The 57671-nt window shown below is 40.0% G+C and carries 61 protein-coding genes and 2 pseudogenes (2 of these 63 running past the window's edge); 34 read left to right on the forward strand and 29 right to left on the reverse strand.

What is annotated here, in order from left to right:
• From J1G47_RS08180 to murA, 11 genes are all read left to right on the forward strand, one after another.
• A protein-coding gene (locus tag J1G47_RS08180) for a penicillin-binding protein activator (protein ID WP_026916918.1) crosses the window boundary here: on the forward strand, positions 1–515 show its 3' end. 1225 nt of this gene lie to the left of the window's left edge; the window shows 515 of its 1740 coding nt (coding positions 1226–1740); its start codon lies off the left edge, out of view; the stop codon is at positions 513–515.
• A gap of 1 nt (position 516) precedes the next feature.
• Positions 517–861, forward strand: a complete 345-nt coding sequence (locus tag J1G47_RS08185; protein ID WP_012621889.1) for a YraN family protein — start codon at positions 517–519, stop codon at positions 859–861.
• A 1-nt stretch (position 862) separates the two neighbouring features.
• Positions 863–1453, forward strand: coding sequence for a D-sedoheptulose-7-phosphate isomerase (locus J1G47_RS08190; RefSeq protein WP_010786681.1), 591 nt, complete (start codon positions 863–865; stop codon positions 1451–1453).
• Between the two features lie 20 nt (positions 1454–1473).
• Positions 1474–2064, forward strand: a complete 591-nt coding sequence (gene dolP / locus J1G47_RS08195) for a division/outer membrane stress-associated lipid-binding lipoprotein (RefSeq protein WP_005710732.1) — start codon at positions 1474–1476, stop codon at positions 2062–2064.
• Positions 2065–2257: 193 nt separating this feature from the next.
• Positions 2258–3058: a phospholipid ABC transporter ATP-binding protein MlaF gene (mlaF, locus tag J1G47_RS08200; RefSeq protein ID WP_005710730.1), complete on the forward strand. Its 801-nt coding sequence runs from the start codon at positions 2258–2260 to the stop codon at positions 3056–3058.
• The gene (mlaE, locus tag J1G47_RS08205) at positions 3055–3831 is read left to right on the forward strand and encodes a lipid asymmetry maintenance ABC transporter permease subunit MlaE (protein WP_005710728.1); all 777 of its coding nucleotides are present in this window, start codon (positions 3055–3057) and stop codon (positions 3829–3831) included. The genes mlaF and mlaE overlap by 4 nt, the downstream gene beginning before the upstream one ends.
• A gap of 72 nt (positions 3832–3903) precedes the next feature.
• Positions 3904–4413: an outer membrane lipid asymmetry maintenance protein MlaD gene (gene mlaD, locus J1G47_RS08210; RefSeq protein WP_005710726.1), complete on the forward strand. Its 510-nt coding sequence runs from the start codon at positions 3904–3906 to the stop codon at positions 4411–4413.
• Between the two features lie 36 nt (positions 4414–4449).
• The gene (gene mlaC, locus J1G47_RS08215; protein WP_005710724.1) at positions 4450–5085 is read left to right on the forward strand and encodes a phospholipid-binding protein MlaC; all 636 of its coding nucleotides are present in this window, start codon (positions 4450–4452) and stop codon (positions 5083–5085) included.
• Between the two features lie 7 nt (positions 5086–5092).
• Positions 5093–5431, forward strand: coding sequence for an STAS domain-containing protein (locus J1G47_RS08220; protein WP_010786678.1), 339 nt, complete (start codon positions 5093–5095; stop codon positions 5429–5431).
• Positions 5432–5433: 2 nt separating this feature from the next.
• The gene (locus J1G47_RS08225; protein WP_005710720.1) at positions 5434–5691 is read left to right on the forward strand and encodes a BolA family protein; all 258 of its coding nucleotides are present in this window, start codon (positions 5434–5436) and stop codon (positions 5689–5691) included.
• 23 nt (positions 5692–5714) lie between these two features.
• Complete coding sequence (gene murA / locus J1G47_RS08230; protein WP_075592214.1) at positions 5715–6989, forward strand: UDP-N-acetylglucosamine 1-carboxyvinyltransferase; 1275 nt, start codon at positions 5715–5717, stop codon at positions 6987–6989.
• A gap of 633 nt (positions 6990–7622) precedes the next feature.
• Here murA and rsmA read toward each other — a convergent pair.
• The 5 genes from rsmA to hemA all read right to left on the reverse strand — a co-directional run bounded on the left by rsmA (position 7623) and on the right by hemA (position 13990).
• Positions 7623–8483: a 16S rRNA (adenine(1518)-N(6)/adenine(1519)-N(6))-dimethyltransferase RsmA gene (rsmA, locus tag J1G47_RS08235; RefSeq protein WP_010786675.1), complete on the reverse strand. Its 861-nt coding sequence runs from the start codon at positions 8481–8483 to the stop codon at positions 7623–7625.
• A gap of 98 nt (positions 8484–8581) precedes the next feature.
• Positions 8582–9520 carry a peptidylprolyl isomerase gene (locus J1G47_RS08240; RefSeq protein ID WP_010786674.1) on the reverse strand — a complete coding sequence of 313 codons (939 nt, stop codon included), beginning with the start codon at positions 9518–9520 and terminating at the stop codon, positions 8582–8584.
• 67 nt (positions 9521–9587) lie between these two features.
• On the reverse strand, positions 9588–11015 hold the full coding sequence (gene hldE, locus J1G47_RS08245) for a bifunctional D-glycero-beta-D-manno-heptose-7-phosphate kinase/D-glycero-beta-D-manno-heptose 1-phosphate adenylyltransferase HldE (protein ID WP_207326567.1): 1428 nt from the start codon (positions 11013–11015) through the stop codon (positions 9588–9590).
• A gap of 12 nt (positions 11016–11027) precedes the next feature.
• Entirely contained in the window at positions 11028–12542 is a 1515-nt protein-coding gene (der, locus tag J1G47_RS08250) for a ribosome biogenesis GTPase Der (protein WP_010786672.1), read from the reverse strand.
• 140 nt (positions 12543–12682) lie between these two features.
• Entirely contained in the window at positions 12683–13990 is a 1308-nt protein-coding gene (gene hemA, locus J1G47_RS08255; RefSeq protein ID WP_016527775.1) for a glutamyl-tRNA reductase, read from the reverse strand.
• A gap of 273 nt (positions 13991–14263) precedes the next feature.
• Between hemA and relA the strand changes: the two genes are divergently transcribed.
• The 4 genes from relA (at position 14264) to ispC (ending at position 18366) form a co-directional block, all read left to right on the forward strand.
• The gene (gene relA / locus J1G47_RS08260; RefSeq protein WP_160402910.1) at positions 14264–16471 is read left to right on the forward strand and encodes a GTP diphosphokinase; all 2208 of its coding nucleotides are present in this window, start codon (positions 14264–14266) and stop codon (positions 16469–16471) included.
• Positions 16472–16483: 12 nt separating this feature from the next.
• Positions 16484–16714: a DUF3791 domain-containing protein gene (locus tag J1G47_RS08265; protein WP_010786669.1), complete on the forward strand. Its 231-nt coding sequence runs from the start codon at positions 16484–16486 to the stop codon at positions 16712–16714.
• 153 nt (positions 16715–16867) lie between these two features.
• Positions 16868–17140: a DUF3791 domain-containing protein gene (locus tag J1G47_RS08270; RefSeq protein ID WP_234924157.1), complete on the forward strand. Its 273-nt coding sequence runs from the start codon at positions 16868–16870 to the stop codon at positions 17138–17140.
• Positions 17141–17178: 38 nt separating this feature from the next.
• Positions 17179–18366, forward strand: a complete 1188-nt coding sequence (ispC, locus tag J1G47_RS08275) for a 1-deoxy-D-xylulose-5-phosphate reductoisomerase (protein ID WP_207326568.1) — start codon at positions 17179–17181, stop codon at positions 18364–18366.
• Positions 18367–18724: 358 nt separating this feature from the next.
• On the opposite strand, the gene J1G47_RS12320 is transcribed toward ispC, so the two are convergent.
• The gene (locus J1G47_RS12320) at positions 18725–19132 is read right to left on the reverse strand and encodes a transposase-like zinc-binding domain-containing protein (protein ID WP_457769184.1); all 408 of its coding nucleotides are present in this window, start codon (positions 19130–19132) and stop codon (positions 18725–18727) included.
• A 129-nt stretch (positions 19133–19261) separates the two neighbouring features.
• Complete coding sequence (locus J1G47_RS08280; RefSeq protein ID WP_005710704.1) at positions 19262–19903, reverse strand: curli polymerization inhibitor CsgI-related protein; 642 nt, start codon at positions 19901–19903, stop codon at positions 19262–19264.
• 151 nt (positions 19904–20054) lie between these two features.
• Here J1G47_RS08280 and corC point away from each other — a divergent pair, with 151 nt between their 5' ends.
• The 5 genes from corC to J1G47_RS08305 all read left to right on the forward strand — a co-directional run bounded on the left by corC (position 20055) and on the right by J1G47_RS08305 (position 24707).
• The gene (gene corC, locus J1G47_RS08285; RefSeq protein ID WP_010786666.1) at positions 20055–20939 is read left to right on the forward strand and encodes a CNNM family magnesium/cobalt transport protein CorC; all 885 of its coding nucleotides are present in this window, start codon (positions 20055–20057) and stop codon (positions 20937–20939) included.
• Positions 20936–22474, forward strand: coding sequence for an apolipoprotein N-acyltransferase (gene lnt / locus J1G47_RS08290; RefSeq protein ID WP_160415929.1), 1539 nt, complete (start codon positions 20936–20938; stop codon positions 22472–22474). The genes corC and lnt overlap by 4 nt, the downstream gene beginning before the upstream one ends.
• Positions 22475–22595: 121 nt before the next feature.
• Positions 22596–23165, forward strand: coding sequence for an RNA polymerase sigma factor RpoE (gene rpoE, locus J1G47_RS08295; protein WP_160405295.1), 570 nt, complete (start codon positions 22596–22598; stop codon positions 23163–23165).
• A 27-nt stretch (positions 23166–23192) separates the two neighbouring features.
• Positions 23193–23822 (forward strand): sigma-E factor negative regulatory protein, encoded by a 630-nt coding sequence (locus J1G47_RS08300; RefSeq protein ID WP_005710685.1) that lies wholly within the window; start codon positions 23193–23195, stop codon positions 23820–23822.
• 54 nt (positions 23823–23876) lie between these two features.
• Positions 23877–24707 carry a CYTH domain-containing protein gene (locus J1G47_RS08305; protein WP_160415930.1) on the forward strand — a complete coding sequence of 277 codons (831 nt, stop codon included), beginning with the start codon at positions 23877–23879 and terminating at the stop codon, positions 24705–24707.
• 264 nt (positions 24708–24971) lie between these two features.
• On the opposite strand, the gene pckA is transcribed toward J1G47_RS08305, so the two are convergent.
• Complete coding sequence (gene pckA / locus J1G47_RS08310; RefSeq protein WP_012621880.1) at positions 24972–26582, reverse strand: phosphoenolpyruvate carboxykinase (ATP); 1611 nt, start codon at positions 26580–26582, stop codon at positions 24972–24974.
• 186 nt (positions 26583–26768) lie between these two features.
• On the opposite strand from pckA, the gene ftsB reads away from it, so the two are divergent.
• The 5 genes from ftsB (at position 26769) to J1G47_RS08335 (ending at position 29167) form a co-directional block, all read left to right on the forward strand.
• Positions 26769–27050, forward strand: a complete 282-nt coding sequence (gene ftsB / locus J1G47_RS08315; protein ID WP_010786656.1) for a cell division protein FtsB — start codon at positions 26769–26771, stop codon at positions 27048–27050.
• Positions 27050–27730, forward strand: coding sequence for a 2-C-methyl-D-erythritol 4-phosphate cytidylyltransferase (gene ispD, locus J1G47_RS08320; protein ID WP_010786655.1), 681 nt, complete (start codon positions 27050–27052; stop codon positions 27728–27730). The genes ftsB and ispD overlap by 1 nt, the downstream gene beginning before the upstream one ends.
• Positions 27731–27734: 4 nt before the next feature.
• Complete coding sequence (gene ispF, locus J1G47_RS08325) at positions 27735–28238, forward strand: 2-C-methyl-D-erythritol 2,4-cyclodiphosphate synthase (protein WP_207326569.1); 504 nt, start codon at positions 27735–27737, stop codon at positions 28236–28238.
• A 208-nt stretch (positions 28239–28446) separates the two neighbouring features.
• Entirely contained in the window at positions 28447–28881 is a 435-nt protein-coding gene (locus J1G47_RS08330) for a type II toxin-antitoxin system RatA family toxin (RefSeq protein ID WP_016527787.1), read from the forward strand.
• Entirely contained in the window at positions 28871–29167 is a 297-nt protein-coding gene (locus J1G47_RS08335; RefSeq protein WP_005710673.1) for an RnfH family protein, read from the forward strand. Before J1G47_RS08330 ends, J1G47_RS08335 begins: the two co-directional genes overlap by 11 nt.
• Before the next feature lie 10 nt (positions 29168–29177).
• On the opposite strand, the gene J1G47_RS08340 is transcribed toward J1G47_RS08335, so the two are convergent.
• The 10 genes from J1G47_RS08340 to J1G47_RS08385 form a co-directional block, all read right to left on the reverse strand.
• A complete protein-coding gene (locus tag J1G47_RS08340) occupies positions 29178–29642 on the reverse strand; it encodes a hypothetical protein (RefSeq protein ID WP_021112461.1) in 465 nt (154 codons plus the stop codon).
• The gene (locus tag J1G47_RS08345) at positions 29643–29798 is read right to left on the reverse strand and encodes a YoaH family protein (protein WP_021116533.1); all 156 of its coding nucleotides are present in this window, start codon (positions 29796–29798) and stop codon (positions 29643–29645) included.
• Positions 29799–29815: 17 nt separating this feature from the next.
• Positions 29816–30544 (reverse strand): tRNA pseudouridine(65) synthase TruC, encoded by a 729-nt coding sequence (truC, locus tag J1G47_RS08350; protein WP_021112446.1) that lies wholly within the window; start codon positions 30542–30544, stop codon positions 29816–29818.
• Positions 30541–30855, reverse strand: coding sequence for a YqcC family protein (locus J1G47_RS08355; protein WP_005710664.1), 315 nt, complete (start codon positions 30853–30855; stop codon positions 30541–30543). Before J1G47_RS08355 ends, truC begins: the two co-directional genes overlap by 4 nt.
• 41 nt (positions 30856–30896) lie before the next feature.
• Positions 30897–31811 carry an N-acetylmuramic acid 6-phosphate etherase gene (gene murQ / locus J1G47_RS08360; protein WP_021113663.1) on the reverse strand — a complete coding sequence of 305 codons (915 nt, stop codon included), beginning with the start codon at positions 31809–31811 and terminating at the stop codon, positions 30897–30899.
• Positions 31812–31822: 11 nt separating this feature from the next.
• Positions 31823–32938: an anhydro-N-acetylmuramic acid kinase gene (locus J1G47_RS08365; protein ID WP_043894690.1), complete on the reverse strand. Its 1116-nt coding sequence runs from the start codon at positions 32936–32938 to the stop codon at positions 31823–31825.
• 153 nt (positions 32939–33091) lie between these two features.
• Positions 33092–33427: an outer membrane protein assembly factor BamE gene (bamE, locus tag J1G47_RS08370; RefSeq protein WP_016527793.1), complete on the reverse strand. Its 336-nt coding sequence runs from the start codon at positions 33425–33427 to the stop codon at positions 33092–33094.
• 60 nt (positions 33428–33487) lie between these two features.
• Positions 33488–34489 (reverse strand): nucleoid-associated protein YejK, encoded by a 1002-nt coding sequence (gene yejK, locus J1G47_RS08375; RefSeq protein WP_021116692.1) that lies wholly within the window; start codon positions 34487–34489, stop codon positions 33488–33490.
• A 27-nt stretch (positions 34490–34516) separates the two neighbouring features.
• Positions 34517–35017 (reverse strand): GNAT family N-acetyltransferase, encoded by a 501-nt coding sequence (locus J1G47_RS08380; protein WP_005710654.1) that lies wholly within the window; start codon positions 35015–35017, stop codon positions 34517–34519.
• The gene (locus tag J1G47_RS08385; RefSeq protein ID WP_005710653.1) at positions 35007–35294 is read right to left on the reverse strand and encodes a type II toxin-antitoxin system TacA family antitoxin; all 288 of its coding nucleotides are present in this window, start codon (positions 35292–35294) and stop codon (positions 35007–35009) included. The genes J1G47_RS08380 and J1G47_RS08385 overlap by 11 nt, the downstream gene beginning before the upstream one ends.
• A 145-nt stretch (positions 35295–35439) precedes the next feature.
• Here J1G47_RS08385 and J1G47_RS08390 point away from each other — a divergent pair, with 145 nt between their 5' ends.
• The 5 genes from J1G47_RS08390 (at position 35440) to purF (ending at position 40455) form a co-directional block, all read left to right on the forward strand.
• Positions 35440–35829, forward strand: coding sequence for a RidA family protein (locus J1G47_RS08390; protein WP_207326570.1), 390 nt, complete (start codon positions 35440–35442; stop codon positions 35827–35829).
• 3 nt (positions 35830–35832) lie between these two features.
• Positions 35833–36570 carry a peptidoglycan editing factor PgeF gene (gene pgeF, locus J1G47_RS08395; RefSeq protein ID WP_207326571.1) on the forward strand — a complete coding sequence of 246 codons (738 nt, stop codon included), beginning with the start codon at positions 35833–35835 and terminating at the stop codon, positions 36568–36570.
• A gap of 174 nt (positions 36571–36744) precedes the next feature.
• Positions 36745–38322 carry an FAD-binding protein gene (locus J1G47_RS08400; protein WP_207326572.1) on the forward strand — a complete coding sequence of 526 codons (1578 nt, stop codon included), beginning with the start codon at positions 36745–36747 and terminating at the stop codon, positions 38320–38322.
• Between the two features lie 103 nt (positions 38323–38425).
• A complete protein-coding gene (locus J1G47_RS08405; RefSeq protein ID WP_021115009.1) occupies positions 38426–38926 on the forward strand; it encodes a CvpA family protein in 501 nt (166 codons plus the stop codon).
• Positions 38927–38940: 14 nt separating this feature from the next.
• Entirely contained in the window at positions 38941–40455 is a 1515-nt protein-coding gene (gene purF / locus J1G47_RS08410; RefSeq protein WP_044009510.1) for an amidophosphoribosyltransferase, read from the forward strand.
• Positions 40456–40585: 130 nt separating this feature from the next.
• Here the strand turns inward: purF and dcd are convergent, their stop codons facing one another.
• From dcd to pheS, 6 genes are all read right to left on the reverse strand, one after another.
• Positions 40586–41170, reverse strand: coding sequence for a dCTP deaminase (gene dcd / locus J1G47_RS08415; RefSeq protein ID WP_005710639.1), 585 nt, complete (start codon positions 41168–41170; stop codon positions 40586–40588).
• 16 nt (positions 41171–41186) lie between these two features.
• Entirely contained in the window at positions 41187–41840 is a 654-nt protein-coding gene (gene udk / locus J1G47_RS08420) for a uridine kinase (protein ID WP_010786629.1), read from the reverse strand.
• A gap of 187 nt (positions 41841–42027) precedes the next feature.
• A complete protein-coding gene (locus tag J1G47_RS08425; RefSeq protein ID WP_005710634.1) occupies positions 42028–42540 on the reverse strand; it encodes an NlpC/P60 family protein in 513 nt (170 codons plus the stop codon).
• Positions 42541–42592: 52 nt separating this feature from the next.
• Complete coding sequence (locus J1G47_RS08430; protein ID WP_005710633.1) at positions 42593–42889, reverse strand: integration host factor subunit alpha; 297 nt, start codon at positions 42887–42889, stop codon at positions 42593–42595.
• 16 nt (positions 42890–42905) lie between these two features.
• Entirely contained in the window at positions 42906–45293 is a 2388-nt protein-coding gene (gene pheT / locus J1G47_RS08435; RefSeq protein ID WP_160428822.1) for a phenylalanine--tRNA ligase subunit beta, read from the reverse strand.
• 155 nt (positions 45294–45448) lie between these two features.
• On the reverse strand, positions 45449–46432 hold the full coding sequence (gene pheS / locus J1G47_RS08440) for a phenylalanine--tRNA ligase subunit alpha (RefSeq protein ID WP_160405289.1): 984 nt from the start codon (positions 46430–46432) through the stop codon (positions 45449–45451).
• 309 nt (positions 46433–46741) lie between these two features.
• Between pheS and J1G47_RS08445 the strand changes: the two genes are divergently transcribed.
• The 4 genes from J1G47_RS08445 to J1G47_RS12055 all read left to right on the forward strand — a co-directional run bounded on the left by J1G47_RS08445 (position 46742) and on the right by J1G47_RS12055 (position 53243).
• Positions 46742–47422, forward strand: a complete 681-nt coding sequence (locus J1G47_RS08445) for a TIGR00153 family protein (protein WP_021109664.1) — start codon at positions 46742–46744, stop codon at positions 47420–47422.
• 19 nt (positions 47423–47441) lie between these two features.
• Positions 47442–48704 (forward strand): inorganic phosphate transporter, encoded by a 1263-nt coding sequence (locus J1G47_RS08450; protein ID WP_207326573.1) that lies wholly within the window; start codon positions 47442–47444, stop codon positions 48702–48704.
• 74 nt (positions 48705–48778) lie between these two features.
• Entirely contained in the window at positions 48779–49387 is a 609-nt protein-coding gene (locus J1G47_RS08455; RefSeq protein ID WP_010786625.1) for a TIGR04211 family SH3 domain-containing protein, read from the forward strand.
• Between the two features lie 538 nt (positions 49388–49925).
• Positions 49926–53243, forward strand: a complete 3318-nt coding sequence (locus J1G47_RS12055; RefSeq protein WP_207326574.1) for an ESPR-type extended signal peptide-containing protein — start codon at positions 49926–49928, stop codon at positions 53241–53243.
• A 169-nt stretch (positions 53244–53412) separates the two neighbouring features.
• Here J1G47_RS12055 and J1G47_RS08465 read toward each other — a convergent pair.
• From J1G47_RS08465 to groL, 5 genes and pseudogenes are all read right to left on the reverse strand, one after another.
• A pseudogene (locus J1G47_RS08465) lies at positions 53413–53696 on the reverse strand (transposase); the annotation flags it as partial.
• Positions 53663–53845 (reverse strand): hypothetical protein, encoded by a 183-nt coding sequence (locus J1G47_RS08470; protein WP_016528517.1) that lies wholly within the window; start codon positions 53843–53845, stop codon positions 53663–53665. The pseudogene J1G47_RS08465 and the gene J1G47_RS08470, both read right to left, overlap by 34 nt.
• Before the next feature lie 190 nt (positions 53846–54035).
• Positions 54036–54860 (reverse strand): annotated as a pseudogene (locus tag J1G47_RS08475) (IS3 family transposase); the annotation flags it as partial.
• 215 nt (positions 54861–55075) lie between these two features.
• Positions 55076–56128, reverse strand: coding sequence for a UDP-glucose--hexose-1-phosphate uridylyltransferase (locus J1G47_RS08480; protein ID WP_010787269.1), 1053 nt, complete (start codon positions 56126–56128; stop codon positions 55076–55078).
• A gap of 166 nt (positions 56129–56294) precedes the next feature.
• Positions 56295–57671 carry the 3' portion of a chaperonin GroEL gene (gene groL / locus J1G47_RS08485; protein ID WP_160416785.1) on the reverse strand. 267 nt of this gene lie beyond the right edge of the window, so only the last 1377 of its 1644 coding nucleotides appear in the window; the start codon falls outside the window, past its right edge; its stop codon occupies positions 56295–56297.

Consider the following 57671-nt stretch of genomic DNA (forward strand, 5'->3'; position numbering starts at 1 on the left):
TTACCAATAGAGATACAGACATTCGTTACTACAATCAAGCCTTTGAAGTAACCTCGCTTTTACAAGGTTCAGGAATTGGACAGGGAAGTGGTTTATATGCGTTAGGAACAGCAGAGCAATTATCTGATTTGAAACAAAGTTTAGATAACTCACCGCTTGCTAATCAGTTCCCAATTTATACTTCTTCACGTAGTAACTCGCCAAACAATGGGCCTGATTTCCGTTTAACGATGGAGGGAGTGAAATTCAGTGAAATTCCACTTTTATCTGATCCTTCATCTAGCGAATATAAAAAAGCAGAGCAAATTGTAGAAAGCGATTTTTCAATGATGCGTTTATATGCAATGGGATCTGACACTTGGTCTATTGCGAATAAATTCAACGAATTCCGTCAAATTCCAGGTTACAAAGTTCACGGATTAACGGGCGTACTGAGTGCAGGCCCAAATTGTAATATTGAGCGTGAAATGAACTGGCTACAATATCGTGGCGGTTCTATTGTTGATGCAAACTAATATGCGTTCACAAGGTGCATATTTTGAACAGCAAGCCAAAATTTTCTTAGAAAAGAATGGCTTGCGGTTTATTGCCCAAAATCAGCAGTTCAAATGTGGCGAGCTGGATTTAATTATGCAAGAGGGCGATACCTTGATTTTTGTCGAAGTTCGCCAACGCAAAAATGCCTATTTTGGCTCTGCGGTAGAAAGTATTGATTTTCGCAAGCAACAGAAATGGCAAAAAGCAGCAAATTTATGGCTTGCACAACGAAATCAATCTTTAGATACGGCAAATTGTCGTTTTGATGTTGTGGCATTTGAAGGTGATTGTTCACCTATTTGGATCAAAAATTTTTTAGGATAGTATGTTAGAAAAAATTCAAGATCGCTTTAGTGAAAGTATTCAAATTCAGATTGCCGCAGCGGAATTACTGCCAAAAGTATTAAACGAAGCGGCTAATCGTATCGTAGCTTGTTTGTTGCGAGGCAATAAAGTGATCGTTTGTGGCTATGGACGCTCTTATGCCAATGCACAATTGCTGGTGAGTAATTTGTTACACCGATATGATCTTGTAAGACCTAGCTTATCGGCACATTTACTGCAATTTGATGGAATGCTCGTGGGCTGTTTAAACCAAGATCAAGATCTCAATGAAATCTTTCGTAAACAGCTACAAGTGATTGCAAAAGAGGGAGATCTGTTTATTGCATTTTCTCCACTAGGCAACGAACAAGCGGTCTTAAATGCGATACATTGTGCAAATAACGAAAATTTGGAAATTTTTGCGTTTACCAGTAGTCTAAATGATCATACAAAAGGACTGCTTGATAATACCGATCTGGATATTGAGATGCCATCAATTAATGAAATGCGAATTATTGAAGGACATCAATTTTGCGTGAATTTAATCTGTGAGCTGGTGGATAATCTGCTGTTTCCAACTACATCACACTAACATTGAAATAGGAGAGGACTATGTTAAAACTCGTTAAACGCATTACCCTTGCAAGCCTATTTGGCTTAACATTTCTATCATTACAAGGTTGTTTAGCCACTGCTGTTGTAGGTGGAGCAGCGGTCGCAACGAAGGTTGCAACGGATCCAAGAACGGCAGGTCGTCAGTTAGATGATGAAACACTGGAAGAAAAAGTGGCTTATAATCTGAATAAAGATCAACAACTTAACAGCGAAGCTCGTATCAATGTCGTTTCTTATAACGGCAAAGTCCTGCTGATAGGTCAAGTCCCTAATGATTTTTCCAAAGACTCGGCGAGTAGTATCGCTACAGGGGTAGAAGGCGTATCTACGGTTTATAACGAAGTTCGTATCGGCCCTAAAATTGGGGTTGCACAAATTAGCAAAGATAGCTGGATTACCACAAAAATTAAATCAAAACTCTTTGTGAACGGCTCTGTTAAAGCAACAGATGTCAAGGTGATTACTGAAAATGGTGAAGTATTCTTAATGGGTAATTTATCAAGTAGTCAAGCAGATGCCGCTGCCAATGTTGCTCGTCACGTCGATGGGGTCGTCAAAGTCGTGAAAGTGTTTACCTACGTACAATAAAGACATTAATGCTAAACATTAAGCATATTGGTATGCTTCGAGCCAATATGCTTTTTTGTAAATGGAATTTTGTCAATTACTTTAAAGAACATTGACTTTAATTGCTCATTCATTAATTATCACAAGCCATTTTTCAGTCAATACCCCCTTTAATTTTCAAAGGGTATCGTATTTTTAAACTAGAAGAAAACGAATGCGTGAGATAAAAAATTTGGTTGAAGTAAAAAACCTCACCTTTAAACGAGGTGAACGTGTGATTTACGACAACCTAAATCTACAAGTGCAAAAAGGCAAAATCACAGCGATTATGGGGCCATCAGGGATCGGTAAAACCACCTTGTTACGCCTTATCGGTGGGCAAATTTTACCTGAAAATGGTGAAATTCTCTTTGATGGGCAAGATATTTGCCAAGCAAACAATAAAACCTTATATCAACTTCGTCAAAGAATGGGAATGTTGTTCCAATCTGGTGCATTATTTACCGATCTATCAACTTTTGATAATGTCGCATTCCCTATTCGTGAACATACCCAATTGCCCGAAGAGTTAATCCGTAAATTAGTTTTGATGAAACTTGAAGCCGTTGGGCTACGAGGGGCGGCACAACTAATGCCTTCAGAATTATCTGGCGGTATGGCTCGCCGTGCAGCATTAGCACGAGCGATAGCTCTAGATCCCGATCTTATTATGTATGATGAACCTTTTACAGGGCAAGATCCGATCAGTATGGGCGTTATCGTCGAATTAATCAAAAAGCTCAATCAAGCACTCAATTTAACCTCAATTGTCGTTTCACACGATGTGAATGAAGTGCTAAGTATTGCCGATTACGCCTATATTATTGCGAATAAACGCATTATTGCTGAAGGAACACCCGAAAGTTTATTAGCAAGCCAAGATCCACAAGTGGTTCAATTCTTAGCAGGAAAAGCAGATGGGCCAGTGCAATTCCACTATCCTGCTCAAAATTATACGGAGGAACTGTTTCAATGATGGAGTTTATATCCTCAATAGGTGCTTCCGTTATTCAGGCGATTAGAGCAATGGGACGAGCCACCTTTATGTTGTGGGGGGCTTTAGTCGGTAAGCCAGAATTTCGTAAACATACCCCTTTATTTATCAAACAGTTACACGTTTTGGGCGTACAATCCTTACTGATTATTATGCTATCAGGCTTATTTATCGGAATGGTGCTAGGTTTACAAGGATATGTCGTCTTAGTCGATTTCTCGGCAGAAACCAGCTTAGGACAGCTCGTTTCTCTCTCGCTCTTGCGTGAACTCGGCCCTGTCGTCACCGCATTGCTCTTTGCTGGGCGAGCTGGCTCTGCCCTCACTGCAGAAATCGGCTTGATGAAAGCAACAGAACAGCTCTCAAGTTTAGAAATGATGGCCGTCGATCCGCTACGTCGTGTTATCGCCCCACGTTTTTGGGCGGGCATTATTGCAATGCCGATTTTAGCGGTGATTTTTACTGCTATCGGTATTTGGGGGGGCTCACTCGTTGGCGTAGATTGGAAAGGGGTCGATGTAGGTAGCTTTTGGTCAGTAATGCAAAGTACCGTGACAATGGGCGATCTGCTCAATGGCTTTATTAAAAGTATTGTTTTTGCCTTTGCTGTGGTATGGATTGCACTCTTTAATGGCTATGATGCCCTACCAACCTCAGAGGGGATTAGCCAAGCAACAACAAGAACCGTCGTTCACGCTTCACTGGTTATTTTAGGGCTTGATTTTATTTTAACGGCAATTATGTTCGGCGGTTAAACAAGCAAAGGTATTATTGTAAAATAGCAGACAAAATACACCGCTTGTTAGTGTATTTGAATAGGAAAAATTATGCGTCAATCAATTAAATATGAATTTTGGGTAGGCTTATTTGTACTTCTTGGATTAGGAGCTTTAGTCTTTTTGGGCTTACGAGTTGCCAACGTACAAGGCTTCTCTTCGGAAAAAAGCTACTCACTCTATGCAACTTTTGATAACATTGGAGGACTAAAAGTCCGTGCGCCAATTAAAGTTGGCGGTGTAGTAATTGGACGAGTATCTGATATTCAACTCGATCCTAAAACCTACACCCCGAAAGTCACCCTTGCTATTAATGAAGAATTTAATCAAATTCCTGATACAAGTTCTCTTTCTATTAAAACAGCAGGCTTACTGGGCGAGCAGTACATTGCACTGAATGTGGGCTTTGTCCTTGAAGGAGAAACAGCAATGCTCAAAGAGGGGGATAGCTTTGCTGATACCAACTCAGCAATGGTACTGGAAGATTTAATCGGTCAGTTCTTATATGGTGATAAGAAATCTGACAAAACAGAAGACACCGCTGAACCTAAAGCGGAATAATTGCTCACTTTTAAAATCACATTGTGGAGTTTTATGATGATCAAAACCCTTAAAAACCTTTTTATTGCAGGCTTTGTTGCAATTTCTGCATTCGTTTCAAACTCGGCTTTGGCTTCTACTAGCCCTTATGTCCTAATGCAACAAACGGCAGATAAACTTTTTGGTGATATCAAAGCAAATCAAAGCAAAATTAAGAAAGATCCAAACTATTTACGCACTATCGTTCGTAATGATCTTATGCCACATATTCACGTTAAATATGCCGGTCAATTAGTCTTAGGTAAAAATTTAGCGTCAGCGACTGATGTTCAGCGTGAGGCTTTTTTCACTGCATTTGGTCAATTTATTGAACAATCTTACGCACAAGTATTAACCCAATACAGCGATCAACAAGTTCAAATTGAAAGCGAAAAACCGCTAGACAACAAATCTATCGTCAGTATTCGTGTCAATGTCCTACAATCAGGCAACGCCCAGCCAATCAAATTAGATTTCAAATGGCGTAAAAATAGCAAAACAGGTGAATGGCAAGCCTACGATATGGCAGCCGAAGGTGTGAGTATGGTCGCAACCAAACAAAACGAATGGAGCGGTATTTTACGCCAACAAGGAATTGACGCTTTAACAGCTCAGGTTGCACAATCTGCAAAACAACCTATCACATTAAAATAATTCGGGTATGCAAACAAAAAATCCATTACAATGGCATATTCAGCAAAACAATGAAAGTCTGATGGTTCAACTATCTGGCGAGCTTACCCGTGACACGTTGCTTCCACTTTGGAAGCAACGTGCTTCTTTTTTATCTCCCAAAAGCTCGCAGCACATTTATTGGGATTTAAAAGGTCTCACTAGCATTGATTCCTCAGGCTTTACCTTACTGGCTGAACTACTTCACCTCTATCAACAAAAAAATAAAAACTGTTTATTTAATGTTCCGCAAGCGGTACACAGCCTTGCAGAGCTATTTGATTTAGCAGACTGGTTTAAAAAATTTCTATTTTGTGAGAAGAAATAACAATGGAACCCAAACAAATTGAAGAAATCCTAAAAAACGCCTTAGAACTTGATGAAGTTTATGTACAAGGTGAAAATTCCCATTATGGTGTTATCGCAGTAAGCGACAGCTTTGCCACAATGTCTAAAGTAAAACAACAACAGATGATCTATGGTCCTTTAACTGAATTTTTTGCAACCAATGCAATCCACGCATTAACAATCAAAACATTCACTAAAGAACAATGGAAAAGAGAGCGTTTGCTCAATATGCCAAGCTAATCACATCATCTAAAGGAATTAAAATGGAAAAATTTCGTGTTCACGGTCCTTTCACTTTAAGCGGAACTGTTGATATTTCAGGTGCCAAAAATGCAGCATTACCGATTTTATTTGCGGCTATTTTAGCGGAAGAACCCGTTATTTTAACGAACGTCCCTAACTTAAAAGATGTTGAAACCACCGTCAAGATTCTACGCAAACTAGGTGTTGTCGTTGAACGTGCAGAAAATAACGCAGTACATATTGATGCCAGCAAAATCGACCATTATGTTGCACCTTATGAACTTGTCAAAACAATGCGAGCTTCAATTTGGGCATTAGCCCCTCTCGTCGCTCGTTTCCATCAAGGTCAAGTTTCATTACCAGGTGGCTGTACCATCGGGGCTAGACCTGTCGATATGCACATTGCAGGCTTAGAAAAAATGGGGGCGACTATCACCCTTGATGAAGGTTACGTTAAAGCAGAAGTAAATGGTCGCTTAATAGGAGGGCGTATTCTGATGGATAAAGTCAGCGTTGGTGCAACATTATCTGTGATGATGGCGGCAACCCTTGCAAAAGGCACAACCACTATTGAAAATGCCGCTCGTGAACCTGAAATTGTTGATACTGCTATTTTCCTCAACAAAATGGGGGCAAAAATTACAGGGGCAGGTACAGACACAATCACAATTGAGGGGGTAGAGCGTTTAGGTGGCTGTGAACACCACATTGTCCCAGATCGTATCGAAACAGGCACATTCCTCGTTGCTGCCGCAATCTCAGGCGGACGAATTACTTGTCGAGGCACGAAAGCGGATACATTAGATGCCGTAATTGAAAAATTGCGTGAAGCAGGAATGCAAGTGGACGTGACCGAAAACAGCATTACCCTCGACTCGCTAGGTATGCGACCAAAAGCAGTCAATATCCGCACAATGCCTCACCCAGGCTTCCCAACGGATATGCAGGCCCAGTTTACACTATTAAATGTCGTTGCAAATGGCACCAGCAAAATTACCGAAACGATCTTTGAAAACCGCTTTATGCACATTCCAGAGCTAATCCGTATGGGAGCAAAAGCAGAAATTGAAGGTAACACAGCGATCTGTCACGGTGTCGAAAACCTTTCAGGCGCAGAAGTAATGGCAACAGACCTACGAGCTTCTATCAGTTTAGTTCTGGCAGGTTGTATTGCAAATGGTCAAACTATTGTTGATCGTATTTATCATATCGACCGTGGATATGAACACATTGAAGATAAACTACAAAAATTAGGTGCTAGAATTGAAAGATTTAATGCACCATTTGAAGAATAATTTTTCATATAAAACAACATAATTGCTAAAAAGTGACCTAAGCCTTATATTACAAGGCTTTAGCCCCTATTTTAAAACATGAGCAAAAAATCTCCCATTTTGTCAAAGTTTGAAAATTAAGGAAACATAGTATACAAAATAATATCCAATGTTATTTGGTAATAAATGTTATAAAATTTTTATCTTAAAAAAAATAAATTAGATCCAATTAAAATTTGGACTTATTACACATCTGGAATACAAACCTATCAACAGCTTGCTGTTAAATCTCGTTGTTCAGTCAGAACTATTCAAAGATATCAAGGTTATTTTCCTTATAAACATCGCAATGTAGGGGGATGCCAGTCTAAAACATTAGATGGGGCGATATTTTATCTATGAAAAACATCCTGAATTAAATATAGAAAAGATAACAAATAGGTTAGATGGATTATTTAAAGAACCGAAACAGAAATTATCAGTTCATAATGGATTAACGAAAAAGCATAAGATTATGTTTATAAAGGATTTTTTAAATAAAAAGAGTTGGTAATAATTAGGGAAAATAATTAAAACCAACACTTTTGTCTATGATCAATATACTAGCACCTGAATATTGACTTAACTTCCGACAATAGAAGGGACTAACTTTTATTATTCATCAAACAAGACTAGTTCTTTTTTTTCTATTTCTGGTGGATTATCACATAACCAATTTGCTAAACGGGCATAATCCGCAAGCGATAAGTTTTCCGCTCGTGCATTCAAATCTACCCCTAATGCCTCTAACTGCTCTACACTAAACAGCGTAGCAAGTGCGTTGCGTAATGTTTTACGACGTTGATTAAAGGCTTGTGTGGTCACACGATTTAGCCAGTAAATATCTTTCACTGGGTACGGCAGTGTTTTATATGGTACTAACCGCACTACTGCAGAATCCACTTTCGGAGCAGGTTTGAATGCCGTTGGTGGCACTTCCAACACGGGCATTACTTGACAATAATATTGCGCCATAATGGTTAAACGCCCGTAGGCTTTGCTATTTGGTGCAGCACATAAACGCTTAACCACCTCTTTTTGCAACATAAAGTGCATATCTTGAATTAAGTCGTGGAATTTAAAGAGATGGAACATCAACGGAGTTGAAATGTTGTAAGGCAAGTTACCAAACACTTTGACAGCTTTGCCATTCAAGGCTAGGCTATCAAAATAGGCACGGAAATCAAAACGCAACGCATCTTGTTCAATCACAGTTAATTTTTGATGTAAAAACGGGTGATGGCGTAAACGTTCTGCAAGATCACGGTCTAATTCGACCACAGTAAGATGATCTACTAGATCTGCCACTGGCTCAGTTAATGCCCCCAAGCCTGGACCAATTTCCAATAAAAATTGATCTTGCTGCGGATTAATTGCCGCAACAATATTATGAATAACGTTTTGGTCGTGTAAAAAGTTTTGACCAAAGCGTTTACGAGCGGTATGCCCTAAATGTTTTTTTGAATTTGAACTCATTGGATACCTTAATAAGCGGTTATGTTCCCACTGATTTTTATAAATTTAATAAAGTAAAGAACCTCGCATATGCGAGGCTCCCTTAATTATTAGATAAATTAAAAATATTTTATATCTAATTTACTTCTCAATACTTTTATCCAATCTTTTGATGCCACTTGCACTTGTTTATCAATAAGCTGCTCGTAAGCTTTCTGTAAATAAGCATCTTCCGTACGATCTCCTCTGCGAGTATCAGTAACTTTTAGTATATGCCAACCAAATTGTGATTTAAAAGGAGATGAAATCACATCAATTTTACTTTTACTTGCAATGTTAGCAAAAGTTGAATCATAGGCATCTAGAAAATTAAAACCGAGATCTCCCCCATCAATACCAGATATATAATCTACAGAGTTAATTTTCGCTGCTTCTTCAAATGTTATTTTACCAGATTTAATGTCAGCGGTAATTGATAGTAATTTTGCCTTAGCTTGCATATCATTTAAGATTGGCGTCGTTTTAATCAATATGTGACTAATACGATATTCTGTAGCGGAAACTGTTTCAAGTGTACCGTTTGTTTTTGCTTTATCTAGCATATCCTTCGCTAAAGATTGAACATCTTTCGGATCTACTTGAATAGAATTTCCAATACTTTGTTGCCGAACTTGTTCCATTAAAAGCTGATGAGCAAGTTGTTGACGATACTGACTAAGACTAATGCCCTGATAATCCAAAGCATCAAGTAGTTGGCCATATGTTATACCATTTTGAGCAGCAACATCTTCCATCATCTGATCAACATAAGCATAGTCTACTTTTATACCAGATTCTTTAATCGCACGTTGCACAACGAAATCATCAATAATAGTCTCCAAAGCCGCTTTACGATTAGCTTCCGTATTCGCTTTTTTACCCAAAGCCTGTTTTACTTGACTCTGCATAATGGGATAACCATCTACTGTTGCAACGACTCTCTCTTCCGCATTAGCTGAAGAAAATGCAAATAAAGCAAAACCTGCGATAAATAATGATTTTACTTGTGTAAACTTCATTTTAATTTCCTATGAATATTGTAGATAAAAAATTCCTGCTACTTAGAAGGCTATTCTAGCAAAAGGTTCACAAAGATTGAATTTTCTTAATCACATTTGTGGTCGAACAACCGTTTTCAAAGTTGAGTACACGAACCTCGCCACCATTTGCCCAAACTTCTTGGCTACCTGCAATCTCTTCTGGCTTATAATCGCCGCCTTTTACCAATAAATCAGGCAAAATTTCCCCAATTAAACGTTGTGGCGTGTCTTCACCAAATGGCACAACCCAATCGACTGAAGCAAGCCCTGCTAACACCGCCATACGCGCGTCTAAATCGTTAATCGGACGACTTTCCCCTTTTAAGCGTTTTACGGATTCATCAGTATTCACCGCAACAATCAAACGATCACCTAGCTTACGTGCATTTTCAAGGTAAGAAATGTGTCCTGGGTGAAGAATATCAAAGCAACCATTAGTCATTACGATTTTTTCACCACGTGTTTTTGATTGTTGAATAATTGCTTTCAACTCTGCTTCAGATACCACTCCAAAACCTGTTTCAGCACGTTGATGTATTGCCTGTTCTAGTTCACTTGGGCTAACGGTTGATGTCCCTAATTTACCCACCACAATTCCAGCCGCCGCATTCGCTAAATAGCACGCTTCTTCTAAAGGACGACCATCTGCAATCGCAGTTGCTAACACGCTAATCACCGTATCGCCAGCCCCTGTGACATCATAAACTTCCTTCGCTTGGGTCGGTAAATGGAATGGATCTTGATTTGGACGAAGTAAGGTCATCCCTTTTTCTGAACGAGTAATCAGCAATGCCGACAAATCAAAATCGGCTATCATTTTTAAGCCTTTAGCCACGATTTCGCCTTCATCATTGCAATGCCCTGCAACCGCTTCAAATTCAGACATATTTGGCGTAAGCAGTGTTGCACCACGATAACGCTCAAAATCCGTTCCTTTCGGATCAATTAACACAGGCACATTTGCTTGACGTGCAATTTGAATCATTTGTTGAACGGCATCAAGCGTACCCTTGCCATAATCTGACAGGATCAACGCACCGTAAGCGGTAATTTCTGCTGCTAATTTTGCAAGTAACGCTTGGCAATCTAAATTATGAAAACCTTCTTCAAAATCTAAACGTAATAATTGCTGATGGCGAGAAAGAATGCGTAATTTGGTGATCGTTGGGTGAGAATCTACCGCAACACATTGATTTTGAATACGATGTTCGCTTAACAGTTTATCCAACGCTCGCCCTGCATCATCATTACCCACTAAACCGTGTAAAGTGACAGGTACGTTCAGGCTCGCAATATTCATTGCCACGTTTGCCGCACCGCCAGCCCTATCTTCTCTCTCTTGAACTTTGACAACAGGCACGGGAGCTTCAGGCGAAATACGGTTAGTGGCACCAAACCAATAGCGATCTAACATCACATCGCCAAGCACCAATACTTTTGCATTGTTAAATTGCGGGGAATATTGCATCATCATAGCTTCAATCTCTTATCTTTTACTTTTCTTAATAAATTTCATCAAGCGTTTACGTTTACGCAACTGGCTTGGGGTCAATTTATTCTTCTTACCTGCAAATGGGTTGTTTCCTTCTTGGAACAACACACGGATCGGCGAACCAATAATTTTCAAACTCTTACGGAAATAGTTAGACAAATAACGCTTATAAGAGTCAGGCAACTTCTCAATTTGATTACCGTGGATCACAATGATCGGCGGATTATAACCACCTGGGTGCGCATATTTTAATTTCACACGGCGGCCATTTACCAACGGCGGCTGATGATCGTCCATCGCTAACTGCAAAATTCGGGTTAGCATTGATGTTGTCATCTTCTTCGTTGCACATTGATAGGCTTCTTGGATTGAACTGAATAAGTTGCCCACGCCACTGCCGTGTAATGCAGAAATAAAATGCACTCGTGCAAAATCAATAAAATCTAAACGGCGATCAAGCTCTGATTTCACATTATCTTTAATATCCTGTGATAAGCCGTCCCATTTATTGACAACGATCACCAACGACTTACCTGCATTAAGAATAAAGCCCAACAGCGATAAATCCTGATCAGACACACCATCACGAGCATCGATCGTCAATAAAACCACATTCGCATCTTGGATCGCCTGTAAGGTTTTAATCACCGAGAATTTCTCCACCGCTAAATGCACCTTACCACGCTTACGCACCCCTGCGGTATCAATGATGGTATATTGCTGGCCATCACGTTCCATAGGGATATAGATCGAATCACGCGTCGTTCCCGGCATATCGTAAACCACTACACGTTCTTCACCTAAAATACGGTTAGTCAGTGTCGATTTACCCACATTTGGGCGGCCTACAATGGCAATCTTAATGTTTTTATCGTCGGTTTCTTCCTGATCCTCTTCCAATGCTTCATCTAATAACGCCGTATCTTCTTCGTTATCAAAGTCAAAATCGCTATCCCATTCGTCTTGTTCATCATCTGCAACATTTTCATCGGAATCGACCGCTTGTGCTTCTAATTTTTCCGCAAGGGGAGCTAAAACCTGTTCGATAAGCTGTGTCACACCACGCCCTTGTGCCGCAGCGATTGGCTCTACTTCGCCTAAACCTAACTGATAAAATTCCGCAATATGAGAGTCTGCATCAATACCGTCCGTTTTATTTGCAACTACCACGGTTGTTTTATTACGCTGACGCAAATATTGTGCAATACCTACGTCCGCAGGCAATAACCCAGCACGAGCATCAACTAAAAATAGCACTACATCTGCTTCTTTAATCGCTAACAGCGACTGTTCTGCCATTTTCTCTTCAACACCTTCTTCAGTACCATCAATACCGCCCGTGTCAATCACAATAAAATCGTGTCCGGCAATATTTGCGTGACCATATTTACGGTCACGGGTTAAGCCAGGGAAATCTGCCACTAACGCATTACGGGTACGAGTTAAGCGGTTAAATAACGTAGATTTTCCTACGTTAGGTCTGCCCACAAGGGCAACAACAGGAGTCATATTACAACCTCATTTAAAATCGGTTTACGAACATCTTACGCAAAATACGTACATTATATCGTACTTTAAAAGAAAACGGAGAAAATAATAAAGAGCGGGTGATGAAGAGAGTTAGGGCAAAATAGTACCCTAACAAAGAGTTATTCTTCTAATTTCAATGCTTTAGAAAAACTTTGCAGACCTTTAACATTGCTATTTTTTGCCATTGCTTGTAAGGCTTGTGTTGGAATGTGTAATAACTGATTTGTAAGTTTATAACTCAATTCATTTAGTACTTTTTCGCAATCCTGCCCTTGTTGCAAGGCACTCAACGCTTTTTCAAGTAAATCTAAACGAATCTCTTCAGCATTTTGGCGATAATGTTTAATTAAATTGGTTGATTGTTGCTGTTTCAACCAAACAAAGAAATCTTTTGCCTCCTCAATAACAATTTCTTTCGCTTGCTCTGCTGCCTGCTGACGTTGAGCTATATTCTGCTGAATGATATTTTGTAAATCATCTACACTATAAGCATAAATACTATCTAGTTCTCCCGCTTTTTCATCAATATCACGAGGAACAGCAATATCAATCAATAACATTGGGTCAAAACGGCGTTGTTTCTGTGCTTGTTCAACCATTTCTTTAGTAATCAAAATATCTGGACTACCTGTTGAACAAATCACTACATCTGCTTGATTTAAACCGATTTGCAATGCACTTAACGAAAGAATTTGCATTGGAATATCTAGTTTCACCGCTAACATTTCTGCTCGAATATGAGTTCGGTTAGCAATCATAATATTTTTTGCCCCGTGATTAATTAAATGGCGAGCCACTAGTTCTATAGTTTCACCAGCACCAACTAATAAAAAACGGAGTTTTTTAAAATCATCAAAAATTTGGCGAGCTAAGCCACAAGCAGCATACGCAACGGATACCGCACTACTACCGATTTCTGTTTCAGAGCGGACTCGCTTTGCTGTAGCAAAGGTTTTCTGAAATAGCCGAGAAAGATTGGTGGAAACGCCACTTCCTTGAGAATGATAAAATTCTTCACTCTCTTGGTATGCCTGTTTCACTTGCCCTAGAATTTGTGGTTCTCCTAAAATTAACGAGTCTAAACCACAAGCGACACTCATTAAATGACGAGCAGCTTCAAGGTTTTGCTTGAAATAATAGGCCTCGCTTAATTCCTCTTTATCTAATTGATGAATTTCAGCAAACCAATTAAAACACTGTTCACGCCAAGCAATATTATCAGGGTGTTCTTCTTGAGGGGGAATTTTAGGCTGATGGAAATAAAGCTCAGTACGATTACAAGTAGATAAAATTACAACACTTTCTGCTAGGCTTTGATCACGAATTTGCTCAAATGCACGCTGACGTTTGTCTTCTACAAACGCTACTTTTTCTCGCAAGCTCACTGATGCCGTTTTATGATTGATACCTAATGCTAAAATTGTCATTGTTACCCACAAAATAAAAAAGGTGGAAACCACCCGAAAAGACGGAGCATTTTAATCAATCCATGCGGTTGGTGCAAATAATTGTCTTAATAGGTTTGATTTATAACAAGTGAATAACATTTTATGACGTATAAAGTGGTAAGATTTTTTAAAATTTTGTAAATCTAAAAAATCCCCACGATTTTGGAGTGATTTCAGTTATAATACTTCAAAGCAGTTTTACATTGTCAAATTCTGTCAAGAACCCTTTCAGTTAAGCGTTATGGAGGACTTATGGTTGCGATTCGCCATTCACACCGGCTCGATCCGAACAATTTTGAGTTGGCTAGTTGGAGTGCTGGGCTACAGATGTCGCCTATTACCTTTGAACAATTACTGATTGCGTGGCGATATGCACAGGAAAAAATCGATATTGAACAAAATCACTTGATGTGGTTTGGGGTTGAATTGGTCGAGATTTTGCATAGTTTGAATATGGACGATGATAGCCTTGTCGCTGCCTTACTTTTCCCTCTTGTGAAGCAAAACATCATTGATTTAGTGCAGATTAAAGAGCATTTTGGTAATGATGTGAAAAATCTCGTCAAAGGCGTGTTGGAGATGGATAACGTTCGCCAACTTAATGCCAGTCACGCTTCCGATCTTCAAATTGATAATATTCGTCGTATGCTTTTAGCAATGGTGGACGATTTCCGTTGTGTTGTGATTAAACTTGCAGAGCGAATTGTCTATTTGCGTGATACCGAACGCTTAAGCGAAGAAGATCTGGTATTAGCCGCAAAAGAGTGTTCTCATATTTATGCACCGCTCGCTAATCGTCTAGGAATTGGGCAGTTAAAATGGGAGCTGGAAGATTACTGCTTCAGAGCCTTACACCCTCAGGAATATCGTCAAATTGCGAAATATGATTTAGGTGAACGCCGTTTAGATCGGGAACAATATATTGCAAATTTTGTCGAGGATCTGACCGCCTGTCTGCAAGATGAGTTAGAGAGTGTGCAAATTTATGGTCGCCCTAAACATATTTATAGTATCTGGAAAAAAATGCAGAAAAAACATCTGCGTTTTGAGCAGTTGTTTGATGTGCGTGCGGTTCGGGTGATTGTGCCGAATTTGCAAGATTGTTATACCGCTCTTGGCATTGTACATACACATTACAAACATTTGCCTGAACATTTTGATGATTACATTGCTAACCCTAAACCTAATGGCTATCAGTCTATCCATACGGTTGTTTTGGGCGAAGGTAATAAAACCATTGAAGTGCAAATTCGTACGCAAAAAATGCACGATGATGCAGAATTGGGCGTTGCGGCACACTGGAAATATAAAGAAGGTGCAACGGCTGGGCGTTCAGGCTATGAAGAAAAAATCGTTTGGCTACGCAAGTTGCTGGATTGGCAGAAAGATATTGCCGATTCGGGCGATGTGGTGGCTGAAATGCGTTCTCAAGTCTTTGATGATCGTGTTTATGTCTTTACTCCGAAAGGGGAAGTGGTTGATTTACCGAAAAATGCCACCCCTCTTGATTTTGCTTATTCAATCCACAGCGAAATTGGTCACCGTTGTATCGGAGCTAAAATTGCAGGACGAATTGTGCCGTTCACCTATATTTTACAAATGGGTGATCAAGTTGAGATTATTACGCAGAAAAACCCAAACCCAAGCCGAGATTGGTTAATTCCAAGTCAAGGCTTTGTGAATACAGCAAGAGCTAGATCTAAAATTGTTGCTTGGTTTAAAAAGCTAGATCGTGATAAAAATATTCCGCTTGGTAAAGAGATGTTAGAAGCGGAGATGGCTAAATTCAACTTTAGCCAAAAACAGATTGAGGATTTAGCCCTACCTCGCTACAACTTAAAACAAATTGATGATCTTTATGCAGGCATTGGTGGCGGTGATATACGCTTACATCAATTAATGCACTATTTGCAGAGTAAGCTCATCAAAACCACTGCCGAGCAAGCCGATGAAGCGATCTTAAAACAGGTGGCAAATAAATCTCAACAGCAACAGAAAAACCGTAGTGGTTTTGTTGTAGTTGAGGGAGTTGGAAATCTAATGCACCACATTGCCCGTTGTTGTCAGCCTATTCCAGGTGACGAGATCGTTGGTTATATCACACAGGGGCGAGGTATTTCTATACACCGTTCTGATTGCGAACAGCTCTTTGATTTACGCAGTAGTAGCCCTGAACGAGTGGTGGAAGCAGAATGGGGCGAGAGCTATGCTTCAGGCAAATTTAGTTTGACCATTCGGGTGATTGCAAATGATCGCAATGGCTTATTGCGTGATGTTAGCGGTATTATGGCAAATGAAAAAGTAAATGTGTTAGGCGTATCAAGTCGCACCGATCCAAAACGTTTAATTGCAACAATGGACGTTCAAATTGAGCTAAATAATGTGGAATTGTTGGATAAGTTACTAAAACGTATTCTACAAATTGATGATGTGATTGATGCGAAAAGGTTGTCAAATTAATAAGGAATAACAATGCAAACATTAAATATTCTTTCGACTAAAGAGTTGGAATTTTCACTTTTTTGCATTGATTATATTGCAAGAGAATTAAATCAAGAACCTAGTGAAATTTATCAAAAACTTAAAGATAGCTGTTTATTACAGGATTATATTATTCAGCATTATGATATTTTACATACCTTAGGAAAGGATTATTTAGTTAAAGATATTATTGAATTAATGAAAGAAAAAGGGGTGTTATGATAACTATTCTTCCCCCGCTTGCGGGGGAAGTACCGCCTTTAGGCGGGGTTGGGGGGAAACGATATAAACCTTTATCTCTATAAAGCCCCCATCCCCCTAGCTATTGCTCGGGGACTTCCCCCATAAATGGGGGAAGAATTTTTGATTTAGATTTTGGAAACCGCAACACCTTATTTTAAAAGGAAGCGAAAAAGTATGAAAGCTCACCCTGTATTATTACAACGAAAATATACGCGGATTATTTCTCTTTTTGCTCAAGAAAAAAATATTTCTCTTGGTGAAGCTTTAGATAAATTTATGTATTCAAATACTTATTTATTAATGCGAAAAGGCATTGGTGACTTTCATTGTTTATCTGACGGCTATTTAGTTGATGAATTATTAATAGAATATGAGCAAGATAAAATAATATCATCTCATCAGTAATTATATGTTTAATAAAAAGAATAGGATTTAATCGATCAATGCAAAAATTAGTCATTTTAGGTTCAACAGGCTCTATCGGAAAAAGCACCCTTTCTGTGGTCGATAATAACCCTGAGCAGTATCAAGTTTTCGCTTTAGTTGGCGGAAAAAATGTCGAATTAATTACCGAGCAATGTCAACAATATCAACCACGTTTCGTGGCATTAGATGATGAACAGGCAGCTGCAAAATTAAAAGAAAATCTCACCGCTTTAGGATTGAAAATCGAAGTTCTCGCAGGGCAAAAAGCGATTTACGAACTGGCTTCACACCCTGAAGTGGATATGGTAATGGCGGCAATTGTGGGCGCGGCAGGCTTATTACCGACGCTCTCAGCGGTGCAAGCAGGCAAAAAAGTCTTGCTGGCAAATAAAGAATCATTGGTCACTTGCGGACAAATTTTTATTGATGAAGCTCGCAAGTCAGGTGCTAAATTGCTCCCTGTCGATAGTGAACATAACGCCATTTTTCAATCATTGCCAGAAGCACAAGAAAAAGTAGGTTTCTGCCCGCTTGCAGAACTAGGGGTAAGTAAAATTATTCTCACGGGGTCAGGCGGGCCTTTCCGTACAAAACCATTGAATGAATTTGGTCAAATCACCCCAGCTCAAGCTGTTGCACACCCGAATTGGTCTATGGGTAAAAAGATTTCGGTGGACTCTGCTACAATGATGAACAAAGGGTTGGAATACATTGAGGCTCGTTGGCTCTTTAATGCCTCAGCTGATGAAATGGAGATCATCATTCACCCACAATCTATCATTCACTCAATGGTACGTTACATTGACGGTAGCGTCATTGCACAAATGGGCAATCCTGATATGCGAACCCCGATTGCTCACACAATGGCATATCCAAACCGTATCTACGCTGGCGTTGCTCCATTAGATTTCTTTAAATTAAAAGAACTCACCTTTATTGAACCTGATTTTGCTCGTTACCCTAACTTAAAATTGGCGATAGAGGCTTTTGCCGAGGGACAATATGCTACAACGGCAATGAATGCAGCAAATGAAATTGCAGTAGAGGCATTTTTAAACGATCAAATCCGTTTTACAGATATTGTCGAAGTTAATCGTCAAGTTGTCGAAAATATTGCCCCTGTTCAAGTTAAAGAAATTGCCGATGTTCTACATATTGATAAATTGGCAAGAGAGGTGGCGAAGCAGCATATTTTACAATTTTAAGAGTATTATAGGCAAAAGTGTTGGTTTTAATTATTTCCCCTAATTATTACCAACTCTTTTTATTCAAAAAACCTTTATAAACATAATGTTATATTTTCTCGTTAATCCTTTATGAACCGATAATTTCTGCCTCAGGTCTTTAAATAATCCTTTCAACCTATTTGTTGTTTTTTCTATATTTAAGTGAGCATATTCTTCAAAGGTAAATAAATATTTCATACAGTATTTTAAACTAGCATAAGCCCCTCTTACATTACGGTGTTTATAAGGAAAATATCCTTTCTCATTGGGATATTTAGACCGTTCATTTAAAAAGTCTTTATGTTTTAAATACCATTGATTTAATCTTAAATAAAATTCATTTTTGTGGCTTTCTTTTAGCCTTTTTACGAAGTATGTTCAATGCGAGTTTGTAATAGAAGTCTTTTTCTGTTTTGATGACACGGTGATAAACGACTTTTTTAGCTCGTGTATCCATTAAAACTAATACACCAAATTCACGACCGAAGAAGGTTACATCTGCAATAATATTTATATAAGTTTGTTGTAATGGAATAAATTCAGCTTTAGAGGACTTTTCAATATAACGTTGAATAGTTCTAATGGAACAGTGATATTTTTCGGCTAATTGTTTATAGGTTTGTTTTCCTATTGTGTAATCAGTCCAAATATCTATTGGATTTAATTTTTTTGTGAAAGAAAAAGTTTTATGACAGGACGAACAAAAGTATCTCTGAATATTATTTTTCTTTCCATACTTTTGGATATTGCGCTTAAGGCAAAAAGGACAGTTTTTTGTTCATATTTCAAAAAGTGGGCTTAAAGCCTTGTACTAGAAGGCTTTAAGCCACTTTTTACCAACACTTTTGTCTACTATGCCGGTTTTCTTCGTAGATTACTGTTTTTTAGCCCAATCTAAGAAACGTTTTTGTGTTTCTTTGTCTGCTTGTTGGAACCAGTATTGAAGTTGTTGTTCTGTGACATTTTCTCCTTGCACAACAATTTTCCCCTTATTAACTTTATTGGTATTATTTGCCATTGTTATTGGCATAGTTGATAATGCAAATTTTTGTACAGCAGCAACACCTTCACCAATATTGTAGTTTGCCAAGTTATTGATAATATTTGAATTAGGCATAAAACCTTCTCCTTTTAGGAAATCTTGCTTATATGTTAGCTTTTTTCCTGAAACAGTTTCAATTTTGAAACTGGGTGATTTCTTAAATTGTGCTATATCAAATTCACTATTTAAACTAGGTGCAAGGATTTTAATATCTTCAGTACTTCCTTCAAAAGTGAGAATAATAGGTTGAGACTCAAAAAAGGCACTATCAGAACCAGACTGATAGATACTGGATATTTCTACTACAACTTGGTGTAGATTGGTATCATTTACCTGTAAATTAGTATTTCTTCTTACTTTTTGTCCATCAAAAGCAAGAAAAGTTACATTTGAAGAACCCGTGATTGTACCTGCAAATGCCGTTGTTCCAGCGATGAGAGCTGTCATTGCAAGGGCAATTTTACCTAATTTCATAACATAATCTCCTAAAAGGGTATAAGGGTAAAAAACTGCTATATCCTATGCTAAATTTGTGTAAATAGAAAGAGAGAAATTCCATTCGTTGTCGATTTTTTATTGGAATTATGATAATTTTCCTCTGCTTAACTTATAACGAGAAAATAAAATGAGTGATGAACAACATAGCGTAAATACGCAAGACAAGAAGTCCTTTTTAAAGTCACTGTTTGGCGGTTTGTTTCAACAAGAGCCAAAAAATCGTGAAGATTTGGTCGAAGTGATCCGTGATTCTGCTGAGAATGAGCTAATTGATACGGATACTAAAGAGATGATTGAAGGGGTAATGGAAATTTCCTCTCTGCGTGTGCGTGATATTATGATCCCTCGTCCGCAAATTGTATTTATTGATGCCGAACAGCCATTAGAGGCTTGTGTTGATGTGATTATTGAATCGGCACACTCTCGCTTTCCTGTGGTGCATGGCGGTAAAGATACCATTGAAGGTATTTTGCTGGCAAAAGATCTGCTCAAATACCTACGTTCCGATTCTGAACCATTCAATATGGCAGAAATTCTACGCCCAGCCGTGATTGTCCCTGAAAGCAAGCGGGTAGATCGTATGTTAAAAGAGTTCCGTTCCGAACGTTTTCATATGGCTATTGTAGTTGATGAATTTGGAGCGGTTTCAGGCTTAGTGACCATTGAAGATATTCTTGAGCAGATTGTTGGGGATATTGAAGATGAATTTGATGAAGAAGAAATCGAACCTATTCGTCAGCTTTCTCAACACACCTACGCTGTGTCAGCCTTAACAGATATTGAACGTTTTAATCAGCAATTTGCAATTGAATTTGATGATGAAGAAGTGGATACCGTCGGCGGCTTAGTAATGCAAGCCTTTGGGTATTTACCAAAACGAGGCGAAGAAATCGAATTAGGCGGAATGATGTTTAAAGTCACCTCTGCTGACAGCCGTCGTTTAATTCAACTGCGAGTGACTGTCAGTGATGAACAATTAGCGTTAATGCAACAAGAGAAACAAGACGAATGAAAGCTGTAAAAAAATCGTCATTTTTAACCGCTTGTGCGGTCGCCTTAGTTTCAGGCGGAATAGGAACCCTAGCTTATTCTCCTTTCGACTATTGGTTTATCATCTTCTTATCTGCAAGCGGTCTGATTTGGCTTGCTACACACAACAATAAGAAAATCGCCCTATGGGGAACATTCTTATGGGCTGTCAGCTATTTTTGTATTGGGGTGAACTGGGTTCACGTTAGTATGATCCAGTTTGGTGGCGTACCTGAAATTGTCAGCTATATTGCCGTATTACTGCTCTCTGCCTACCTAGCCCTCTATTTTGGCTTATTCGCTTATCTGGTACAACGGTTTAAACTGGCTAATCCTTGGCTACTTGCAGTCATATTCACCGCTGCTGAATATCTACGGGGCGTTGTTTTTACAGGTTTCCCGTGGCTACAATTTGGTTATAGTCAAATTGACAGCCCGTTTGCAGGAATTGCACCGATTTTAGGTGTAGAGGGGTTGAGCTTTTTTGTAATCGTTATCAGTGGTTATCTTGTAGCGATCTGCCGTGATCTCGCAAAAAAAGCTTCATTTCCAACCGCTTCCTGTGCAACTTTAGTTAGTCTATTGGCCCTTGCCTTTGGTTCACAATTTATTCGTTTTGTTGAAATCGATGAACAACAACCGCCAACAACAATGGCACTGGTACAAGGTAATATCGAGCAGAAAATGAAATGGGATCCAGCCCATTTTAACTACACCGTAAGAACCTATCAGCAACTGATATTACCGTTACTTGGTAAATATCAGGTAATCGTTTTGCCTGAGTCGGCAATTCCTGCTGTAGAAGCTCAAATTGAACCTTTACTACAACAGTTACAAACCGTTGGGGCTAAAACAGGCAGTGAAATTATTATTGGTACGCTACACCAAACGCCAAAAGATATATTTAACAGTGCCACCGTACTAGGCAATCCGCAGCAACCCTACTCGCTCGAACAATCGCCTCGTTACAATAAACATCACCTTGTCCCTTTTGGCGAATATGTTCCTTTTGGCAATTTGCTAGATTGGATGAGGGAAGTCTTTGTTTTACCTATAAATTTATCGCAAGGGACATTTATCCAGTCGCCACTACAAGCGGCTAACAGAGCCTTTAATTTAGCGATTTGCTACGAAATTATCTTCACTGATCAAGTTCAGCAAAATCAAAAAGCTCACCAAGCCGATTATCTTCTCACGATTTCCAACGATGCGTGGTTTGGCACGAGTATAGGTCCTTGGCAACATTTTCAAATGGCAAGAATGCGAGCTTTAGAGCTAGGCAAACCGCTAATTCGTGCGACAAACACAGGCATTACCGCCTTTGTCGATGCCTACGGCAAAGTCACCGCCCAAGCTCCACAATTTGAAGCCACCGCCTTAACTGCCAGCGTGCCTGCAATGAAAGGGCAAACGCTGTTTGCTCAATATGGTAATAGCTTGCTGTATGTACTGTGTGTACTGTTATTACTATTAGGGGCAGTGATGAGAAAAGTGAGAGTAAATACTTTCAATTTGTAAACATTGGTCTAAATTTTAATCAGTCAAACTATTTTTATGAACTTTAAAGAAATATCGCACACTAACAAGCGTGCATTCAAGAAAAATAAAAACAGCGTAGAAGTTAGGAGAACGCAAAACGATGAGTGAGCAAAGAGCCGATCAAGAATTGGTTGAGCTTGCACAAAATGGTGATAAGAAAGCGTTTAATTTACTCGTCGTGCGTTACCAAAATAGAGTAGCTGGGTTGCTTACTCGCTATATCGCAAGAGACGATATTCCAGATATTGTGCAAGAAACTTTTATTAAAGCCTATCGTTCATTAAATGCTTTCCGTGGGGAGAGTGCTTTTTATACTTGGCTTTATCGAATTGCTGTAAATACGGCAAAAAACCATTTAACCGCCTTAGGCAGACGACCACCGAAAGAAGATATTTTAGCTGAAGATGCAGAAGTTTATGATGGTGGGGTGCAGTTGCGTGAGGCTGATACACCAGAAAATTTGGTGTTGTCTGAAGAATTAAAACGTGTCGTGTTTGACACAATTGAAAACCTACCTGATGAGCTTAAAACGGCAATTACGTTGCGTGAGCTTGAAGGGCTGAGTTATGAAGAAATTGCAGAAACAATGCAATGTCCTGTGGGTACGGTTCGTTCCCGAATTTTTAGAGCAAGGGAAGCGATTGATGCCAAAATCAATCCGCTTTTGTAGCAGAATTAAAATACTTTGGAGTTATCTATGCAACATAAAGAAACACTTTCCGCCTATATGGACGGACATAAAGAAAGCGGTGATTTCGCTGAAACTTTATGCAATAGTGCTGAGTTACAAAAAACGTGGGCGAACTACCATACTATTCGTAGCGTGATGCGAAGTGAAGAGCAGATTTTGGGTAGTGATTTCTCTGCAAAAATGGCTGCGTTGCTCGAAAATGAGGAGATTGAGGCGGTGGCTGAAGCTCAACAAAGTGAGAAACCAAGAGGTATGTTACTCAAATTGAAACGCTGGGCAACACCGTTAATGCAGGCGGGGATTGCAGCTTCTGTCTGCTTGGTAGCCGTTTGGGGTGTGAATATGATGAACAGCAGTGAGGAAGTGGCTCAAGCGGAGCAACCTGTATTGCAAACCTTGCCTTTCTCAAATTCTGTACAGCAAGTAAGCTATAATGCGCCAGCCAAAGATCAGCCGACAGCTGAACATTTGGAGTATCAGCAACGCCGTATTAATGTGCTGTTGCAAAATCACGAGTTACAACGTCGTACTAGTGCAGGAAATGTGACTTTAACGGAAGATGAGAAACAAAAAGCACAAAACTCTTCCATTCAAGTGCCATTACAGCCACAAGCACAACCTCAAAATAATCAGTAACTTTTTATCACTCGAAGGGGCGTTTTAAACGCCCCTCTATTTTTTAATATGCCTATGGAAAACGAAATCGAACTAAAAATAATGCTACTGCCTGAAAATGTGCCGATGCTAAAGCAGTGGATAAATGCTCAACCTATCTTAGAACAAGGAAAAGAGCTGTTAGGAAATACCTATTATGATAGCCCCGATCTCTTTTTTGCGAACAACAAAATGGGATTACGGGTTCGTCATCAAAATCAGCAATATGAATTAACCCTTAAAATGAAAGGCGAAATTGTAGGTGGATTGCATATTCGCCCTGAATATAATCTAGCATTGCCTGATGCTCAGCCAGATTTTAAGCGGTTAGTTTCTCACTTTAATTTACCCTTTCCGCAAGCAGATTTATTAGACAGTCAATTACAACCAACCTTTAGCACCGATTTTGTGCGAGAGAAATGGTTGATTACAACGCCGACGGCTCAAATTGAAATTGCTCTCGATCAAGGCAAAGTGAAAAATCCTTTTGGGGAAGAAGCCATTTGTGAAGTGGAGTTTGAATTAAAACAGGGAATGCTAGCGGATTTAATTGCATTTTTAGCCACATTGCCTAAACAAGATGGAATGTGGTTTAGTAGCTTGAGTAAAGCCCAGCGAGGCTATTTGGTCGGACAGCCTGAGCAGATTGCAAAAGAGATCGATAAACTTACCGCTTGTGATATAGCACAATTATCAGAAAAAGCCCGTTATCAGTTAGAGCAACAGTTGGTGGACTTTTGGCGACTAATGCAATCGCCGAAATTAGCCGAAAAATTAGCGACGCTATATCCTCAGCAAGCAATGGAATATTTTACAGGGTGGGAGTACTTCAAGAGGAATTTGGAAAAGTTGAATGTTTGGATTTAAAAATGGCTATATAATTCTAATAATCTTCCTCTTATAGTAAGTAGGAGAGTAAATAATTGGCATAGTAGACAAAAAGTGTTGGTTTTAAAATTATTTTTCTAATTACCGCTAATTTTTTGTCTACTATGCCGCTTGTTATTGTTTACTGTATCAGGTTTATCTATTACATCGAAATAAACCAGGGCTGAGTCAGGAAATACCATCACCAGCCCTTTTACATTCATTTTTTATAACATAGGATATTAACTCCTACGTATAAAGCAGCTATAGTTTTGGACCTGCTGCAATTAATGCTTTACCTTCATCGTTGGTTGCATATTGCTCAAAGTTTTTCACGAAACGACCCGCTAGATCTTCCGCTTTCGCTTGCCATTGAGCTTTATCTGCATAGGTATCACGAGGGTCTAAGATCGCAGGATCAACACCAGGTAATGCTTTTGGAATTGCTAAATTGAAGATTGGTAATGAACCCATTTCTGCTTTTTCGATAGAACCATCTAAAATCGCATCAATGATACCACGAGTATCTTTAATTGAGATACGTTTACCAGTACCGTTCCAACCTGTATTCACTAAGTATGCTTCTGCACCTGATGCTTCCATACGTTTTACTAACACTTCTGCGTATTGTGTTGGGTGTAATGATAAGAATGCTTTACCGAAACAGGCTGAGAATGTTGGGGTTGGCTCAGTTACGCCACGCTCTGTACCTGCTAATTTCGCTGTGAAACCAGATAAGAAGTAGTATTTGGTTTGCTCTGGCGTTAATTTAGATACTGGTGGTAATACGCCGAATGCGTCAGCAGTTAAGAAGATTACTTTCGTTGCGTGACCTGCTTTTGATACTGGCTCAACAATGTTATCAATGTGATAAATTGGGTAAGAAACACGAGTGTTTTCTGTTTTTGAACCATCTGCGAAATCGATTGAACCATCTTCACGAACTACAACGTTTTCTAATAATGCGTCACGTTTAATCGCACGATAGATGTCAGGCTCGTTTTCTTCTGAAAGGTTAATAGTTTTCGCATAGCAACCACCTTCGTAGTTGAATACGCCATCGTCGTCCCAACCGTGTTCATCGTCACCGATTAATTTACGTTTTGGATCGGTTGATAATGTGGTTTTACCTGTACCTGATAAACCGAAGAATACCGCTACATCGCCATCTTCACCCACGTTTGCAGAACAGTGCATTGATGCAATGCCTTTTAATGGTAACCAGTAGTTCATCAATGAGAACAAACCTTTTTTCATTTCACCGCCGTACCAAGTACCGCCGATTAATTGGATTTTCTCAGTAATGTTGAATGCTACGAAATTTTCAGAATTTAAGCCTTGCTCTTTCCAGTTCGGGTTAGTTACTTTTGAACCATTCATTACCACGAAATCTGGTGTGAAGTTCGCTAATTCAGCCTCTGATGGACGGATAAACATATTTTTTACAAAGTGTGCTTGCCACGCAACTTCTGTTACAATACGCACTGCAACACGGCTGTCTTTGTTCGCACCGCAGAATGCGTCAATAACAAATAGACGTTTATTTGATAATTGGTTGGTAACAAGTTCTTTGATACTTTGCCAAGTTGATTGGCTCATTGGTTTGTTATCGTTTTTCACTTCGTCGCTTGTCCACCAAACGGTATCTTTGGTATTTTCATCTAATACGATGAATTTATCTTTTGGTGAGCGACCTGTGAAAATCCCTGTATCAACAGCGACCGCACCTGAAGTCGTTAAACGTCCTTTTTCAAAACCTTCTAACTCAGGTTTCATCTCTTCTTCAAAGAGTTGTTCATAACTTGGGTTATAAACAATCTCTTTAACGTTTGTAATGCCTAAAAGTGCAAGTTCTTGTTCAACACGATTTAACATAAATTCACCTCATATATGATTAAAGATTAAAATTTAAAAACTGGAGAGATTATAGAGTAATTATCCAAAAAAAATGTTACATACTTCAAATTTTTGAGAATTGATAAAAAATTTTTTTGATCTAGATTATATTTTTTGTAATTCGGGGTAGAATAGTTCATCTTTTTTATTGAATGGGGTAAAAGAATGCGAGTTTTAGTTGTCGTTTTAGCACTTTTATTAGGTGGTTTCCAGTATGCGTTTTGGTTTGGGCAAAACGGTTGGAATGAATACCAACAAGCTAAACAAGAAGTCACTCAACTGAAAGAAACTAATCAGAAACTGACCGCTCGTAATCAACTTATTCAAGCCGAAATCGAAGATTTAAAAACGGGTATCAATGCCCTTGAAGAACGAGCAAGGCTTGATCGTGAAATGGTTAAACCAGATGAAACGTTTTATCGCATCGTCCCAAGAGAGCAACGTTAATGAATAGCAAGCGAAAAATCATTGCGATCATTCCTGCTTCTGGCGTAGGTAGCCGAATGAATGTGGCTGTGCCTAAACAGTATTTAACCTTGCTGGGTAAAACGCTGTTGGAACATACGCTACAACCTTTTCTTGAACACCCTGCGATCAGCCAAATTATTGTGGCGGTATCCAAAGAGGATCGCTATTATGGCGATATTGCTCTGCTTAACTCTGGCAAAATTCAGATTGTGTTTGGTGGCGAAACTCGAGCCAATTCGGTATTTAATGCCCTTAATGCCATTGACGATGATACGGCTTGGGCATTAGTTCACGATGCGGCTCGCCCTTGTCTTAAGCGGTCAGATTTAGACAAACTTTTGCAGATTGAAGATAATCAAGGGGCAATTTTAGCAACCCCTGCAATTGATACGATGAAACGGACTAATGGCTCGCAGATTGCTCATACGGAAGATCGTTCAACCCTATGGCACGCCTTAACGCCACAGTTCTTTCCAGCGAAATTGCTCAAAGAGGCTTTACAATCGGCTTTTAAGCAAGGCTTAACCATCACTGACGAGGCTTCTGCGATGGAATTTGCAGGCTTCCACCCGTTATTAATTAATGGGCGTAGCGATAACCTTAAAGTCACTCGTCCTGAAGATTTAGCTCTCGCAGAATTTTATCTAACAAGAGGATAATAAGATGATTAGAATTGGACACGGTTTTGATGTTCACGCTTTTGGACAAGATCGTCCATTAATGATTTGCGGTGTTGCCGTTCCCTATCATACAGGCTTTATCGCCCACAGTGACGGTGATGTTGCTCTACACGCTTTAAGCGATGCTCTGATTGGTGCTGCTGCTCTTGGGGATATTGGTAAGCTCTTTCCTGACACGGATATGCAATACAAAAATGCTGACAGCCGTAAATTATTGATTGAAGCCTACCGCCAAGTTCAAGCAACGGGTTATGTGGTAGGGAATGTTGATATGACAATTATCGCTCAAGCCCCGAAAATGCGACCTTATATTGACCAAATGCGTCAAGTGATCGCCGACGATCTCAACTGCGATATTTCTTGCGTCAATGTCAAAGCCACAACCACAGAAAAATTAGGTTTTACCGGACGTGGCGAAGGCATTGCTTGTGAAGCGGTGGCGTTATTAATTAAACCAGCATTATGCAGTAGTTACAGAAATATTTAATTTCTTTCGTAGCATCAGTGTTCAAACCATATTTCATAAAGAGAGTATAGTAATGCTATTCAAAACACCTTTGTTACAAAAGGCTGTTAATAACATTGAAAAATTAAGGTAGAGTTTGCTCAACAATTTTTTTCTTTTAATTTGCTTTCCATTGGTTGATACAAAATTGTGGTAAACTATCGCCATTTTTTAGTTACTTAAAAATACTATGCCAACTGTCAATCAATCCTCTCTTGTGCCTTATAGTGCTGAACAGATGTATCGTTTAGTCAATGACTATGAAAAATATCCGCAGTTTTTATCAGGCTGTGTTGAGGCAACGACCTTAAGTTTAGGCGACAATGAACTCAATGCAGAATTAGTCATTCAAAAATTGGGGATTAGCCAACGTTTTAGCACCCATAATACGATGATACCAAATGAAAAAATCACAATGGAATTATTAAATGGGCCGTTCAAGTATTTACATGGAGCTTGGACTTTTCAGTCGTTTGATGAACAGAGTTGCAAAATCAGCCTAAATTTAGAATTTGAATTTTCAAGCCCGATGATTGGTATGGTGTTTGGCAAAATTTTCAATGAATTAACGCTCAAAATGGTGAATGCGTTTAAACAGCGAGCAAAAGAGGTGTATGGTGTCTGATACGCAAAAAATTGTGGTGGAAGTGATTTACGCTTATCCTGAAAAATATTTTTATAAGAAAATGGAATTAGACAATCCACTTTCCATTCAAAATGTGATTTTGCAATCGGGCGTATTGCAAAAACATACGGAAATTGACTTACGAGAAAATAAAGTGGGTGTTTTTAGTCGTCCTGCGAAATTAACAGATATGGTGGAAAATGGCGATCGCATTGAGATCTACCGCCCGTTAATCGCCGATCCTAAAGAGATTAGACGTAAACGAGCGGAAGAGCAGAAGAAGTAACCTATAAGGGTTATTTCACAATTTTGAATTTTTGTGTTGGGAATATTGTATCATTAATTTGTAGATCTAATGTATAGTCGCCAATTGGATCCGTGTTATCAAATTTCCAACAACGACGAATGAATTCGTTATTTACACTTTTCATTTGGCTTGTAATAGTATGCATTTTTCCATCTTTTGTTGATACTACATTATCGCCTTGCCCCCCCATCATTGTAGATTTTGCTGGGCTATTAAATATTTCAGTCGTTTTATTTTGAGCAGTAAAAGGTACATTGATTACTTCCCAGCATAATTGAATTTTTTTATTACTGATAGAGTATGTTGTGCTATTTAGTGACTTGGGGACTTCCCCACTAAAGTCAATTGTAGTGAGCACCATCATAGGGGGCTCTGGGGCAATCTTTACTGTTGCAGCAAATCCCATTGTAGATGGTAGAAGCAGACTAGTTATAGTAATAAGATATTTTTTCATCTATTTTTCCTCTGATTTTTGATGGGTATCACGCAGTTGTTGAGCGGCAATCGAAATTGCTTCACCGCTACTGATACCTTGTTGCATAAGTTGTTGAATTTGTTCAACGGCCTGTTGTTGCTGTTCGTGAGTTAAACTCAGTAGAGCATTATCCATTGTGAACCTCGTTAAGTCTAATAAAATTCAGTAAAGTTCCAACCAAATTGCGTAAAAAGTGTTTTCCACTGTTCGTCAAGCGGTGCTTTTATCTCAATTTTTTGCAAGGTTTTCGGGTGAATAAATTGCAAACTATTGGAATGGAGTATTAGTCTATCACAACCTGTGTTAGTTGTTAATACTCGGTTTTGATGTAGGTCACCGTAATTGGTGTCGCCCATAATTGGGTGAAACAGATGTTTCAAATGGCGACGAAGCTGATGTTTCCTTCCTGTTTTGGGATAGAGTTGCACCAGACTATAACGTGCAGTTGCAAATTTCCCAGCGGGGTAGGGCCTTTCAGCGGTGGCGATATTTCGATAATCGGTGATCGCTTCTTGTGCCTCTTTTTCTTGAGAGAATTTATCCGCAATTTTATCGAGTTGCACTTTAAGAGGATAATCAATCCTCCCTTCCCCTTGTAGATAACCTCGAACAACGGCTAAATAGCTTTTTTGTATTTGATGTTGTTCAAAAAGTTGGCTCATAGTCCGTGCCATTTCGCTATTTAAAGCAAAAAGAAGCACGCCAGAAGTCGGTCGATCTAAACGATGGATCGGAAAAACGTGTTGCCTGATTTGATTTCGCAAGGTTTGCATTGCAAAAACTGTTTCGTGTTTATCAAGCCAACTTCGATGAACCAACATTCCTGCAGGTTTGTTTATCGCAATAAGTTCATCATCTTGATAGATAATCTCTAATTTCATTCGCTTTTCAACAAGGTTTCAAGTTTAACGAGGGGAGCGTTTAAGGCTTGGAGATAATCTAAATCTTTCAAGGCTTCTTCTAGATAAGGCGAAATAGCAAAATTGCGTGGCAATTCGGCATTGGCTTCTAATAGGGCGTGCATTCGTGGTAAGAAGATCCATTGTAACCATTGGGTTGCTGAGAGTGTGCTAACACAAAAAGGTTCATCATTGGCTAAGGCTTCTGCGGAAGGCGGAGTTGCTTCCCAGAGATTATGTACTCGCAAAGCAATTTCGAGATCGGTTAGGTGTTGTTTTACTTGGGTTTTCATTGTTATTTTATATGATTAAGAATTCATTGATTATGTTCTATCTACACTATTGTGTATCGAGATATTTTTCCCTGCTGTTGACTTAACAGCTGCTCTGCCCCGTCTTTATCTAGATCTGCCAAGATCATCATAATCGCCAATTTCGCATTATTCTCAGCTAAGACTAACGTGGTTTCTGCAATTTCACGGGAGCATTCAGTCGCTTGCATAACAATCCGAATAGCACGGGCGACAAGTTTTTGATTGCTTGCCTGCACATCAACCATCAAGTTTTGATAGCATTTGCCGATTAAGATCATACTTGCCGTAGTAAGCATATTTAACACTAATTTTTGTGCTGTTCCTGATTTCATTCGGCTCGACCCTGTCAACACTTCTGCCCCAACGACGGTATCAATTACAATGTCGGCAATTTGGCTCATTGCAGAATTAGGGTTGCTGGCAATCGACACTGTCGTTGCACCAAGCTGTTTAGCGTATGCTAACGCGCCTAACACATAAGGCGTTCTGCCGCTGGCAGCAATGCCGACTAAGACATCTTTTTGGCTAAATTCGACCGCTTGCAGATCCTGTTTACCCGCTTCTTTGTTATCTTCTGCCCCTTCGATTGGATGTCGCAAGGCACGCTCGCCCCCAGCAATAATGCCTTTGACCATTTCAGGCGATACCCCGAACGTTGGCGGACATTCGGACGCATCTAGCACGCCAAGTCGTCCGCTTGTGCCAGCGCCGATATAGACTAGCCGCCCGCCTTGCTGAAAAGCTTCGACAATTTTCTCAACGGCTTGAGCAATCTGAGGCAATACTTTTTCAATTACCAGTGGCACCTGTTTATCTTCGTTGTTGATGATTTGTACAATTTCATAGGCAGAAAGTGTATCAATCTGCATACTGTTTGGATTACGCTGTTCGGTAATTAATTGCCCTAAGGTTTTTAGAAGATCTTGTTCTGCCATTTTTGTTCCTTTTATATATTGGGAAAAATTGCCCCTAAACTGACCTCCTGTGTCGCCCCTGTGACGCTAGGCAAATTCGCAGGCAGATTGTGTATCCGTTGATACGCAAGCCACGCAAACGCCGCGGCTTCCACATAATCGACATCTAAGCCATATTCCGTTGTAGTGGAGACCTGCCAATCTATTAAATGGGTTTGTAGCCGTTCCATTATCAATGGATTTTTCGCTCCGCCGCCGCATACCAATAATACGCTATGGTAAGCGTTCGGGTTTTCAATTTGCCGTAGGGCTTGCACTATGCTTTGTACGGTAAATTCAACCAGCGTTGCCTGCACATCTTCAGCGGGAAGCGGTTCAATTTGGGTTAATTTATGTTCCAACCATTCCAAGTTAAACAGCTCTCGCCCTGTGCTTTTCGGCGGTGGTAGTTGGAAAAAGGGTTCATCTAACAACAATGCAAGTAAAGCGGAATGAATTTTCCCTGTCCTTGCCCATTCGCCGTTCGCATCATACCGCTTGCCGAGATGTTTTTCGATCCAAATATCTAACAGTGTGTTGCCTGCCCCGACATCATAGCCGATAGTCTGCTGGTTAGGGTTAAGCACGGAAATATTGCTGATCCCGCCGATATTTAGCACAACGGTTAGACGTTCAGGGGAACTAAACACCGCTTGATGAAAAGCGGGAACCAGCGGCGCACCTTGTCCGCCAAAAGCCATATCCCGACGGCGAAAATCACCGACAGTAGTTATACCTGTTCTAGCCGCCAATAAATTCATATCGCCAATTTGCATTGTAAAAGGATATTGCCCTTTTGGTGAATGCCAAACGGTTTGCCCGTGACAGCCCACCGCCACAATATCATCTGCATTAAGTTGATGTTTTGCTAAAAACCGCTGAATACTGTCGGCATAGAGCAAGGCTAATTGGTGATCGAGTTCGCCTAATGTTTGTAGGCTTGTTTCCCCTTTTTTGACTAACTGCGACAGCGCAACACGAAGTGTGTCGGGCATTGGGGTAAAGTCGGCAGCAATTAATTTAGGCGTTTGGCTAAAATTGACTAACGCCAAATCTACGCCATCAAGGCTCGTGCCAGACATTACGCCGAGGCAATTTTGAGAAACCATAGGTAATTATAAAAATAAAATACTGCTTTCAGCTCAATAATGGAGGATAAAAATTCATGTACTTATGTTTGAGTTCTGATAGCCAATAGACGTTAGACACGATTGTTAAATTGCTATGAGATAATACTATGTTGTTTTGCTCTAATTTTCGTATCACTGTGCAGTGGCGTTATCTAGAGCAATATTGCTCACTAAGCCTTTATTATCAAAGTAAACAAAGATAGTTCTTTGGATAGGATCTTCATAGCCTTTACGCAAAATGAACACATAATCCCAACGATCTTGAGCAAAGGAATCTCGTAGCATAGGTGTTCCAAGCAGATATTGAACCTGCTCTTTATTCATACCAACTTGCAGTTGATCGATTTTTTCTTGCTCTAAATAGTTGCCTTGCGGCACATCAATACGATAAACGACTTTTTTTACCGTAGAACAAGCTGTTACACCTAAAGCAAGTAATAATACAGCAACAAGCGATTTCATTTTCATAGCGATAACCTTCCTCTTAAAATTTTTGGCGATTATACCGAAATCGCCGATAAAATGTCATTATTTATTACGTTCTAATTGATCTCGTAAATTCGCAGGTAATCCTTTGATTGTCAAAGTATCATTTAGTTCATCCCAAATAATACGTTGGGATAATAATTCCGCATCAAAACTGATCGTCACCCCTTTTCCTGAACCTGAGTATTTGGTTAAGGTTTTTAACGCATTACGCACAGGCGGAATAGTTTCTTCTAAGCCATATTCTTGTTGCTCGGCAAAGTCAGCAAAATCAATCTCTTTTAAGGTTGGCATTGAAGCTGATAATTCGCTGATCGCAATTTCTTCCCCACTGTTGATTTGCCCTTTACAGTACTCAAACACCTGTTTTTTAACCGCTTGAGTTTGGTTACTATCTAACTCGCCTTGTTCACAATAATCACTCACCGCTTGAAGCAACGTTTGATTTTGCACTTGCGGATTTAACCCTTCTTCAGCCCCTAAAAAGTCCATAAAGAAGTCGGCAACTTTACGCCCAACACGCCCTTTAATAAAGGTCAAATAGCGGTTAGATTGTGCATTGTGTTTTAGTTCAGTAAGGTTGATACGGCAAGCAATATCATATTGTGTAATATCGAGATATTCCGTGCGTTTCACTTCCAGTTTATCATCAACCAACATAGACGCACGGCTATCAATTAATGCAATAAAGAGATATTCCGTCGCTAAAAAGGTATAACGGCAAAGGATAAAAGTTCCGCCTGAAGCAAAAGGATATTTGACTAATTCTGTCGCTAACATTTTGGCACAACTGTGGCTAAAAGGCAGAAATTCGCTTTCGCCTTCTAACAAGCGGTTTACTTGTTGTGCAAAAATGGATTCCGATTGAAATATGCCATAGGCTTTCGCTTTATTTTGATAGGCTTGATGTAGTTGCAACATCATCTGTTCAACTTCAGGGCTGATCGCAAGCAGATCTTCACGTAAAACAGTATGAAGCTCAGCAGTTTCCCCTGCGGTTTGTTGAAGTTGGTGTAAAACAATTTCGGTAACGTTAATGCTCATAAATTATTCTCGATTATAGGTAAAAAGTTAAAGTCCTTTGATTGTATCAAAGAGTAGAATTAAGGTTAATGGCATATTTTCCAATGGAATAGCACCATAAGATTGATACCAACGAGAAATGTCTTCATCTTTTGCTTCAATGAGAAGCCCAATTCCCCAGACTTGTTCGGCAACGATGGCACAGCGTTTGAGAGCTTTAACCAACAGCATTCCGCCAATGCCTTGTTTTTGATAGCGAATATCCACTGCAAGTCTTGCTAATGTAAAGAGCGGAATAGGGTGGTAGCCAAAACGTTTTTTGCATAGTTCGGGTAAGTGTTGCTGGTCTAATGCACTTAAGGTGATTGTATAAAATCCGATAATCTGTTGACTGTCTAAGTGTCGGCTAATGTAAGTTTTTGATGTCCCTTTTTCGTGAGATTGCCGAGCGTATTGTTTAAAAAATCGGTTCATCTCTAGATTTCCGCAATCAAAGGCTTCACGTTGATGATGCTTCGTTAAAGGCTCTTCAATAAACTTACTCTTCATGATAGCTTTCCTTTGCTAATTTCGCCGCTTGTTGTAGTTTTGTATTAGCTTTCGGCGGATTATCAAGCAATTCCATAATCAACGAGAGATCTTGCGGTGAAAATTGCCGATTATCATACTGCTGAATAATTTCTCTGGCACTAGGCAAAATGCGTTGTAATACAAATTCTGTAATATTCGTATGGGTAAGTGCAACGGCTCTAATTAAAGTCTGCTTGTCTTCCGTACTAATGCGAATAGACATTCTATCGTTAAGGGCATTTGCAATTTGTGGCATAATAAATATCCTATTTGTACAGATTAAAGTAGTACGAATTTTAAGTGAAACAGTAGTAATCTTCAATAAAAATCACCTTTACAAACCACAAAAAAACTTTCAAACTCTCAATGTTGAATTTAATTTATTTCACTAGGAGATTTTTATGACAACAGTTATTCATACTGAAAATGCCCCAAAAGCAATCGGGCCTTATGTACAAGCGGTTGATTTAGGCAATTTAGTGCTAACATCAGGGCAAATTCCGGTTAATCCAAAAACAGGCGAAGTCCCTACAGAGATCAAAGCTCAAGCTCGTCAATCCCTTGAAAATGTGAAAGCAATCATTGAACAAGCGGGTTTATCTGTGGCAGATATTGTAAAAACCACTGTATTTGTGAAAGATCTCAATGATTTTTCTACGGTAAATGCCGAATATGAAGCCTTTTTCCGTGAAAACCATCACCCAAATTTCCCTGCTCGTTCTTGTGTTGAAGTTGCTCGTTTACCAAAAGATGTTGGCATTGAGATTGAAGCGATTGCGGTGAGAAAATAAACAATGAAAAAAATTCTGCCAACTTGGTCTGTTCCTGATTTCGTTCACGCATTCACCACTACTCGAGAAGGTGGGGTAAGCCAAGCTCCCTTTGATAGCTTGAATTTGGGTGATCACGTCACCGATGATCTACAATCAGTGCAAACTAACCGTGAAATCTTGCAAGAACAAGGCAATTTGCCACATTTTCCGCTCTATTTAACGCAAACCCATAGTACAAGAGTGCTACGTCTGCCCTATGAACAAAACGACATTGAAGCGGATGCAGTTTATACCAACCAAGCAAACCAAGTCTGTTTAGTGATGACCGCAGATTGTTTGCCAGTGCTTTTTTGCAGTAAAGATGGCAAAGAAATTGCGGCAGCCCACGCAGGTTGGCGTGGCTTATGCGATGGTGTGCTTGAAGCTACGGTGGCAGAATTTGAATGTGAGCCAGAGAATATTTGTGTTTGGCTTGGTCCTGCAATCGGTCCAACCGCATTCCAAGTTGGCGAAGATGTAATAGAACAATTTTGTGCTTTCGATCCCCAAGCGAGAGAAGCCTTTGTAGCAGATGAATATATAAGCGGTAAGTTCCTTGGCAATCTTTACCAAATAGCTCACCAACGCTTAAATAAACTGGGGATTACGGAAATTGCAGGGGGCGATTATTGCACCTATTGCGATGCAGAACAATTTTTCTCTTACCGTAGAGATAAAATTACAGGGCGAATGGCAACGCTGATTTGGCGTAGTGAATAATTAAGACTTAAACAGTATATATCTTTTCTTTTTTACAAATTGATTCAGAGGTGTTCCGCCTAGATGAAATGGTGGTACATTACTTAAAATATATGGTGGATTTTACCTCTCTATTTTATCGTAATATATTGATTTAGTTGGTAGGGGACTTCCACATAATTCTACTGTATTTAAATGAAGCAAACTTATATTTATTTACAAACCGATCTTCTTATTGTCGGTGGTGGTATCGCAGGGCTTGCGTGCTGTGCTGAAGCTAAGGCTCAGGGTATTCAAGCGACATTAATTACCAAAGCCCCTATCGGCAGTGGTGCAAGTTTTTTTCCGTTAAAAGCAACACTTGGTATTCAAGTAACCGGCGAGCAACAGGATAAAGCACATTTTCAAGAAGATATTGAGCGTGTTGCACAGGGAATGAATAACCCGAAAATTGTGCAAGCCTATATTGAAGATTCGCCACAGGCGATTGAGCTATTAGAACGTATTGGCTTTAAACCTTGGAAACGGAATGACAATCGCCCTGCTTGCTTTGCGAAATACCCACGCCCGATTTATTTGATTAATCAGTGGCGAGAAGCAGCGGAAAGAGCAAGGCAGATTATCAAAGAACAGGGGACGACGGTCTATGAAGATGCAACGCTGTTACATATTGTCAGCGATAATCAGCAAGTTCAAGGAGCGTTGTTTGCCTATAAAACAAGCGGTGAGATCCGCTATGTGCTTTGCAAAACCAGCCAAATTATTTTGGCAACAGGGGGAATTGCAGGGTTGTATAAAGATAACCTCTATCCAGCCGATGTGATTGGTTCAACCCACGCCATTGCTGAACGAGCAGGGGCAAGGCTGACTAACTTAGAATTTATTCAATTTATCCCTGCTTTTGTTGAACCTAAATACAAAGTGCTGTTTGGAGAGCATACCTTAAAATATGTCAGTAAAGTGACTGACAGCCAAGGGCGAGATCTGTTTCCACACCTTTCACCACAGCAGTTTCAACAGATGATGACCGCTCGCAGTGATTATGCCCCTTTTAGCATTGATTTCCCCTGCGTTGAGTTTGATTTGGTGATGATGAAGCACTTGCTCGAACACCCAGAAGAAAAAGGCATCTATCTGCACTATTCCCCTGAGCTGTATCAAGATCAAACGGAATTTTACACCGTGTATTTAAGCTGGTTAGAGAAAGAAGTCGGGATTAACCTTGTACGAGATAGAGTGGCGATTACCCCATTTGCTCACAGTTGTAATGGTGGTATTGTAATTGATGAATTTGCCGAAAGTGAGGTGAAAGGGCTTTTTGCGGTGGGCGAAGTTTCTTCTTGTATTGAAGGGGCGAACCGTTTAGGTGGCAATTCTGTCGGAGGTAGTTTGGTTTTTGCTAAACGAGCAATCCAACGGATTTTGCAAAATTTAGCGGAAAACCGACCGCTTTCCAACGATATAGCGTGTGAACGTAACATTGAGCAGTTTTTCCAGTCGTTAGCAAATCCAAAGGGTGATAAAATGCTGACGGCAAGTGAGGTGTTAAGCACCATTCGCTCTCAGATGGCGACATATGCTAATGTTTATCGAACAGAAGCGAATTTGCTTCAATTATTGAACTGCTTGACGCAGTTAGAGCAACGTTATTGCCCTCTTGAATATCAAGCCTATCAAGGTATTGAAATTTACCACGCTCTCAAAGCCGCACAAAGTGTGGTAAAGGCGATGCTGAGTAGGAAAGTGAGTTTAGGGGCGCATTATATTGTTTGATGTATGCTATTTTTTCAATAAGTGTTGAAAAATGGACTACGCAAACGTTTTCTTTTTTTGTAGAATAGTTTCCGTTTTGCCGAAAGGCAATATTGAGGTATTTATGGTTGATGCGATTATTATCGGAATTATCGTTTTTTCTTTATTAGTCAGTGTATGGCGAGGCTTTGTTAGTGAAGTCTTTGCGCTTGTGGGGTGGATAGCAGCTTTTTTGGTTTCTAGCCATTTTTATCCTTATTTAAGTAATTACTTATTACAAATCAACTCTGTCTATATCCAAAATTCCGAATATTTGCGTAATGGTATTGCGATTGCGATTTTATTTATTGCCGTACTCATCATCAGTGCGGTGATTAACGCACTACTCAGCCAACTTGTTGATAAAACAGGTTTAAGTGGTACAGACCGTGTACTTGGTGCTGGTTTTGGTATATTAAGAGGCATTTTTATTGTCGCAGCGATACTCTTTTTCCTTGATACCTTTACGGCATTTAGCCAAAGCGAATTATGGAAGGAATCACAACTTATTCCACACTTTGATTTCATTGTGAAGTGGTTCTTTGAACAGTTACAAGCAAATTCCAGTTTTTTAAAATCTAGCTAATTTAAGAGGTAATTATGTGCGGCATTGTTGGGATTATCGGTCAAACCCCTGTAAATCAGGCGTTATATGACGGACTTACGTTATTACAACATAGGGGGCAAGATGCGGCAGGGATTGTCACTATTGACGATGAAAACCGCTTCCGCCTGCGTAAAGCAAATGGCTTAGTCAGTGATGTGTTTCGTCAAGAACATATGTTACGTTTGCAGGGAAATGTTGGTATAGGACACGTCCGTTATCCAACTGCAGGTAGCTCAAGTGTATCCGAAGCACAACCGTTTTATGTAAATTCCCCTTATGGTTTAACCCTAGTACATAACGGCAATCTCACCAACAATGCAGAGTTAAAACGCCTACTGTTCAACCTAGCCAAACGCCACGTTAATACAAACTCAGATTCAGAATCTTTACTCAATATATTTGCTTACTATCTCGATCAATATCCACACGAACTCCTAACGCCTGAAAATATTTTTGAAAGCGTTCGCAAAACTAACCAAGTGATTCGTGGGGCTTATGCTTGTTTATCAATGATTATCGGACACGGAATGGTGGCATTTCGCGATCCACTCGGTATCCGACCGCTTGTACTTGGCAAACGAGAAATTGACGGTAAAACAGAATATATGTTCGCATCAGAAAGTGTTGCACTTGATGTTGTAGGCTTTGAATATGTTCGAGATATACAAGCAGGCGAAGCCATTTATATTACCTTTGATGGACAATTCTACTCAGCAATTTGTGCCGATAATCCGAAATTAAACCCTTGTATCTTTGAATATGTCTATTTCGCACGTCCAGATTCTGTTATTGATGGCGTATCTGTTTACTCAGCAAGAGTACATATGGGGAAATTCTTAGGCGAAAAAATTGCGAAAGAGTGGACAGATATTCTGGCGGATATTGATGTGGTTATCCCGATTCCTGAAACTTCTACCGATATTGCCTTACAAATTGCAACAGTACTGAAAAAAACTTATCGCCAAGGGTTTGTGAAAAATCGCTACGTTGCTCGAACCTTTATTATGCCAGGGCAGGCACAACGAAAAAATTCAGTCCGTCGCAAGTTGAATGCCATTGCCTCTGAATTTAAAGGAAAAAATGTATTACTTGTTGATGATTCAATTGTTCGTGGCACTACCTCAGAGCAGATTGTTGAAATGGCTCGACAAGCGGGGGCAAATAAAGTCTATTTTGCCTCAGCTGCCCCTGAAGTACGTTATCCAAATGTATATGGTATTGATATGCCAACCTGTGAAGAACTGGTTGCTTATAATCGTAGCGTGGAACAAGTTGCTGAAATGATTGGTGTAGATCGCCTGATTTTCCAAGACTTATCGGCGCTCTTTAAGTCTGTTCAGTTAGAAAATCCAGATATTCACAACTTTGACGCTTCTGTTTTCACTGGGGAATATATAACAGGCGATGTGAGTTGCGAATACCTAAATGCGATAGCTCAAGCACGCAATGATAAAGCCAAAACCGCCCAAGCGAAGCAGGCAGGTAATTTGGAAATTCATAATGAATAATCAAGAATGAGGCATAGCAGACAAAAGTGTTGGTTTTAATTATTTCCCCTAATTATTAGGCGGCATAGTAGACAAAATGCCTTTAGTATTTGACGACTAAAGGCATTTCTCGTAGGGAAGTTAATTATGATTATTCATCTTTATCGATTCGGCTAAACACCGCACTTTGCTGATTTTTATATTTTGCATCTTTACGAGCATTATATGGATGTTCTGCGTAACCACTTAAAATTTCAAAGCTCAATGCACCAATTGCCATATTAGGACGTAATGCAAGCGGTAACTTTCCCGCATTAAAAAACTCAAGTACGATTTTGCCTTCCCAACCTGGATCGATACGATGGGCAGTAACGTGTACCATTAACCCAAGTCGAGCCAAAGAAGAACGACCATCAAGCCAGCCGACTATGTTGGCAGGTAGTTTCACTGATTCAAGCGTTGTTGCTAAAGCCAGTTCCCCAGGGTGTAGGAAAAAGGCTTCATCATCGGCAATCAGGATTTCATCACTCATTACACGATTAAGCTGTGCCGTCATTTCTTCACGTGGGCCGCTTAAATCAATATAAGGCGTTGAATGTTCACGAAACACACGGAAAGAATTACCCAAACGGACATCAATCGTCGCTCCACTGATTTTTTCATTTGATGGGCGAGGCGTTAGGCTGATAATCCCTTCATCAAGATAACGTTCAATATCTTTGTCACATAAACGCATAATTCCCCCTAATATATTAACTATGTCCTAATAGCTGTTTAATTTGTGCTTTCAAGATATTAATCGCAATACGGTTTTTGCCGCCTTTTGGAATAATAATATCCGCATACTGTTTAGATGGTTCAACAAATTGTAAGAACATCGGGCGAACCGTTTTACGATACTGATTTACGATAGATTCCATTGTTCTGCCACGCTCCTCCATATCACGCTGTAAACGACGGATAAAACAGATATCTAAAGGGGCATCAACGAAAATAGACACATTAATTTCATCACGAATTTTTTCATCAGTAAGTAATAAAATACCTTCAAGAATGATGATTTTTTTAGGAGTGAAGTGGGTTACGGTTTCTTTGCGATTATGTTCTGCATAATCATATTCTGGAATATCAACAGCTTGCCCTTGTTTGAGGCTTTTAAGATGGGTAACTAACAGTTCGTGATCCATTGAGTTTGGGTGGTCGTAATTGGTTTTTACCCGTTCTTCCATTGCAAGATGGCTTTGATCTCGGTAATAAGCGTCTTCAGAAATAATACCAATATCATCTTGCCCCAATTCCGCTTGCAATTCTTTGTAAATAGTCGAAGCAATAAGACTTTTACCAGAAGCTGAAGCCCCTGCAATTGCAATAACAATACAAGATTCCTTTTGAGTGGTGTTTGACATAATTAAATCCTTGAACACACAACTGGAGAATTTAGGGAATTATATCGCAAAATCCGTAATCTTTTGAAGATAATTACCGAATTTTGGAGCCTGTACTAATTTTAGTAGTATTCATGCTTCATGTCAGTTCAGTATTCATTTAAACAAATGTATAGTAAACATGAATTACATCTAATTAAATGTAGGCTTACAATCTTCTTGCTTGCCAAAAACTTCTAGACCAATAAGGTGAATTAATATCTGAATAAATTACCCCACCTTTTGTAGATGCGTGAAGAAACTGCCCATTTTTGACGTAAATGCCAACATGTCTGCCATTTGGCCCACGACCAGTTTTAAAAAAGACAAGATCACCCGTACGTAATTCACTCTTTGAGATTTGTATGCCTGCTTTTGCTTGATCTACTGTTATTCGAGGTAAATCAATACCAAATAACTCTCGGAAAGTAAGTTGCACAAAACCAGAGCAATCAATACCGCTTTTTGTTATACCGCCTAGACGGTAGCGTGTACCTTTCCACTCTCTTTGATGTTCGCTTAAACTGCTAATCACAAAAATGGAGTCTGAAAGCTGCCCTTTATGTTTATTTCCGCTTTTATCTTGAACTGTACTGGTTTTTGATACACAAGCGGACAATAAAAATGCACAAAGCAACATTGTGCATAAAGAAAAATGCTTTTTTATTAATTGATAGAACATTTTGATCCTTAAAAATATTCTGCGAAATACCAAGATTTCGCAGAATAATCATTTAGGCTTTTACCTTCGCATTTTCGACACGTTCACGCAATTTTTGTCCCGCTTTAAAAACCACAACTCGACGAGCAGACACTGCAACATCTTCGCCGGTTTTAGGATTACGACCTGGACGAGCTTTTTTATCACGAACAGTAAAATTGCCGAAGCCCGACAGTTTTACCTCTTCACCGCTCTCTAACGAGCGACGAATTTCTTCAAAAAAGTCCTCAACAAATTGTTTTGCGATACGTTTATCTAAACCACATCTTTCGACAAGGTTTTCTGCGATTTCAATTTTGGTAAGTGCCATAATTTATCCTTAAAATCTAATCTCTTAGATAAGTATTAAAACGTTGTGCAAGTGTTTCGAGAACAGCTTGAAGCACCGCATTAATTTCTTCCTCTTCAAGAGTTTTTTCAGTGTCTTGAATCGTTAAGCTGATCGCCAAACTTTTCTTACCTTCAGGTAAATTTGTACCTTGGTAAACATCAAATAAATTCACTGCCACAAGTTTAGCGCCACCTGCTTGTCGAGCCACATCAAGTAGATCACCTGCAGGTAAATTGCTATCCACAACCACGGCAATATCACGTTTATTTGCAGGGAAATGTGAAATTTCTTTTGCATTTGGTACTGAACGCTCTGCAATTGCAGACCATAATAATTCAAAGGCAACAGGTTTACCTGACAATCCGAGTTTTTGAACAACTTTAGGGTGAATTGTGCCGATATAACCGATCTCTTGATCGTCGAGTAAAATAGCAGCAGATTGTCCTGGGTGGAACGCAGGATATGATTTTGCAACAAAACGTAAACGATTGCCAGCATTTGTTAGCGATAAAACACGCTCTAAATCCCCTTTTAGATCAAAGAAATCGACGTTTTCTGCTTTATGCTCCCAATGTGCCGGTCGTTTATCACCCACAATCACTGCACCTAAGACAAATTCTTGGCGTACGCCATTTTCTGCATTGGCATCTGGAATAAAGCGTAAACCACTTTCAAAAATACGCACTCGATTTTGCTGGCGGTTTTGGTTATAAGCAACGGTTTCAAGTAAGCCTGTTAAAAGCGATACACGCATTGCCGACATTTCACTTGAAATTGGATTTGGCAGAATTAACGCTTCTTGGCTTGGGTGTAGCAGTTCTTGTACTTTTGGATCAACGAAGCTATAAGTAATCACTTCTTGATAATCGCTATCCACCAAAGCCGTTCTCACACGAATAGCTTCTAAAAGCTTCTCTGGGAAACCTTTCATCTGTAAATGAGCAAGCGGTGCGTGATTTGGAATGCTGTTATAGCCGTAAATACGAGCCACTTCTTCCACAAGATCTTCTTCGATCTCAATATCAAAACGCCAGCTTGGTGATTGAACTGTCCAGCTCTCGTCTGCATAGCTTGGGTTTAAGCCTAAGCGAGCTAAAATATCAGTTACGGCTTCTGTTTCAATATGATGACCGAGTAAGCTATCTAATTTACTACGACGTAAAACCACTTGTTTTGACGTTGGTAAATGGGCTGAACTTACCGCTTCTACGATTTCACCAGCTTCACCGCCACAAATTTCAAGCAGTAACGCTGTCGCTCTTTCCATTGCTTTACGCGTTAATTCTGGATCAACGCCACGTTCAAAACGATGAGATGCGTCTGTGTGTAAGCCATATTGTCTTGCACGACCTGTAATTGCAAGCGGTGCGAAGAATGCAGCTTCTAACACCACATCTTTGGTTTCGGCACTTACGCCACTAGCTTCACCACCAAAAATACCAGCCATTGCAAGCGGTCCGTTTTGGTCTGCAATTAGCAAAGTATTTGGCTGAAGTTTTGCTGTCGTGCCATCAAGCAATATGAGTTCTTCACCCTCTTTTGCCATACGCACTTGGATTGTACCGTTGATTTTTGCTGCATCAAAAGCGTGCATTGGCTGACCAAGTTCCAGTAAGCTCAGATTGGTAATATCCACAATCGGATCGATAGAACGGATACCACAACGGCGTAATTTTTCTTGCAACCATAATGGTGACTGTGCTTTGACATTCACATTTTTCACCACACGACCTAAATAGCGTGGGCAAGCTTCAGGGGCTTGAAGTTCAATCGTCACTTTATCTGCAATAGTTGCAGGCACAGCTTGAATTTCAGGTGCATTCACCGCTAATTGATTAACAACCCCAACTTCACGCGCAATTCCTGCAATGCTTAAACAGTCCGCACGGTTAGGCGTTAAACTAATTTCAATGGCTCTGTCATTTAATTTGAGATAGTCACGGAAATCAATACCGACTGGAGCATCTGCTGGCAACTCAATAATACCGCTATGATCTTCTTTAATCCCTAATTCTGAGAATGAGCAAAGCATTCCCTCTGACGGCTGACCACGCAATTTAGTTTTCTTAATTTTAAAATCACCTGGTAACACCGCCCCATCTGTTGCACAAGCCACTTTCAAACCTTGACGGCAGTTTGGTGCGCCACAAACGATATCTAATAAACGTTCGCCACCCACATTCACTTTGGTGACACGCAATTTATCGGCATCAGGGTGCTGAGCGCACTCAACCACTTCGCCGATCACAACACCGTTAAATTCACCTGCAACCGCTTCAACGGCATCAACTTCTAAACCTAACATAGTAATTTGGTCACATAGCTGTTCGGTAGTAATCGCTGGATTAACCCACTCACGCAACCAACTTTCGCTGAATTTCATTATTTCTATCCTATATTTGTAACGTTTTCTACAAATTTTACCACTTGTTATGATAGACACACGCAGTGTGTCCCTACAAGACAAAATAAGCCATTAATATAGTAGGGACACACTGCGTGTGTCCGCAAACTGCATATATCCGCAAAATGATTAGATTACTTAAACTGCTTTAAGAAACGCAGATCATTTTCAAAGAATGAACGTAAATCGGTCACGTTATAACGCAACATCGTCAAACGCTCAACGCCCATTCCAACCGCAAAACCGGTGTATTCATCAGGATCAATGCCCACATTGCGAAGTACATTCGGGTGAACCATTCCGCAACCTAACACTTCAAGCCATTTACCGTTTTTACCCATTACGTCCACCTCTGCCGACGGCTCTGTAAATGGGAAATAAGACGGACGGAAACGTACTTGCAGATCTTCTTCAAAGAAAGCTTTTAAGAAATCGTGCAATAAGCCTTTTAACTCAGTAAAGTTCGCTTTTTTATCTACATAAAGCAATTCAATTTGATGGAACATCGGCGTATGAGTTTGATCGTAGTCGTTACGATAAACGCGCCCTGGCGCCATAATGCGAATAGGCGGTTGCATTTTTTCCATCGTACGAATTTGAACGCCTGATGTTTGTGTACGCAACAAACGCTCTGCATCAAACCAGAAAGTATCGTGATCTGCACGAGCAGGGTGATGTGCAGGGATATTTAACGCATCAAAGTTATAATAATCCGTTTCAATTTCAGGACCTTTCTCTACACTAAAGCCAAGTTCTGAGAAGAATTTCACCACACGTTCAATTGTAATCGACACAGGGTGCAAACCACCTAACTCTGTTTTACGACCAGGTAAGCTCACATCAATACTCTCACTGGATAATTTAGCATTGAGCTCTTCTGTTTCTAACTGCTCTTTTTTCCCATTTAACGCATCTTGTGCTTTCTGTTTTGCTTCATTAATTTTTGCACCCACCGCAGGACGTTCATCTGCTGGCACATCACGCAAGCCTTGCATTAACAAGGTAAAATGACCTTTCTTACCAAAATATTCAACACGCAATGCTTCAAGACTTGCAACATCACTGGCTTTTTCAACCGCTTGCAACGCTTCAGCAACGATATTTTCTAGGTTTTGCATACCTACCCTCTAATCAATTTCAACATAAATAAACTGAATGCCTCATTCATAGGCAAAACGCCTTGAATAATAATACTTCTAAGCGATATTGTAAATTTAAAAGTGAGGATTTTGTGGGGGTAACATTTTGATTTGTAACAGCTATCAAAGATAAACACTGTGATTATTTTACCATTTTTGCTAAAAAAACACCAAATATCACCGCTTGTTAAACATTAATCCGTGATCTTCTTGAAAACATACGGTAAAATTTACACCGATTTGCAAAAGTGCAAATCAACGCTGTTAAATTTTATTGGAGATATACCTATGGCAAAGAATAATATTTTAGGATTATTCGCACAGTCGCCACTCAAGCCATTACAAAAGCACTCAAAAAAAGTGACTGAATGTTGTGGATTACTAATCCCATTTTTTGAAGCGAGTTTTCAAAACAATTGGGAAGTAGCGGAAGATATCCGTCGTCAAATCATTGATTTAGAAAACCGCGCAGATACCCTTAAACGTGAAATTCGTTTAAAATCACCGCGTGGTTTATTTATGCCTGTTGAACGTACTGACTTACTTGAACTCGTTACACAGTTAGATAAATTAGCAAACTATGCTAAAGATATTTCTGGTCGTGCAATCGGTCGTCAATTAAACATTCCTGAAGAAATCCAACCTATTTTCCAACAATTCTTAACCCGTAGCCTTGATGCAACAGTTCACGTTGATAAAGTAATTAATGAAATGGATCACCTACTTGAAACAGGCTTCCGTGGTCGCGAATTAAATTTTGTGAACAATATGATTTTAGAGTTAGATGTTATCGAAGACGATACGGATCAACTTCAAATCGTACTACGCCGAGCAATGTTAGCGATTGAACAACAATACAATCCAATTGACATTATGTTCTTATACAAAATTATCGAATGGGTCGGAGTTCTTGCAGATCAAGCACAACGTATCGGTTCACGCATTGAGTTAATGTTAGCTCGTTCATAATCGAAAGAGGACTTAAATAATGGAACTGATTCAAGAATATGGCTCGATGATTATCCTCATCACCGCAGTGTTTGGCTTCTTTATGGCATTTGGTATCGGTGCAAACGATGTTTCAAATGCAATGGGAACCTCTGTAGGTTCAGGCACTATCACTGCAAAACAGGCAATTTTAGTTGCAATGGTTTTTGAATTTGCTGGTGCTTATTTAGCAGGCGGTGAAGTAACTGAAACCATCAAAAGTGGCATCATTGATATTCACCAATTCTCTGGCAGACCAGACACCCTTGTACTAGGTATGATGTCGGCACTTTTTGCTGCAGGTACTTGGTTATTACTTGCCTCTAAAATGGGCTGGCCAGTATCCACTACTCACTCTATTATCGGTGCAATTATCGGTTTTGCGTTAGTCACCGTTGGTGCGGAAGCGGTTCATTGGGGTGATTTGTCTGGTATCGTAGGTAGCTGGTTTGTTACACCTGTTGTATCGGGGATCATTGCTTATGCTATTTTTACTAGCACACAAAAACTGATTTTTGATACTGATAATCCGATGAAAAATGCTCAAAAATATGGTCCATTCTATATGGGTTTAACCACATTCATTTTGAGTATTGTTACAATGACAAAAGGCTTAAAACACGTTGGTTTACAGCTTACAATGACTGAAACCTTAGTGATTTCAAGTGCAATCTCAATTACGTCTATCATCACTTGTTTCTTCTACTTCCGTAGCCAATCTTTTGCTAACCGTGTACAAGGCGGAGCATTTGGTGGCGTAGAGAAAGTGTTCAGTATTCTAATGTTACTCACCGCTTGTTCAATGGCATTTGCCCACGGTTCAAACGACGTAGCTAATGCGATTGGGCCTTTATCTGCCGTAGTATCTATCGTTGAGAACGGCGGTGTGATTGAAGCGAAATCAATTCTCGCCCCTTGGATTTTACCATTAGGTGCAACGGGTATCGTTGCTGGTTTAGCGGTAATGGGTTACAAAGTAATGGGAACGATCGGAACTGGTATTACTGACCTAACCCCAAGCCGTGGTTTCTCAGCAGAATTTGCAACAGCAATGACCGTTGTTGTTGCCTCTGGTACAGGTTTACCTATTTCAACAACACAAACCTTAGTAGGTGCGGTATTAGGCGTAGGTTTTGCTCGTGGTATTGCAGCGTTAAACTTAACAGTTATTCGTAATATCGTTGCATCTTGGGTTGTTACCTTACCAGCCGGTGCATTCTTCTCAATTTTAATTTACTATGTATTAAGTGCGATTTTCTATTAATTTGAAAATACCACTTTAAATTAGGAAAAGTGCGATCTTCGCACTTTTCTTTTATGATTTTTTAAGGATTGTTTATGCAAAAACATATTTCTCTTTTCTGCTCAACTCTGCTTTTAGCAATATCAATTCCCTCTTTTGCTCAAACACAGTACGTTACTGAAAATTTAAATACCTATTTGCGTAAAGGTCCAGGCGATCAATTCAAAATTTCCGGTTCTATTCAAGCAGGTGAAAAAGTTACCTTAATTGAAACCAGGGATCGCTATTCTCTAATTCGTGATGGCAAAAACCGTGAAGCGTGGATTTTAAATTCCGAATTAACATCTACGCCAAGCTCAAAAGAATTAACACCGTTATTACAACAACAAGTTCAAGAATTAACCACAAAACTCAATAATATTGATAGAGATTGGCAACAACGTACCGCTGAAATGCAACGTAGAGTTCAACAATCTGCATTACAAAGCAGTGAATTACTTGAACAAAATGCACTTCTAAAGCGAGAATTAGAAATTATTAAAAATAAAAATCGTGATTTAGAAGCAATACAAGATGTCGCATCTCGCGAAATTATGATTCAATATTTTATCTACGGAGGAGCTGTTCTAGGCTTAGGTTTAATATTTGGATTACTTATTCCAGCCCTTCTTCCTCGCCGTAAATCTAATTATCGCTGGAATTAACGCAAAACAACCGTACTTTTAGCTTACTGTGATGTTTTTAATTTGGGGCATAGTAGACAAAAGTGTTGATTTTAATTATTTCCCCTAATTATCACCAACTCTTTTTATTCAAAAAATCCTTTATAAACATAATCTTATGCTTTTTCGTTAATCCGCTATGAACCGATAATTTCTGTTTCAGTTCTTTAAATAACCCTTCCAACCTATTTGTTGTTTTTTCTATATTTAAGTGAGTATATTCTTCAAAAGTGAGTTTAAAGCCTTGTACTATAAGGCTTTAGCCCACTTTTTACCAACACTTTTGTCTACTATGCCAAATATCCTCTCTAAATCACCGCTTTCATTAGATTTCCGCCTATTATTTCTAGCTTTTATTGATAAAAGTTGAAAAATTCCTGTTATTTTATCTTTAGTTTTGTGTAACTCTTGTTTTTTTTTTTTTTTTTTACAATGGGAGGGTTCATTTGTGCATCCTGAAAATGTAAATAAAGGTTTATGATTTTTTATTAGGAAAAACAGTAGAGAAGGTTATTTTATTATGAATAAAATATTTAGAGTTATTTGGAGTCATGCTCAACAGGCTTGGGTGGTTGTGTCTGAGTTAGTAAAGTCTCACACCAAAACATCCACTTACACGGATAAAAGAGCTCAATTATGCACCTCAGATTATTTTTTAGATAAACAGCAAGATAAATTTAAATTAAGTCTTTTAAGTCTAGTATTACTAAGTATATTTTTTAGTCCAGTAGGTTTAGCTGCATATCTTCAATATGGTGCTACTGCATCGAATAACGGAACTGACGACGGTACTATTGGTATTGGTAAAGAGAGTAAGGCTTCGCATGGTGCTATTGCTATCGGTCAGAAGGCAATAGCTGAAGGTAGGCATAATATTGCGATAGGTTATGATGCAAATTCAGGAACACACAACAACTCTATTACGATAGGCAACAATACTGTAGGAAATGGGGAGAATGTAGTTGCCATCGGGACTAGCTCAAAAGCGGGAGGGAGATCTGTTGTCTTAGGCGGAAATGCCGAAGGGAATACTACTCAAACAGTTGTAATAGGTAACCTTGCTAAAGCAAGTGGGTCACAATCTGTTGCTATCGGGGCAGATAGCAAAGCGGAGGGGTATGGCTCCATATCAATCGGTGGAGATGATTTAGATCAAACGGATTATCACGCTAGTAATAATACAAAGCAGACCCGCCAAACAACAACTGCGAAAGGTAAGGCCTCTGTTGCTATTGGGGGTCTGTCTTTGGCTACGGGCGACGGATCTATTGTTGTAGGTCCTCTAGCATCTGCAAGTCATACTGAAGGCATTGCTATCGGTGCGAGAAGTAAGTCTACCAATGAGTACGGTATTGCGGTTGGTGGTGGTGCAACTGCTGGAAAACACGCCGTTGCTGTTGGTAGGGAGTCGAAAGGTGCTGGGACAGATTCCATTGCGATAGGTAATTCTGCGAAAACAACAGGGGCAGACTCTGTTGTTGTGGGTGCCAGTATCAATGTGACAGGTGAAAAATTAGTGGCAATTGGACGCGAAGCAAAAGCTGGAAGCCATTCTACTGCCTTGGGTTATAAAGCCTCTGCCGGTGGTATGCACTCTGTTGCTGTGGGTGAAAGAGCCATGACAAATGATGGTGCTGCTAGAGCAACCGCACTTGGTAATAATACCGTTGTCACCGTGGGCGGCGGTGTGGCATTGGGTTATGGTTCTAATGCAAATACAGCTGGCGGTGTAGAGGGGTTAAAACAAGCTCATTCTGTCACAACGGAAGCAACTGTCGCTAACGGCTTTAAATCCACAGAAAAGGTTGATAATAATGCTATTGGTGCAGTTTCTGTCGGTGGAGGCTCAGGTAATAAACTCATCAAACGCCAAATCGTCAATGTGGCGGCTGGTACACAAGATACCGATGCAGTAAACGTGGCACAGCTTAAATCGCTCACCATGAAAATTGATGGTGATAGTAAAACAGACACACCTAAGGTTGGCTTGTGGAACGGTACGCTTAAAGTGCTAGGTACAAGCGGTGAGATTAAGACTTCCGCAAGCAATGATACCATCACATTGAAATTAGATGAAACATTGAAAAACAAAATTGATAAGATTGACAATTTAGGTTGGAAACTTAAAATTGCTCAGGGAATGGGGGGTAAAGCAACAAATCCACCTACGGAACATCTTGTCAAAATGAGCGATACGGCAACCGTAACCTTTACCGCTGGAAATAATATTAAATTAGAACAAACGAACGGAAATATTACGATTTCTACGATTGGTAAGTTAATTGAAAAGACTGAAATGCTACAAAATGGTGATTTGAAAATTACTTATACGGATGGCAGCGATAATACTATTACTAGGGGGAAAGACGGTAAAAATGGTGAGAAAGGTGATAGAGGGGAACCGGGTCCTAGAGGTGAACCAGGTATTCCAGGACCTGCGGGTCCAGCGGGTCCTATGGGTCCAGCAGGGGCTGCTGGTCTAGTAGGACCAATGGGCCCTCAAGGTCCTGCGGGTCCACCTGGTCCTGTGGGTCCAGCAGGGGCTGCTGGTCCTAAGGGGGATAAAGGCGAACCAGGACAAGCGGGTCCAAAAGGAGATACCGGTCAGAAAGGTGAAACTGGTCCTGCGGGTCCAGTAGGTCCAACTGGTCCTGCAGGTCCAGCCGGTCCAACTGGACCACAAGGTGCACCTGGTCCTGCAGGTCCAAAAGGAGAGGCAGGAGCAAAAGGCGATAGGGGCGAAACTGGCCCTGCGGGTCCAACGGGACCTAAGGGTGACAAAGGTGATACGGGTCCAGCAGGACCACAAGGCCCTGCGGGTCCAACGGGACCACAAGGACCTACGGGTCCAACGGGATCACAAGACCCTGCGGGTCCAACTGGAAATTCGGAATTAAAAGGCATTACGTCGATTGCCAATGGTAACGACGCCACCAAGGCGAATGGGGCTAAGATTACCTTGTCTGCAGGTTCTACAAATAAAACAGTTAATGTTAATGATGCGAAAATTACCAATGTGGCGGCTGGTACAGCAGATACTGATGCGGTAAATGTGAGCCAGTTAAATACTAAGGCAGCAGCTTCAAAAACAGAGGTTAAATCAACGGACAAATCGGTTGGCGTTACAGCAAGTAAAGGTGACAAAGATCAAACGATTTATGATTTATCGGTGGTGAAATCTAAATTGAAGGCTGCTGAGGATAAACGTACAGTTACGGCTGAAACCAAGGGCAATGCTTTTGTAACAGGAGATGAAGTCGCAGCAGCAATTAATACCACAACCGCAGCGGCAAGAACTGAGGTTGAAGCGGGTAAAAATGTGAAAGTGACTTCAAAAACGGGAGCAAATGGTCAGAATATTCACAATGTGAGCGTGTCTGGAGATTTAAGCGACATTACTTCAATTAGTAATGGCGATACCAAAGTATCTTTAGGTAAAGATAAGCAAGGAAATCCAGTTGTAAATATGAATGGCGCCAGAATTACCAACGTTGGAGATGGTAGTGCTGAGGGCGATATTGTGAATGTTCGTCAGCTCAACAAAGTGGTTTCTTCTGTGAATACAGGATTTAATCAATTATCAAGAGATATTGGTCGTGTTGATGTTAATGCAAGAGCGGGTATTGCTTCTGCTGTGGCGATGGCTAATTTGCCACAAATTTCTTTACCAGGTAAAAGTGCTATTTCTGTTTCTAATGCACAATATCGCGGGCAATCTGCCTATGCTATAGGTTATTCCAGAATTTCTGATAATGGCAAATGGCTTATTCGAGCGTCTGTTAGCAGTAATACTCAGCGGGATACTGCGATTGGAGGAGGGGTAGGTTTTGTGTGGTAATCTAGCGCCTATAAATTAGAATTTCATGCTCAATGCCATTGTTATTTTAACAATGGCATTGTTTGGCATAGTAGACAAAAGTGTTGGTTTTTCTGCAAACTATGTCTCTAATGGTCAAAAGTGTTGGTTTTGACCCTATCCCAAATTCTGTGTAAACACCCATTTCAACTTAACGGTGATCGTCTAAGCGATCACCAAAATCAATCATAAATCGATTCATCGCCAGTTTCCAGTTCTGAATCGGCATTGTCCATTTTTTTGATGCATCTTTACAAGCGGGTATTTTGCCTGCCATTTTTGCGAAAGTGCGGTCAGATTTTCGCGAGCTTGTACTTCCGTCGGGGCTTGATAAACCTGCTTTAAATCTGCGGTGACGGCTTTGTAATCTTTCCACGAAACGAATTTCAAGCTGTTACGCACTAAATGCACAATGCAAAGCTGAATCTTCGTTTTAGATAACCAAGATGGTCGGTCAGTTCATCATTTAACGCAGCCTCGACGGTAATTTTCTTGAGCATCCGTGAAAATTGATTGAGGTCTTCCGGTGTTTTTAGATTTTTGGCAAATTCCGCTGCCAAGGCGTGAAGTTGTTTTTCGTTCATAATAAAATACCTGTGTCTGAATGTATTATCTCAGAAACAGGTATTTACACAAATTGTGGGAGAGGCTCTCTATCCGCTTTTTTTGTTCACAGATTTTATCCCTCAGCCCCCATCCCCTTCGCTAACGCTCAGGGACTTCCCCCATAAATGGGGGAAGAATTTTGATCTGCCCCCAAAAAGTTAGACTGATTTAGTTCAAGGACTGAGTTCTGTATTCCACAGGGCTTAGTCCTTTCAATCTTACTTGAATACGCTCATGATTGTAATAATGAATATATTCGTGAATAGCTTGTTCCAGTTGCTCAAAGGTCTCAAACCGTTTACCAAAGTAACATTCCGTTTTTAAACGCCCGAAGAAACTTTCCATTGCACTGTTATCCAAACAATTTCCCTTTCTCGACATACTTTGTACGATGCCACTTTGCTTCAATATCGACTGATAACTTACTATTTGATATTGCCAACCTTGGTCAGAATGGAGTATCGGCGTTGCTCCGTCAAGCCTTGCTACAGCTCGTTTTATCATTCGGCTTATCTGCTCGAAACTTGGGTTTCTTGCCACATCATAAGCAATAATTTCACCGTTAAACAAGTCCTTAATCGGCGAGAGATAAAGTTTACCTTCTGCACACTTAAATTCACTCACATCAGTGACCCATTTTTGATTTGGGGCTGTAGTGTGAAAATTCTGTTTTAGCAAATTATCTGCAATTTTGCCGACTTCGCCACGATAAGAATGATATTTTTTGCGTTTGTTTTTCCCTTTCAACCCAAGTTGTTGCAGTAAGCGTTGGACTTTTTTATGGTTAATCAGCCATATTTTTCTTAATTCCAGCGTAATACGACGATAACCGTAATTACCGTCATTTTTGTGATAAATTTTGATGACTTCTTGCTCAATCGCTGCATTTTTATTGTCTTTTTCAGCAAGATGATAAAAGAACGCACTCCGTTTTAAATCAACCAATTGCAATAAAATCTCAAACGGAAATTGGTGGCGTAGTTCCTTCACGAGGTGTGATTATACTGATTAATCCAATATCTTAATATGGTTTCCTTAACCTGAAAATGCTGACGAGTTAATGACCGAATTCTATTATTTTGAAGATAAAATTCGATGACTTTTTGTTTGAAAGATTGGCTGTATTTAGTCATAAAAATCTGCACCTTAATTAGTTGGTTGTTTAATCCAACTTTTGGGGTGCAGATCACATCGACCCGCCCCTACCATTATCTTTGCTTATAATGCATCTCTTCACTCACCGCCCTTAATTTTTCAGCGGCTTGCTCTGGGGTTAAATCCCGTTGTGCTTCAGCTAACATTTCATAGCCGACCATAAATTTCCGCACCGTTGCCGAACGTAACAGAGGCGGATAGAAATAAGCGTGAAGTTGCCAATGTTCAATATCTTGCCCATCTTTAAAGAACGGAGCAAAATGCCAGCCCATTGAATAAGGGAAAGCACATTCAAATAAGTTATCATAACGACAAGTAAGCTTTTTAATCGCAAGGGCTAAGTCATCTTTTTCTGCTTCGCTCAATTCGCTCATTCGTTTGATATGGCGTTTTGGCATCAAAATGGTTTCATAAGGCCACGCCGCCCAATATGGCACAACAGCAAGCCAATGTTCTGTTTCTGTAACAGTTCGTGTGCCATCTTTTAGCTCTGCTTGAGCATAATCTACCAATAAATTTGAGCCGTGTTGTTCATAGTAACGACGCAAATTTTTATCCTTGGTTGCAATTTCATTCGGTAAAAACGAGTTCGCCCAAATTTGCCCGTGTGGGTGTGGTTGTGAACAACCCATCATCGCCCCTTTATTTTCAAAGGCTTGAACCCACAAGTAATCTTTACCTAGCTCTTCTAATTGAGCATTCCAAGTATCAACTACACCACGAATTTTTTCCACAGGCAATTCGGGGAGCGTTTTACTGTGATCAGGTGAAAAACAAATCACCCTAGCTAAACCACGTACCCCTTGAATTTTAAACAACGGATTGTCAGATGGCGGAGCATCTGGCGTATCTTGCATCAAAGCGGCAAAATCGTTGGCAAATACATAAGTGCCTTGATAATCAGGGTTTACATCGCCTGAAACACGGGTATTGGTCGGACAGAGAAAACACTTTTCATCATAACTCGGTAGCTGTTCAACCGCCGCTTTATCCACTTGACCGCTCCACGGACGTTTCGCTCGATGTGGAGAAACTAAAATCCACTCGTCTTTCAATGGATTATAACGGCGGTGCGGATGATCATTTAACTCAAATTTCTGGCTCATTTGGAGTATCCTTTCAAAAAGTTAAAATAATGTGGAGTATAGCGTAAATAATACAAAGAAGATATGAACTAGATCACAAAATGGGATCATCCACTCATTCTTGAAAAGAAAAAAGCTAAACCCATACGGGTTTAGCTCTACTACTCAAATAAGGTCTGCTTAGCAATTACATCATTCCGCCCATGCCACCCATACCGCCCATTCCGGCACCTAGGTCAGCTTTTTCTTCTTTCGGCAGATCTGTCACCATACATTCAGTCGTAATCATTAAACCTGCGATAGAGGCTGCAAATTGTAATGCAGAACGGGTTACTTTAGTTGGGTCTAAGATACCCATTTCTAACATATCGCCGTATTGTTCAGTTGCAGCGTTATAGCCGTAGTTACCATTGCCATCTTTTACGTTACGAGCAACAACAGACGCTTCTTCACCTGCGTTTGTCACGATCTGGCGAAGTGGTGCTTCCATTGCACGAAGTGCTAAACGGATACCTACGTTTTGTTCTTCGTTATCGCCTTTCACTACATCAGCCACTTTGCTTGCCGCACGCACTAATGCCACGCCACCGCCTGCGATGATACCTTCTTCCACAGCTGCACGGGTTGCGTGAAGCGCATCATCTACACGGTCTTTTTTCTCTTTCATTTCAACTTCAGTTGCCGCACCGACTTTGATTACTGCAACACCGCCAGCCAATTTAGCCACACGCTCTTGTAGTTTCTCTTTGTCGTAGTCTGAGGTTGAGTCTTCGATTTGTTGGCGGATCTGTGCAACACGAGCTTTGATTTGTACTTCATCGCCAACGCCGTCAATGATGGTGGTATTGTCTTTTGAAATCACCACACGTTTTGCTTGGCCAAGCTCTTCGATAGTCGCTTTTTCAAGTTCCATACCGATCTCTTCAGAGATAACCGTACCCGCAGTTAAAATCGCAATGTCTTGTAACATCGCTTTACGGCGATCGCCAAAGCCTGGCGCTTTAACCGCAGCCACTTTCACGATACCACGCATTGTGTTCACAACTAAGGTTGCTAACGCCTCGCCTTCAATATCTTCTGCAATAATCAATAATGGTTTGCCCGCTTTTGCTACTGCTTCTAATACAGGCAGAATTTCACGGATATTTGAAATTTTCTTATCCACTAAAAGAATGTATGGGTTTTCTAATTCTACTGTGCCCGCTTCTGGTTTATTGATGAAATATGGCGATAAGTAACCACGGTCGAATTGCATACCTTCAACCACATCTAACGCATCTTCTAAGCCAGTGCCGTCTTCAACAGTGATTACACCTTCTTTACCCACTTTTTCCATTGCTTGAGCAATTAATTTACCCACAGTACTGTCTGAGTTTGCAGAAATCGTACCGACTTGTTCAATCTCTTTTGACGTTTCACACGGTTTAGAGAGCGATTTTAACTCTTCAACAACTGCTGCTACCGCTTTGTCGATACCTCGTTTTAAATCCATCGGGTTCATACCAGCTGCAACCGCTTTTAAACCTTCATTTACGATAGCTTGAGCAAGTACAGTTGCAGTAGT

This window comes from Glaesserella parasuis, assembly GCF_017352235.1.
GTDB classification, from domain to species: Bacteria; Pseudomonadota; Gammaproteobacteria; order Enterobacterales; family Pasteurellaceae; genus Glaesserella; species Glaesserella parasuis.

What these genes read in the sequence shown, in the direction of transcription:
- ispD (WP_010786655.1), top strand. Translation starts at nt 27,050, where the DNA reads ATGAATAGCAAGCGAAAAATCATTGCGATCATTCCTGCTTCTGGCGTA.
- relA (WP_160402910.1), top strand. Translation starts at nt 14,264, where the DNA reads ATGGTTGCGATTCGCCATTCACACCGGCTCGATCCGAACAATTTTGAG.
- J1G47_RS08225 (WP_005710720.1), top strand. Translation starts at nt 5,434, where the DNA reads ATGGAACCCAAACAAATTGAAGAAATCCTAAAAAACGCCTTAGAACTT.
- ftsB (WP_010786656.1), top strand. Translation starts at nt 26,769, where the DNA reads ATGCGAGTTTTAGTTGTCGTTTTAGCACTTTTATTAGGTGGTTTCCAG.
- murA (WP_075592214.1), top strand. Translation starts at nt 5,715, where the DNA reads ATGGAAAAATTTCGTGTTCACGGTCCTTTCACTTTAAGCGGAACTGTT.
- J1G47_RS08385 (WP_005710653.1), bottom strand. Translation starts at nt 35,294, where the DNA reads ATGCCACAAATTGCAAATGCCCTTAACGATAGAATGTCTATTCGCATT.
- hemA (WP_016527775.1), bottom strand. Translation starts at nt 13,990, where the DNA reads ATGACAATTTTAGCATTAGGTATCAATCATAAAACGGCATCAGTGAGC.
- J1G47_RS08390 (WP_207326570.1), top strand. Translation starts at nt 35,440, where the DNA reads ATGACAACAGTTATTCATACTGAAAATGCCCCAAAAGCAATCGGGCCT.
- rpoE (WP_160405295.1), top strand. Translation starts at nt 22,596, where the DNA reads ATGAGTGAGCAAAGAGCCGATCAAGAATTGGTTGAGCTTGCACAAAAT.
- J1G47_RS08330 (WP_016527787.1), top strand. Translation starts at nt 28,447, where the DNA reads ATGCCAACTGTCAATCAATCCTCTCTTGTGCCTTATAGTGCTGAACAG.
- J1G47_RS08450 (WP_207326573.1), top strand. Translation starts at nt 47,442, where the DNA reads ATGGAACTGATTCAAGAATATGGCTCGATGATTATCCTCATCACCGCA.
- J1G47_RS08340 (WP_021112461.1), bottom strand. Translation starts at nt 29,642, where the DNA reads ATGAAAAAATATCTTATTACTATAACTAGTCTGCTTCTACCATCTACA.
- J1G47_RS08335 (WP_005710673.1), top strand. Translation starts at nt 28,871, where the DNA reads ATGGTGTCTGATACGCAAAAAATTGTGGTGGAAGTGATTTACGCTTAT.
- lnt (WP_160415929.1), top strand. Translation starts at nt 20,936, where the DNA reads ATGAAAGCTGTAAAAAAATCGTCATTTTTAACCGCTTGTGCGGTCGCC.
- rsmA (WP_010786675.1), bottom strand. Translation starts at nt 8,483, where the DNA reads ATGAGTTCAAATTCAAAAAAACATTTAGGGCATACCGCTCGTAAACGC.
- J1G47_RS08300 (WP_005710685.1), top strand. Translation starts at nt 23,193, where the DNA reads ATGCAACATAAAGAAACACTTTCCGCCTATATGGACGGACATAAAGAA.
- J1G47_RS08480 (WP_010787269.1), bottom strand. Translation starts at nt 56,128, where the DNA reads ATGAGCCAGAAATTTGAGTTAAATGATCATCCGCACCGCCGTTATAAT.
- J1G47_RS08305 (WP_160415930.1), top strand. Translation starts at nt 23,877, where the DNA reads ATGGAAAACGAAATCGAACTAAAAATAATGCTACTGCCTGAAAATGTG.
- hldE (WP_207326567.1), bottom strand. Translation starts at nt 11,015, where the DNA reads ATGATGATGCAATATTCCCCGCAATTTAACAATGCAAAAGTATTGGTG.
- J1G47_RS08265 (WP_010786669.1), top strand. Translation starts at nt 16,484, where the DNA reads ATGCAAACATTAAATATTCTTTCGACTAAAGAGTTGGAATTTTCACTT.
- mlaD (WP_005710726.1), top strand. Translation starts at nt 3,904, where the DNA reads ATGCGTCAATCAATTAAATATGAATTTTGGGTAGGCTTATTTGTACTT.
- J1G47_RS08345 (WP_021116533.1), bottom strand. Translation starts at nt 29,798, where the DNA reads ATGGATAATGCTCTACTGAGTTTAACTCACGAACAGCAACAACAGGCC.
- mlaC (WP_005710724.1), top strand. Translation starts at nt 4,450, where the DNA reads ATGATCAAAACCCTTAAAAACCTTTTTATTGCAGGCTTTGTTGCAATT.
- J1G47_RS08470 (WP_016528517.1), bottom strand. Translation starts at nt 53,845, where the DNA reads ATGAACGAAAAACAACTTCACGCCTTGGCAGCGGAATTTGCCAAAAAT.
- ispF (WP_207326569.1), top strand. Translation starts at nt 27,735, where the DNA reads ATGATTAGAATTGGACACGGTTTTGATGTTCACGCTTTTGGACAAGAT.
- J1G47_RS08455 (WP_010786625.1), top strand. Translation starts at nt 48,779, where the DNA reads ATGCAAAAACATATTTCTCTTTTCTGCTCAACTCTGCTTTTAGCAATA.
- corC (WP_010786666.1), top strand. Translation starts at nt 20,055, where the DNA reads ATGAGTGATGAACAACATAGCGTAAATACGCAAGACAAGAAGTCCTTT.
- J1G47_RS08220 (WP_010786678.1), top strand. Translation starts at nt 5,093, where the DNA reads ATGCAAACAAAAAATCCATTACAATGGCATATTCAGCAAAACAATGAA.
- mlaF (WP_005710730.1), top strand. Translation starts at nt 2,258, where the DNA reads ATGCGTGAGATAAAAAATTTGGTTGAAGTAAAAAACCTCACCTTTAAA.
- J1G47_RS08365 (WP_043894690.1), bottom strand. Translation starts at nt 32,938, where the DNA reads ATGGTTTCTCAAAATTGCCTCGGCGTAATGTCTGGCACGAGCCTTGAT.
- pckA (WP_012621880.1), bottom strand. Translation starts at nt 26,582, where the DNA reads ATGTTAAATCGTGTTGAACAAGAACTTGCACTTTTAGGCATTACAAAC.
- pheS (WP_160405289.1), bottom strand. Translation starts at nt 46,432, where the DNA reads ATGCAAAACCTAGAAAATATCGTTGCTGAAGCGTTGCAAGCGGTTGAA.
- dolP (WP_005710732.1), top strand. Translation starts at nt 1,474, where the DNA reads ATGTTAAAACTCGTTAAACGCATTACCCTTGCAAGCCTATTTGGCTTA.
- pgeF (WP_207326571.1), top strand. Translation starts at nt 35,833, where the DNA reads ATGAAAAAAATTCTGCCAACTTGGTCTGTTCCTGATTTCGTTCACGCA.
- J1G47_RS12055 (WP_207326574.1), top strand. Translation starts at nt 49,926, where the DNA reads ATGAATAAAATATTTAGAGTTATTTGGAGTCATGCTCAACAGGCTTGG.
- murQ (WP_021113663.1), bottom strand. Translation starts at nt 31,811, where the DNA reads ATGGCAGAACAAGATCTTCTAAAAACCTTAGGGCAATTAATTACCGAA.
- udk (WP_010786629.1), bottom strand. Translation starts at nt 41,840, where the DNA reads ATGTCAAACACCACTCAAAAGGAATCTTGTATTGTTATTGCAATTGCA.
- dcd (WP_005710639.1), bottom strand. Translation starts at nt 41,170, where the DNA reads ATGCGTTTATGTGACAAAGATATTGAACGTTATCTTGATGAAGGGATT.
- purF (WP_044009510.1), top strand. Translation starts at nt 38,941, where the DNA reads ATGTGCGGCATTGTTGGGATTATCGGTCAAACCCCTGTAAATCAGGCG.
- J1G47_RS08185 (WP_012621889.1), top strand. Translation starts at nt 517, where the DNA reads ATGCGTTCACAAGGTGCATATTTTGAACAGCAAGCCAAAATTTTCTTA.
- J1G47_RS08445 (WP_021109664.1), top strand. Translation starts at nt 46,742, where the DNA reads ATGGCAAAGAATAATATTTTAGGATTATTCGCACAGTCGCCACTCAAG.
- mlaE (WP_005710728.1), top strand. Translation starts at nt 3,055, where the DNA reads ATGATGGAGTTTATATCCTCAATAGGTGCTTCCGTTATTCAGGCGATT.
- J1G47_RS08400 (WP_207326572.1), top strand. Translation starts at nt 36,745, where the DNA reads ATGAAGCAAACTTATATTTATTTACAAACCGATCTTCTTATTGTCGGT.
- der (WP_010786672.1), bottom strand. Translation starts at nt 12,542, where the DNA reads ATGACTCCTGTTGTTGCCCTTGTGGGCAGACCTAACGTAGGAAAATCT.
- J1G47_RS08380 (WP_005710654.1), bottom strand. Translation starts at nt 35,017, where the DNA reads ATGAAGAGTAAGTTTATTGAAGAGCCTTTAACGAAGCATCATCAACGT.
- J1G47_RS08280 (WP_005710704.1), bottom strand. Translation starts at nt 19,903, where the DNA reads ATGAAATTAGGTAAAATTGCCCTTGCAATGACAGCTCTCATCGCTGGA.
- J1G47_RS08240 (WP_010786674.1), bottom strand. Translation starts at nt 9,520, where the DNA reads ATGAAGTTTACACAAGTAAAATCATTATTTATCGCAGGTTTTGCTTTA.
- pheT (WP_160428822.1), bottom strand. Translation starts at nt 45,293, where the DNA reads ATGAAATTCAGCGAAAGTTGGTTGCGTGAGTGGGTTAATCCAGCGATT.
- yejK (WP_021116692.1), bottom strand. Translation starts at nt 34,489, where the DNA reads ATGAGCATTAACGTTACCGAAATTGTTTTACACCAACTTCAACAAACC.
- J1G47_RS08405 (WP_021115009.1), top strand. Translation starts at nt 38,426, where the DNA reads ATGGTTGATGCGATTATTATCGGAATTATCGTTTTTTCTTTATTAGTC.
- ispC (WP_207326568.1), top strand. Translation starts at nt 17,179, where the DNA reads ATGCAAAAATTAGTCATTTTAGGTTCAACAGGCTCTATCGGAAAAAGC.
- J1G47_RS08355 (WP_005710664.1), bottom strand. Translation starts at nt 30,855, where the DNA reads ATGAAAACCCAAGTAAAACAACACCTAACCGATCTCGAAATTGCTTTG.
- J1G47_RS08425 (WP_005710634.1), bottom strand. Translation starts at nt 42,540, where the DNA reads ATGTTCTATCAATTAATAAAAAAGCATTTTTCTTTATGCACAATGTTG.
- bamE (WP_016527793.1), bottom strand. Translation starts at nt 33,427, where the DNA reads ATGAAAATGAAATCGCTTGTTGCTGTATTATTACTTGCTTTAGGTGTA.
- J1G47_RS08430 (WP_005710633.1), bottom strand. Translation starts at nt 42,889, where the DNA reads ATGGCACTTACCAAAATTGAAATCGCAGAAAACCTTGTCGAAAGATGT.
- truC (WP_021112446.1), bottom strand. Translation starts at nt 30,544, where the DNA reads ATGAAATTAGAGATTATCTATCAAGATGATGAACTTATTGCGATAAAC.
- J1G47_RS08190 (WP_010786681.1), top strand. Translation starts at nt 863, where the DNA reads ATGTTAGAAAAAATTCAAGATCGCTTTAGTGAAAGTATTCAAATTCAG.